Genomic DNA, 46,472 nt, shown 5'->3' on the forward strand with positions numbered 1-46,472 from the left:
AGAACTCGACGTTGTTCTTCTCGGTATAGAAGCCGTGGCCTTCGCCGGGCTTGCTCAGCCATTCGTACGGCTTGTGGGCGGCATCGAGCGCGGCGCGCATGGCCTTGGCCTGGGCAAAGGGCGCCCGCTGGTCGGCCTCGCCGTGAACGAGCAACACCGGTGCGCTGATCTTGTCGGCCAACTGAGCGGGCGAGTTCGCGTCGAGGTCGGCATCGTCCTTGCCGATGACGGTCGTCAGGTAGCTGATGCCGGACTTGCGTTCGCGGATGTCTCCCTTCTTGTACATCATCTTCAGGTCGTAGATGCCGGCGTAACCGACAGCGCACTTGAACAGGCCCGGTGCCCGGATGGTGGTCATCATGGCGGAATAGCCTCCGAAGCTGCCGCCATAGACGCAGACGCGTTTGGCGTCGGCGTAACCTTTCTCGATGGCCCACTTCACGCCGTCAATCAGGTCCTGCTGGACGCGGGTTCCCCATTTCAGGTACGCGGCTTCCTCGAAGTCGGCGCCACGGCCACTGGACCCGCGATAGTTCACCTGGAGCACGAGGTACCCGCGGTTGGCCAGGAACTGGGCGTCGTTGTCGTAGAACCAGTCGTCCTGTACGCCGATGGGCCCGCCATGGGGCAGCAAGACCATCGGCAGGTTCGTTTCAGGCCGGCCCTTGGGCAGGGTCAGGATAGCTTCCAGCTCCGTGCCGTCGCTGGCCTTGAATCGCAGCGGCCGGCGTTCCGCCATGTCTTTCGGATTGATCCACGGTGCCGTGGCAAACAGCTTGATGACTTGATAGTTGTGCGTGTCGATCAGGAAATACGTGCCCGGATCGCGGTCGCTGTCGACGGAGAACAGCAGCTTGCTGCCATCCTCGCTGAAATTGATGAAGTGTACATAGCTGCCGGGAAACTTCATGCTCAACGCGCGATGCAGTTTGGCAGTCGGCGCGTTCATGTCGATGTAGCTGAACTCCGGCTTGCCGGTGGCCGGCACGGTGGCGAACGGCGCGTATGGCCAGGCCGTCCACTCGATGATGCCGACGCTGGAGAAATCGTCGCTGGACAGCACCTTGCGTGACGCGCCATTTTCGTCCTGTTCGACCAGCGAGGTCGGGCCGCCGCCAATGGCATAGCGGGCATAAATGCGCTGCTGGTCGGGTGAAAAGTGGATGGGAACAAAACTTCCGCCAACCTGGGCCGAGGTCATCTTTGTCCAGCCGCCGGGCTGCTGGTGATACACCACGTAGTCCCAGTTGTCGTTGCGACCATACGCGTAATGCGCCTTGCCATCGACGCCGACCATGAAGCTCATGTCGGCGACGCGAATGTCCCCGATCAGGTGCTTGCTGCCCTTGTCGGCATTGACGTCGTAAAGCGAACTGGTGTTCTTGCTGTCCCAACTCTGCGCGGCCATGTAGAAGTGCCCGTTGGCAGGCATCGGCAGACCGTCGACCGAGCCCCAGCCCGTGGTGCGCGAACCCATCTGGCTCTGGTAACCGTACAGATAGTCCTGGCGCTTGCCGTCGATGTCCGTGGCAATCACCTCGCCCGTCGCCATGGGTTTGTCGATCGAGCCGAACTGCTTGGCTTTTTCCACCACCAGTCGGGTGTCGCTTACCCAAGTGATGCCGGCCGGGCGCTCATACTTCGGCAGGCGCAGCATGCTGATCGGCTGCTTGGTATCGTTCACGCTATAGATGACCAGCGCATACGAGTCGCCGCTGGCGTCGGCCATGCTGACGGCAAGATGTTGCCCGTTCGGCGACAGTGTCGGCATGGACAGTTGCGCATGACGCGCGAAGGCCTCGACCGGGATCAGGTCGGTAGCCGCAACCGCGGCGGGCAACAGCAGACAGACAGCAGACAGCACGGTCCGCGCAAGGCAACGAGACATCGGTTTTCTCCCCTGTGGCTCCGTGGAACAAATTCGACCGTCCGGAGCGAGACGGTAAAGTCGTTGTGCCCCTTTTCGGCGGCGTTTGACGGCATGCCTCGTCCAGACTCCCCAGTACGGACGATGACACGGCGATTCTAGTTCTTGAGGAAGCCCGGGCGAAAGCCTTGGATGGGGCGGGACTCGCCAGCTCGAGAGTCCCTGCCGCAGGGTCATGTCCGACCTCTCCGGCACTGCCTCCCGCCATCTGGCCAAAGGCGGGCAGGGACAGGAGTGGCGGAAGCCGTCTGCCACGTTGTACCGCTACACTTGGTCTTTGCTCGCCGCCCGGTTGCCATGTCCCAGCCCTACATCGTCGATATCAATCCCGTCGCGTTCCATCTCGGCCCGGTGCAGGTGCACTGGTACGGCCTGATGTATCTGCTGGGCTTCTTTTTCGTGGCCGTGCTGGGCGAATACCGGCGCCGGCGCGGGCGCCTGCCGGTCACCCGCGATGCGCTGGGGGACCTGCTGTTCTACGGCATGCTCGGCGTGATCGCGGGCGGGCGCATCTGGTATATGCTGTTCTATGCCGACATCGACTGGATCTGGACCGCACCGCTGACCCTGTTCAAGGTGTGGGACGGCGGGATGAGCTTCCACGGCGGCCTGCTCGGCGTGCTGGCGGCTGGCTGGTGGTGGTCGCGGCGGCAGAAGCTGCACTTCTTCGACACCATCGATTTCGTGGCGCCGCTGGTGCCGATCGGGCTGGGGCTGGGTCGGCTGGGCAACTTCATCAATGGCGAGCTGTGGGGCAAGCCGAGCGACGTGTCGTGGGCGATGATCTTCCCCCAGGCGCCGGACCGGCTGCCGCGGCATCCCTCGCAGTTGTACGAGATGCTGCTGGAAGGCCTGGTGATGTTCGTGGTGTTGTGGCTGGTCTCGCTGAAGCCGCGGCCGCGCTACCTGGTGTCGGGCCTGTTCGCGCTGCTGTACGGCTGCTTCCGTTTCGCGGTGGAATTCGTGCGCGTGCCCGACGCGCAACTGGGCTACTTGTTCGGCACGTCGTGGGTGACGATGGGGCAGATGCAGTCGTTGCCGTTGATCGCCGTCGGGCTGGTGCTGATCGCGATGTCGCGCCGGGCGCCGACGCTGCCGCTGGCTTCCGCTCCGTAGGGCGGGCACGGCCCGCCCTGCGGAACGCAGTCACTCAGAAATTCCGGTCGCCGCCCAGGATGTCGCCCAACCCGCCGAGGATCGATCCCTCGCCACGACGCTGGCCACCGCCTTGCGGTGCCGCGGCCAGCATGCGGCCGGCCATGCGCGAGAACGGCAGCGATTGCAGCCACACCGTGCCCTGTCCGGTGAGCGTGGCGAGGAACACGCCTTCGCCGCCGAACAGCATGCTCTTGATGCCGCCGACCGGCTTGACGTCCATGTTCACCGTGTCGTGGAAGGCGACCACGCAGCCGGTATCCACGTCGAGCCGTTCGCCGGCCTTCAGCTCGCGCTGCACCACGGTGCCGCCGGCGTGCACGAACACCCAGCCGTCGCCTTCGAGCTTCTGCATGATGAAACCCTCGCCGCCGAACAGGCCGGTCAGGATCTTGCGCTGGAAGAAGATGCCCAACTGCACGCCGCGGGCGCCGGCCAGGAACGCATCCTTCTGGCAGATCAGCCGGCCGCCATGGTCGGACAGCTTCATCGCCATCACCGTGCCGGGGTAGGGCGCGGCGAACGCGACCTTCGCCTTGCCCTGGCCGGTGTGCGTGAACACGGTGGTGAACAGGCTTTCGCCGGTGATCACCCGCTTGCCGGCGGACATCAGCTTGTCCATCAGCCCGCCGCCGCTCTGGCCGCCGCTGGAGCCGTCGCCGAACACGGTGTCCATCTGCACGGCGGCTTCCTTGTACATCAGCGCACCTGCCTCGGCGATCGCGCTTTCGCCCGGGTCCAGCTCGATCTCGACGAACTGCATGTCGCTGCCGACGATGCGGTAGTCGATCTCGTCGGCGCGGCCGCCGCCCATCGACGCCGGCATCGGCGGTGGCGCCAGCGGCGTGCCGCCCAGCTCGGCCACGCTGCGGATCGGCTTCCATTCGGTGAAGCCTTCGCTCCAGCAATAGCCGTCGGGCTGTCGCCGGGCCTGTTCCCGCGCCGCGGCGTCATCGAGCGGGCCGATCCGGTCGGTGTTCTTGCCGTAGCTGAAAAACCACTGGGCCATGTTCGGTCTCCTTGCTGGAAAAGCCCGAGTCTATGTCGTGCCAGCGCGCGGCGGCAGTGACCGTTGTCATGCCCCTCGGGCTAGAATCGGCGGATGCGCGCTTACCTCGACCTGCTTCGCCACGTCCTCGACCACGGCACCGAAAAGACCGACCGTACCGGCACCGGCACGCGCAGCGTGTTCGGCTGGCAGATGCGCTTCGATCTCAACCGGGGCTTCCCGCTGGTCACCACCAAGAAGCTGCATCTGAAGTCGATCGTGCACGAGCTGATCTGGTTCCTGCGCGGCGACACCAACATCGGCTACCTGAAAGAACATGGCGTGCGGATCTGGGACGAGTGGGCCGACGAAAACGGCGACCTCGGTCCGGTTTACGGCGAGCAGTGGCGCGCCTGGCGCACCGCCGACGGTGGCGTGGTCGACCAGATCGCCTGGGTGATCGACGAGATCGGGCGCAACCCCGATTCGCGGCGACTCATCGTCAATGCCTGGAACGTGGGCGAACTGCCGAAGATGGCGCTGCTGCCGTGTCACACGATGTTCCAGTTCTACGTGGCGGACGGAAAGCTCAGCTGCCAGCTGTACCAGCGCTCGGGCGACATCTTCCTGGGCGTGCCGTTCAACATCGCCAGCTACGCGCTGCTGACCCACATGGTGGCGCAGGTCTGCGGGCTGGGCGTGGGTGATTTCGTGCACACGCTGGGTGACGCCCATCTGTACAACAACCATCTGGAACAGGCGCGGCTGCAGCTGAGCCGCGACGAGCTGCCGTTGCCGCAGCTGAAGCTCGATCCGACGGTGCGCTCGATCTTCGATTTCCGCTACGAGGACGTCACCATCGAAGGCTACCGGTCGCACCCGGCGATCAAGGCCGCGGTCGCGGTCTAGGCCTGCGGCTGGAGCCTGCCGAGGCCGGTCGGGAAGGGTGGAATGTCGTCGCAGCCTTGGCGCGGCCTGTTAATATCCAGAGCGATTCGGCGGCATCTTCCCCGGGTGCCGGTCGCCCCCATGAACCAGCCTTACAAGGATTCGCCATGGCCATCTCGCTGATTGCTGCACTCGACGAAAACTTCGCGATCGGCCGCAAGGGACAGCTGCCCTGGCACCTGCCCGATGACCTGCGCTGGTTCAAGCAGCTGACCACCGGCAAGAACGTGTTGATGGGTTACAACACGGCGTTGTCGATCGGCCGCGCGTTGCCGGACCGGGTCAACCTGGTGCTCAGCCGCCGCCACGAGGCGCCGTATCCGGGACAGATCACCGTGCGCTCCATCGAAGAGGCGCAGGCGCGCTGCGACAACACCGGGCTGATGGTGATCGGCGGCGGCATGGTGTTCCGCGAGGCATTGCAGCGCGCGCGCCGCATGTATCTCACCTGGGTCAGCGCCGCCGTCGATGGCGCCGACACATTCTTTCCGGGCGTGCATTTCAGCGAATGGACCGAGGTGTCGCGCGTACACCACAAGGCCGATGCGGACCATGCCTACGATTTCGACATGGTCGAGTACCTGCGCAACAGCTGACGACCATGCCGGTCGAGCCCAAACCGGTCATGCACGTGATGGCCGCGGTCATGCTCGACGCGCTGGGCCGCGTGTTGCTGGCGCAGCGACCGCCGGGCAAGCACCTGGCGGGCCTGTGGGAGTTTCCCGGCGGCAAGCTGGAGGCGGGCGAAACGCCCTTCGAGGCGCTGGCGCGCGAGTTGCGCGAGGAGATCGGCGTCATCCTGCTGCGGGCCGAGCCGCTGATCCGCGTGCCTTGCCACTATCCCGACCGCGAGCTGTTGCTCGATACCTGGCAGACCGCGCAATGGGAAGGCGAACCGCAATCGCTGGAGGGCCAGGCCCTGCAATGGCTGCCGCCGGAGCAGGTCGACCCCTCCATGCTGACCCGGGCCGACCGCGCGATCCTGCAGGCCTTGCGCCTGCCCTCCCGCTACGCCATCACCCCGGCCGACGTGCCGCCGGAGCAGGCCGGCGCGTGGTTCGAGCGCATCGGCCAGGCGATCGAACGCAGCCCACAACTGGTGCAGTTGCAGTTGCCGTTGTGGCCGCGCGAGATGGTGCGCGAACTGGCTACCGGCCTGCTGCCACTGGCCCGGCGCCATGGTTCGCAACTGCTGCTGCACGGTGACATCGAGGGTGCGCGGTTGCTGGGTATCGGCGTGCAGTTGCGCAGTCGCGAGCTGGAGGCGCTTGGCGAACGCCCCCTGCCGCCGTCGCAGCTGATCGGCGCCAGTTGCCATGACGCGACCGACCTTGCCCGGGCCGAGCAGCTGGGCGTGGATTTCGCCACCCTGGCGCCGGTCGCCGCCACGCCCACCTGTCTGCAGACTCCGCCCTTGGGCTGGACCTGCTTCCAGTCGCTGGCAGAAGCTGCTGCATTGCCCGTCTATGCGCTGGGCGGCCTGGCGCCAGCGCACATCGCCCAGGCCCGGATCCATAGCGGTCAGGGCATCGCGGGAACCCGCGAGTTCTGGCCGTGACGTAGCGATCGCGGGCACTGCCCGCCGGTTTTGCGCCGCATCATCAAGCGCGGCGTGCCAGTTCCAGATAGCGCTGGTGCAGATGGGCAACTGCCTGGTCGAGGGCGGCTTCGTCACCGCTGTTGTCGATGACGTCGTGGGCGATGGCCAGGCGTGCTTCGCGCCGGGCCTGATGGGCCAGCATGCGGCGAGCCAGCGTCTCGTCGATGCCGTCTCGCGCCGTCAGGCGGACAAGTTGCGTTGCTTCGGGCGCATCGACCAGCAGCACGCGATCGATCCAGCGGTAGTGTTCGATGTTCTCGACCAGCAGCGGAATGGCCAGCAGGCAATAAGGGCCCGCTTCGGCCATCACGCGGTCGTGCAGCCACTGCCGCACGCGCGGATGGATGATGGCCTCCAGCGTGCGGCGCGCGCCCGGGTCGGCGAAGACGCGTTGGCGCATGGCGGCGCGATCCAGGCGACCGGCATCGTCCAGCACGTCGGCCCCGAATGCCGCGACCACTTCGGCCAGGCCCGACGTGCCGGGTTCGATCACGTCGCGGGCTGCCACGTCGGCGTCATGCACGTGCACGCCCAGCGCCTCGAAGCGCCGCGTCACCGCGGTCTTGCCGGCGGCGACGCCACCGGTGAGCCCGATCACCAGCGCCGCTCGATGCCCGGTCATCGCATGCCGGTCAGATGCAGGTAGCCGTCCAGCAGATCCGGGCCGGCCACGAACCAGACCCAGCCGGCGGCGGCGATGAACGGACCGAACGGCATCGGGATCTCGCGCTCATGCTTGCGCAGGGCGATCAGGCTGCCGCCCACCAGCGCGCCGATCAGCGAGGACAGCAGCACGATCGGCAGCAGCGCGACCGGGCCCATCCACGCGCCCAGGGCCGCCAGCAGCTTGAAGTCGCCGTAGCCCATGCCTTCCTTGCCGGTCAGCAGCTTGAACCCCCAGTACACGCTCCACAGGCTGAGGTAGCCGATCGCCGCGGCAAGAATCGCGCTGGGGGCGCTGACGAACATCGGCAGCAGCGACAGCAACAGACCAAGCCACAACAGCGGCAACGTCAGCTGATCGGGCAGCAATTGAGTGCGAAAGTCGATGCCGGCTGCCGCGATCAAGACCCAGGTGAACACCAGTCCCGCCAGCGCGGCCCACGAAGGCCCGAACTTCCACACGATCGCCGCGCTCAGGATGCCGCTGAGCAACTCCACCAGCGGGTACTGGATCGAGATCCTGGTCTGGCAATAGCGGCAGCGCCCGCGCAGCAGCAGCCAGCCGAACAGTGGGATGTTGTCCAGCGCCGACAGCGGATGCTTGCATTGCGGGCAGTGCGAAGGCTCGCGCACGATGCCCGGCGGCATGGGCTCGGCGTCGCCCTCGATCTCCAGCACATCACGGGCCTCGTGGCGCCAGGCCGCGGCCATGCGCTCGGGCAGGCGCAGGATCACCACGTTGAGAAAGCTGCCCACCAGCAAGCCGAGCACGGCGGCCAGGGCAATCCAGAGGGCGAAGGGAAGATCGGGCATGCGTCAGCCTTGCTTTTAAGGCCCCTCTCCCTGCGGGAGAGGGGGTGGGGAGAGGGTACGGCGCCGAGCGAAGTTCAAAATCGCCTCAAGCACCGCCTCGGTTTCCTGCAAAACCTGATTGTCCCAGAATCTCAGCACCACGAGGCCTCGTCGCTCCAGCGCACGCGTACGGATGCTGTCCGTTTCCTCGTCGTGTTGCGAACCATCGATCTCGACGACCAGCCCGAGTTCTTCGCAGAAGAAGTCGGCGATATACGGCGGGATGGGGTGCTGACGGCGGAACTTGAGCCCGGCGAGGCGTTTGGCGCGCAGGTGATACCAGAGTTTGAGTTCGGCGTCGGTGCTGGCGGTGCGCAGCAACTTGGCGGTAGTCAACGTTCTGGTGGGCAGAGGCGGTTTGTGGCGCATCGCTTGAACCGTACCCTCTCCCCAGCCCCTCTCACCCGCAAGGGGACTCCCTCAGGGTCGCCGAAGGGAGAGGGGCTCTTCGGTCAGACCGTACCGGCGAGCTTGAAGATCGGCAAGTACAGCGCCACCACCATGCCGCCCACGATACCGCCCAGCACCACCATGATGATCGGCTCGAGCAGGGTGGACAGGGTGTCGACCGCGTTCTCCACTTCTTCCTCGTAGAACTCGGCCACCTTGAACAGCATGTTGTCCAGTGCGCCGGATTCTTCGCCGATGGCGGTCATCTGCACCACCATGTTCGGGAACAGGCCGGTCTGCTTCATCGCCAGCTGCAGCTGATGACCGACCGAGATGTCGTCGCGCATCTGTTTCACGGCGTCGCCATAGACGATGCTGCCGGTGGCGCCCGAAACGGCCTCCAGCGCCTCGACCAGCGGCACGCCGGCGCGGAAGGTCACGCCCAGCGTGCGCGAGAAGCGGGCGATCGCCGAGTTGCGCACGATATTGCCCATCACCGGCAACTTCAGCGACAGCCGGTCCAGGAAGTGGGCGAATTTCAGCGAGCGCTTCTTGGCGAAGACGATCGCCACGATGCTGCCGATGATGCTGCCGATCACCAGCCACCAGTAGCTCTGCATGAACTCCGACATGTTCACCAGCACCTGGGTCGGTGCGGGCAGGTCGGCACCGGCGTCCTGGAAGGTCTTGGAGAACACCGGCACCACGAACAGCAGCATGATCAGCATGACCAGGAACACCACGGCCAGCACCATCATGGGGTAGAACAGTGCCTTCTTGATCTTCTTCTTGATCGCCTCGGTGCGTTCCTTGTAGGTCGCCACGGTGTCCAGCACGGTGTCCAGCACGCCGGAGGCTTCGCCGGCGTGGACCAGGTTGCAGTAGAGCTCGTCGAACTGTACCGGGTAGCGGCCCAGCGCTTCATGCAGGGACGCACCGCCCTCGATGTTCTGCTTCACGTCCAGCAGGATGTTCTTGAAGCGGACGTTCTTCTGGCCATCGGCGATGATGTCGAAGGCCTGCACCATCGGCACGCCGGACGCCATCATGGTGGCGATCTGGCGGCTGAAGACGGCCACGTCGCCCGGCTTCACCGTGCTGCCGGAGGAACCGAACAGGGGCTTGGAGCGCTCGCGCACGGTCTGCGGGTTCATGCCCTGGCGGCGCAGTTCGGCCTTCACCAGCGAGGCGTTCTTCGCCGGCATGTCCCCCTTCATGCGCTTGCCGCGCTTGTCCAGCGCCACCCATTCGTAGGTGGTCAGCTTGCTGACTTCGGCACGTTGGGCGCCGAGCGCGCGCGCCTTGTCGATATTCGTTGCGGTAGCCGTGGCCATGCGCATCTTCCCCCAGTGGTCCAGTCCCGGCGCCGTCCCCGCGGGCGGCAAACAAGATATTCGTGAAGCTTATGTCATTTCTGCCCCGCCAAACCGTGGCGCCGGACGCAACTTCGGTGCGGCGGCGGTCGCGGTTCGCTGCTTATTCCTTCGTCACGCGGTCGATCTCGATCAGGCTGGTCAGGCCCTGCTTCACCTTCAGCAGGGCCGAAGCGCGCAGGTCGTTCACCCCGGCGGCCTTGGCCGCGGCGGCGATCTCCATGGTGTTGCCGCCCTGCAGGATGATCTTCTGGATCTCCTCCAGCATCGGCATCACCTGATAAATGCCCACGCGGCCCTTGTAGCCGTCATTGCAGCCGTCGCAACCGCCGGCCTCGTAGATCGTCATCCCCTCGTCGATATCGGCCTGGCTGAAGCCGGCCGCCAGCAGCACCTGTGGCGGCAGATCCATCGGCTTCTTGCAATCATGCAGGCGCCGCGCCAGGCGCTGGGCGATGATCAGGGTGACCGACGAGGTGATGTTGTACGGGGCGATGCCCATGTTCATCAGGCGCGAAACCGTCTGCGCCGCGTCGTTGGTGTGCAGGGTGGACAGCACCATGTGGCCGGTCTGCGCGGCCTTGATCGCGATCTCGGCGGTTTCCAGGTCGCGGATTTCGCCGACCATGATCACGTCCGGATCCTGGCGCAGGAACGAGCGCAGGGCGCTGGCGAAGGTCATGCCGCGCTTGACGTTCTGCTGCACCTGGTTGATGCCTTCCACGCGGATTTCGACCGGATCTTCCACGGTGGAAATGTTGCGTTCGGGCGTATTGAGCATGTTCAGGCCGGTGTACAGCGACACCGTCTTGCCCGAGCCGGTGGGGCCGGTGACCAGCACCAAGCCATAGGGTTTGTGGATCGCGTCGATGTAGAGCTTCTGCTGATCCGGCTCGTAGCCCAGCTTCTCGATGCCGATCTTGGCCGAGGAGCCGTCCAGGATACGCATCACGATCTTCTCGCCGAACAGCGTCGGCAGCACGCTGACGCGGAAGTCGACCGCGCGGGTCTTGGACAGGTTGAGCTTGATGCGGCCGTCCTGCGGCACGCGCTTTTCGGCGATATCCAGCTGAGACATCACCTTGATGCGCGACGAGATCCGGTTGGCCATCTTCATCGGCGGGTTGGCCACCGTGCTGAGGATGCCGTCCATGCGCACGCGCACCCGGTACTGCGTCTCGAACGGTTCGAAATGGATGTCCGAGGCGCCGCGACGGATCGCATCGACCAGCACCTTGTTGACGAACTTCACCACCGGCGCGTCGTCGTTGCCGGTGGCATCGACGCCGCTGCTCGATTCGTTCTCGCCGTCACCAGCCTCGATATCGAGCTCGTCGAGGTCGCCGCCGCCCATGTCCGGCATGGTGTTGCGCAGGTTGTTCAGCAGGCTTTCGATCACCTTCTGCAGCGAGTTGCGCTCCACCAGGATCGGCTCGACCATGCAGTTGGAGTGGAACTTGATCTCGTCCAGCGCATGCGACTGCATCGGGTCGGCGATGCCCACGTAAAGCCGCTTGCCGCGACGGAACAGCGGCAGCGCCTGGTGCTTGGTGATCAAGGCCTCGCTGATCAGGTCCAGCGGCATCGTGGTCGGATTCAACGAGGCCACGTCCATCATCGGCATGCCGAACTCGACCGACGCCACCCGCGGCAGCTCCGCACTATCGACCAAGCCGTGATCCAGCAACCAGGTACCCAGCGCAGCCTTCTGCTGCCCGCTGTCCGCCATGGCCTTGCGGACCACGTCCTCCGCCATCACGCCTTCGGACACCAGCCGGCGCGCCATGCCGGACAGACCCGTAAGCGACGGTTGCAATTGAGATGACATAAACGGCTCGACCTTGCCCCTGTATGTTGTTGAATCTACCGCAGTCCGCCCCGCAGGTCACCCACTGAATGCAATTCCCCGCGGGTCACCGCCGGATAGCTCGACGCAGCGCACAAACGCCTGGCGCGGTCGCCTCTCCAGGGTTACCCGGAAGCCGCAGGGTAGATTCCTCCCCCTGCTCGCAGGGGGAGGGCAGGAGGGGGGCAAGCTCTTGATCCAATCCCCGAGATCCCCGCACTGCCAACTCCCCGCCTGACCCCATCTCCCCTTCACGCTATGATCCCCCGGCCACCCCGGGGGAACCACCTGTTGAATCGCCTCAGCATCATCCTGCCCGCCAAGAATGAAGCGCCCGCGCTGGCGGCCCTGCTGCCGCGCCTGCGTGCCGCCCACCCCGACGCCGAAATCATCGTGGTCGACGACGGCTCCACCGACGACACCCGCAGCATCTGCAAGGGCAACGAGATCACCTGCCTCAGCGCGCCGTACTCCATGGGCAACGGCGCGGCGATCAAGCGCGGCGCCCGGGCTGCCAGCGGCGACATCCTGGTGTTCATGGACGGTGACGGCCAGCACGACCCCGCGGACATCAAGCGCCTGCTCGACCAGCTGAACCGCGGCTACGACATGGTCGTCGGCGCCCGTGACTGGGACAGCCAGGCCGGCGTCGGCCGAGGCCTGGCCAACACCTTGTACAACTGGCTCGCCACCCGCATGACCGGCCATCCGGTGCTCGACCTCACCTCCGGCTTCCGTGCCGTACGCGCGGACAAGTTCCGCGAATTCCTGCACCTGCTGCCCAACGGCTTCAGCTACCCCACCACCAGCACCATGGCGTTCTTCCGCAGCGCCTACGCCGTGGCCTACATCCCCATCAAGGCCGCCCAGCGCATCGGGCGTAGCCACATCAAACCCATGCGCGACGGCCTGCGCTTCCTGCTGATCATCTTCAAGATTGCCACGCTGTACTCGCCGCTGAAGCTGTTCGTGCCGGCGAGCGTGGTGTTCTTCCTGCTGGGCTGCGCCAACTACGCGTGGACCTTCATGCACGAAGGTCGCCTCACCAACATGAGCACGCTGCTGTGGAGCGCGGCGGTGATCGTGTTTCTGATCGGGTTGGTTTCCGAGCAGATCACCGGACTGATGTATCGGCGCGATGCATGATTGGTCTTGGCAATAGCGTGGCTGACCCGATCCATTCTTGGGAGGATTGACGCGCTGGCCCTCTTAGTCAACCAACTCTATTTCCCTTTCTCGCTGAGCAGAAAAATGATGGCGAGGCACACGCACAGGATCGTCGACATGCTGTCAGCTGGAACGCAATGAGCGCCAGTCGTACGTTTGTTCTGGTTACCAGCTCCTTCCCCATTCGGAACGACGGTAGTGAAGCAGCCGGCTCATTTGTGGTCGATCTGGCGGAGGAGCTTGCCGAGCACGTCTTGGTGCGTGTGGTCGCGCCAGGCTTGGCAACCTCACGTGAGCAGTGGTCACCTCAAGTGGAGGTCTTTCGCTATGCCGCGCCGGTGAAGCCACTATCCACGCTCAAACCGTGGTTGCCGGGCGATTTTCGTTGGATCGTTCGCGTAATGCGCGGTGGATTGTCCGCAACGCGTGCGGCAATCGGTGATGGGACGTCTCACGTGCTTGCATTGTGGGCTCTGCCGTGTGGCGAATGGGTACGCAGAGCCGTGCATAGACACAGCATCGGATACTCCGTATGGATGCTTGGTAGTGACGTGTGGTCGTTGGGACGCATACCCGTGCTGCGTGGCAGCCTTGCACGCGTCATCCGTGAAGCGAGACATGCCTACGCCGACGGTTATCAATTGGCCAAGGCAGCCCAGCAGATTGGTAAGGTGCCAGTTAAGTTTCTTCCCAGCACACGCCGGATTAGCGTCGTTGATCCGTTGCCATCACGTGTTGAGCCACCTTACCGCTTGGTTTTTCTGGGGCGCTGGCACCGTAATAAGGGAGTGGACTTGCTGCTGGATGCGCTGGCCTCGCTGGACGACAGCGATTGGCTTCGCATCCAATGTGTCGAGATCTATGGTGGTGGTCCGTTGCAGGCCCTTGTACACGAGCGCGTTGCAGCATTGCAGTCCGAGGGGCGTCAAGTTCGGGTCGGCGGATTCCTCGTCAAGGCCGATGCCGAGGCCGCCATCATGCATGCGGACTGGCTCGTGATTCCTTCGCGCATTGAGAGTATTCCGCTGATTTTCTCTGATGCAATGAAACTTGGCTGTCCCGTGATCGCGACACCGGTGGGCGATCTCCCGCAACTGCTTGAGACGTACATGTGTGGGGTCCTTGCTGATTCGGCAGATGCAGCGGGTATCGCAAAGGCCTTGAAGTCATCGTTGCGAAGCAACGCGGCTGACTTTCGTACGGCGACTCGACACGCGGCCGAAGAGTTTTCGATGCGGACGATAGTCGGGCAGTTGCTGCAGGCATCGGGCCGGACGGTTTGAGATGAACGATGCAAGGCGGCAATGGGAAAATCGCGCGGCCAAGGGCATTTCGTCGTTATCCGGTGTCCTGTTTCAGGGGCTTTCCGAACAGGCAAATTCGGCTCTGCACGATTGGCACGCCTGGATCGTTCGCGAGATATTTCTACCCAAGTTGCCCATGGGAGCCAGAATTCTTGATCTGGGCTGTGGTTATGGGCGACTGAGCAGGGTCATCGCGAGGGAGCGCCCGGATATCCAGTTGATTGGCCAGGATCTGGCTATGCCCTATTGTCAGGAATTTTCCGCTTCATGTGGCCCGTGCGCAGTTGCGAGTGCGACGAAACCTCCTTTTGACGCCAACACGTTCGACGGCATCATTTCGATCACGTGCCTGATGTACGTGGGCCGTGCTGAGGTGACGCGAACCTTGGAGGCATTACGCGGGACACTCAAGCCGGAAGGGGTTTTCCTGGCTGTGGACCCAGGCTACGAATTGCAACGGCTGATCGCCCGCTTACGTGGTCGCCGATCACATTCCACGACTGGCGGCCAAGGTTTTACCCGGGACCAGTATCTGGAATCGTTTGAGCGATCATCCTTTGTCGTCACGGAAACAGGGGGCAATCCCTTCCTTTCACTGGCATTGGTCGTTCCGGGAGTTGCTGCGTCGAACGCCTCGTGGGTAGGCTCAGCTCTTTCGAAGCAGGGAGAAAAGGATCAGCGAGCAGGGGGTTATAGCCGATTCGCCTTGCACCGATGGATCATGGCCAGGGTTTCAAGGACGTAGCATGGAAATTCAGCACTGGTCACTCTTGGGAATAATCGGTCACGCCCTTCTTCTTGGCTGTTGCTTTCTGGTCACGGTAGCGCATTTCATCATGGAGCCGCTTCGCTGGAATCGCTGCTATCAGCCGGTTGATTGCAGCCCTGCAGGGCACAAAGGCGTACGTGATGCATTGTTCTGTACAACTCTTGCCACCTATATCCTGCCATTCAAGCTCGGCATCCCACTGCGGATTTTCTTGCTACGCCGTCATGGCGAGCTGTCCTTGCACTTTCTTGGTGTCGTGATAGCGCTGGATGGCCTGGTTTCGTTGAGTGCATGGGCTGTCGTGGCCGCTTCCTGCGCATGGCTGGCAGCATTGCACTGGAGTCCGCCTTGGTATCTTTGGCTTGTGATTTTTGCAAGTGCCTTGGCCTGCGTTGCAGCAGTCACGGTACGGCGCGCGATAGGCTTGCGCCTGCTGCAGCGGCTGCGCGAAGCATTGGCGTTGCTGGATAATCCATGGCGGCGCATCGGCCTGTCAGCAGTGATCCTGCTTGTTGATGTCCTCTCTTATGGGTTACGTCATGCGATGCTGCTGTTGCTGGTTACGGGTGATTTCAGGCACATATGGATCGGTGGTTCGATCGGTATCATCGCCACGTTCGCCGGTATCGTCTCCGGTCTACCCATGGGATTGGTGGGTTATGACGCCACACTCGTTGCATTATTGACGCTAGTAGGTGTGCCTCCGGAGCAGGCGCTGCTGATTGCGTTGATCAATCGTGCGCTCAATCTTGCGTCAGCTGCCATGCTTGGGATTCCTGCCGCGATGCGACTGGGACTTGGATCAAGTGTGGGATCGATCATCAGAAAATTTCGGGAAATTGCGCATGACAGGACCTGACTACAGGGACTTCTACACTGAGGAAGCGGCTGGTTATGAGGCCAAGCGTTACGGCTCGCGCTACGGGCGGCTGTTTCGCATGTGGCAGCGCGAGGCGGTCAACCGGGCGCTTTCCGCCCGTCCGCGGTACGAGCGCATCCTTGATGTGGCGTCCGGTACCGGCCAGATGCTGCCCTCACTTGCGGCCGCTAGTGACTTGGTGGTTGCCAGTGACCTGACAGCTGCCATGCTGGCGGTGGCACGTGGGAACTGCGCGCAATTTCCGGTCGTTACCTATTGCGTGGCTGATGCGACCCGACTCCCCTATGTCGAGGGTGGTTTTGACGCCGTGGCGAGTTCGCGCTTTCTGCACCTTTTCCAGCCGGCGCAACAACAGGCGCTGATCATGGAAATGACGAAAGCGCTGGCTGCGGAGGGCATGCTGATCGTCGATTTTTACAGCGCAGATGGGCGTCGCGTCTTCGCGCCGGCAATTGGGATATACCGCTGGCTGCTGCGCAAGCGTCCGGAGAGTGACTATCGCGTATCCCTGCGTGAGGCGCGGAAGATGGTCGAGGCAGCCGGGTTGCGTGTTAGCAGCATCGAGGGCCTTGGCAATTTCCTGCTCGTTCCATGGCTGTGGCTACCGCAACCGTGGCTCTCGCGAATTGCGCGTTGGCTGGGTCGTCATTGTGCATTTATGTCGGAACAGTTCATCGTGGTGGCGCAGAAGTCGTGAGCAGGATAATCCTGCTTGCCCCTGGCGTAATACCTCCTTGGACGGAAGGACGGAAAATCTTCGTGACCGATTTGGTTGCTGATTTGCGGTCCCGTGGACTGGACGTGGATTTGTTGGATGGCACACCCGCGACATCGTCCGGCGGGATGATTCTGGATTCGTTGCTCCGACTACGCGCCATTTGCAGAGGCAAGGAGGCCGATACCGTGGTGGTATTTCCTTATGGAACCTTCCATGGCTTCCGCGGCTCGATCAATACATGGCTGCTGCGACGTTCACGTGCGATCTGCGCCAAGGCTGGTGTAACGCACATTCCGGTGTTCTACAGTTGTGTTGGGCTTGAGATGGATCAACTCGGACACCGCTTCGGACCCGCCTTGACGGTGGGTCGTTCGGGCCCGAATGTCGCGGCGATGCACCTCGGCATTCGTCATCCATCGCGAACCTGGCAGCCCACAGGGAACGGGCTGCAACGGGTGCTGTTTTTGTGCGGCTATCAGAAGCCGACATCCCGAGCACTGCATGACGTGCTGTACGAGCGTGGTCTCGTCGACCTGCTGGATGCTGGAAATCACATGGCCGCTGCCAACATCAGGCTCACGGTGGCGGTTCCGTTCCTGCGTGACGCTCGCATGTGCGAAAGGATGCGCAAGGAGATAGCGCGTCGATGCCCTGCGTTGGATGTTGAGCTGCAAGGCGAAGTCGATCCGTACGCATTGTTCCAGGGTCATGATGCATTTGCGTTTCCCTACCGCAGCGAACATTCGGTTTTCGTCCCGACGTCTCTCCTGGAGGCTATGTCGTTCGGTATCCCCGTCCTAGCTGCGGATCACGCGATGTACCGCGATCTAACCACGGTAGACAGCAGGGCCCGCTGCGGACTGTATCGGGTGGGCGACTCTGAGGACCTCGCACGAACCTTGTACACCATGCGGGGTGCATACGATGAGGAGGTCAGGAAGGCGTGTGTCGTATCCGGTGAGGTACGCAAGGAATGGACTGTGGAGCGCGCCGTTGTCGAGTTGCTTGCCGCTATCAGTTCGATGGCGAAATGATTTGCCGGACTGCTGCGATTACACGCTCAACATCGGCGCTGCTCAGTTTCGGTGAAAGTGGCAGGCTGACCGTCTGGCGACCGATGCGCATGGCGTTTGGCCACTGCTCTGGTCTCCAACCGTAACGCTGCTGGTAGTACGGATGCTCGGGTACTGACAGATAGTGCACGCCGGTTCCGATCTTGCGACTGTTCATGGCATCCAGGAAGGCGTCGCGTGAAATGCCACAGCGTCCTTCGTCGATCATGATCGTGAACAGGTGGTAGGCGTGTTTCGTATCGGGTGCCGGCGCAGCAGGCAGGCCGATGGGCAGATCAGCGAATACCTCCATATAGCGATTCCAGATGGCTTCGCGCCTTGTCCAGGTTCGTTCCACACGCGCGAGCTGGTGGATGCCGATCGCAGCCTGCAGATCCATCATGTTGTATTTGAAACCGGCCTCGACCACCTGGTAATGCTTGTAGCCCTGGTCACCGAAGCGATGCCAGGCATCCTTGCTCATGCCGTGCAATGCGAGAACCTTGGCGCGAGCCATGTTAGCTTCGCTCCGGCCGACAATCATGCCACCTTCCCCGGTGACGACATTCTTGGTCGCATAGAAACTAAAGCAGCCAAAGTCGCCAAAGGTTCCCGCCTTGCGACCGTGATACGTGGTCTCGATCGCGTGCGCGCAGTCTTCAATGACAACCAGCTTGTGCTTGTGGGCGATCGCCATGATCGCATCCATGTCACATGGGCGACCCGCGAAATGCACTGGCAAGATGGCGCGAGTGCGATCTGTAATTGTAGCCTCAATGGCTACCGGATCGATGTTCTGGGTTGATGGGTCGATGTCCGCCATTACCGGTGTGAGTCCAGCATGGATGATGGCGTTGACGCTCGCGCAGAAGGTCATTGGCGTGGTGATCACCTCCGCCCCAGGCTCCAGTCCAGCGGCAACCATACTGACGTGCAGTGCTGCGGTGCATGAGTTCACCGCCGCGACTTGCGTGGACGATATTCCCTGGTATGCCGCGAAGTCCCCTTCGAACTTGGCAACGCGGGGGCCGGTGCCGAGCCAAGCGGAGTTCATGCAGGCCACGACTTCGTCGATCTCAGATTGCTCAATCAACGGGGAACCAAAAATCAAGAAAGGTTCTTCATGGGTATTGTCTTGCGAACTCATTTCGAGGTTCCGCCGTGGTGGTGATCGTGAAGTGGAAACATGTGGTCTGCAATGATGTCACGCCGACGAATAGTCGGAAACAGGCTGCGGTTATCGCACCATCTTCTCGACCAGTGAAGATTCCAGTTCTACAATGTTGGGGTCGAGTCGCCCCCCAATATTCATGGTTTCAAGTTGTTGCAGCGCTCGGCGTGCGTCGGCTTCGCGCCCCAGCGCTATCAACATTCGGATGAGCGTGATTCTGTAGGCGGACTCATCGGGCGCAACCCGTACGGCCTGAGCCGTCAAGTTTTCACCTAGAGTGCGGTTTTCAAGCACGTTCCACGCGTAGTCGCCATAGGTGGCCAGCAGGCGCGCCCCGGGGTTCGGATGTGCCAGGGCCGCGTCGAACGCCGCCACCATGCGCTGCGCTGGCAGCGCGCAGCGGCGGTCGCGCGCGCATTGGGTCAAAGCCCCGAGCGAGCTTTCATCTTGCACTCCGGGCTTTCGGGCTCTCAGCTTGGCAATCATGCTGGACCACCACGCGTCCTTTAGCGGAAGCCCCATGCGCGAGTTCATGAAAATCAGCGCCTGCTCCGGCAGGATCGAAGAGTTGGGCAATGCGGCGGAAGCTTCCAGCGGTGCGTAGGCCAGGTGCGTGAATGGAGAGGCTGGGTCGTAGTGTGAATAGATAATGTAGGTGCGGCCCAGTTCATATTGCGCGCGGGGTGACTGTGGTGCGCGTGAGGCAAGGTCCTCGGCCAGTCGCAATGGATCCCCCCAAGCATGGGCGGTGTACGCGGTCAACGCGGTCCAGCAAAGCATGAGTCCGGCCAACAGCGCATGACGAAGCAGCGCTATGGGGAGCCCATTTTCTTTGGAATCGCTTGCTGATGGATCGGCGCCTACAGGAAGTCGCGGGGGCGCCGCCAATAACGGGATGATGACCAGTAGTAGTCCGAAACTGGCGAAGTAGTTGCGATGTTCGTAGATCAGTTCCAGCGGCAGGATGGTGCCGGTAAGCAATTGACAACCGAGGAACAGCGCGATGCCCAGTGCAGCCAAGGGGCGCCGCTTCTTTAGCCATACCGTCAGCACGACCAATACACCCAGAAACAAGATGCTTGCAAGCGTCGACGGTGGCGTCAGCAGGCCGCTCGATACCTGGAAGTCGTCATGATAGAACGACAACGCCTCCGGTGTCGGCAGCAATGTCCACACGAGGTAGTCGACGATGATGCGGGCTTCGCTGAGCAGGCGTGTGCCCAGGTCGAAGTCGCGTATGGCCCAGGCTTCCGGCTTCAGGATCTTCGGCAGCAGCCATACCATGCCGAGCGTCATCGGCAGTGCCAGTACCAGCACAAACAGCAGGGCAATTCGCCAGTCACGGCGCCTGGGCATCGATGCAAAGTCCGGTGCCGAAAAACCAAACAGCGCCCATTCGATCAGCGCGGCGTACAGCGGTAGCATCACAGCCGTTTCCTTGGCCAGCAGGCCGAGTGCCGTGGGGATGATGATGCTGGTCATGCATAGCGCGAAGCCACGCCACCTCCGTTGTCTTCGATCCGGATCACCATTGCATTGCTTCGGAACGGCGAGCATGGAGCGCCTGCCGGCGACATAACCCATCAGGCCTAGCAGCACGAAAAGGTTGGCCATGCTCTCCATGCGCTGCACCACGTACAGTACGGCGGTGAGGTTGATGGGAAGCAGCAGCCATGCGCCCGCAAGGATTGAGGCAATGATTCCCGGCCACCTAGATACCGAGGTTGCCAGCAGCAGTGCTCGCGCCAGCAGAAAAACCAGCACTCCGTTCATCAGGTGGATGACCAGGTTGGTCAGCTTCCAGTTGTACGGGTCGAGGCCGCTGGCCAGATAGTTCGCGGCGAAAGTCAGCGAAGCGAGCGGACGTTTGAACTCGCTGGCGGGAGAAGAAAGCGCGGCGCGCACCAAGCTTGCAGTATCGGCATCGACGGGATGTACACCTTGGTTATCGACGATGTTCGGATAATCGTCGAACAGCCAACCACCGCTTAAACCGGTGCTGTAGACAAGCGCTACGATAAGCAGGGTAAAGGCCAGTATCCGGAAACCGGGATTGTGGACTTTCGGTGTCGAACTCATTGGTGGTCTCGGCATAATCGCCGTAGGATGCCTGCGTCGGTCGGCGGGGCAGCTTCACGGGAATTCGCGGGAGCGGCAGGCGGCCCACTTTTACACAAATTTTGGGTTGATGAGTGATTGGGCCTGTGAGCCACGCTACGGGTGGTGCTAGTTTTCGCTTTCGTCAGGGACGGACCAGTCCGAGGATTGGTCCGTACGGGACCTCTCGTTGTGATCCCACACCAGACCATCCACACCAGACCACTGGCGACGCGTTCTGCGCCAACTTCAGGTTGTGTTGTCGCCCCTTGATTTCATTTGCGCTTTTCCGTTGGGGCGACCGCATTTTTCTTTTGCTCGGCCCGCAACTTCACCCGCAACGCACGCCAACTTTCTTCCCGAGACATCAAGGGTTCCAGTTTCTCCGTGAAATCCATGACGCCCTCGGCTTCAGCGAGACGGTTGGCATCAATGAGGTAGGTCGCTATTTGCTTCTCGTAAGCCAAGTCTCCTCGTATGAGGATAAGTGCCTGTTGCCATTGCTGGATGGCGAGTTCGGGATCGTGCAGGCTTTGGCTAGCCAGGTCGGCGTAGTTGATATAAAGGTCTGGCGACCATGGCAGTTGCTTCAATGCCAGTTCACAGGCTTCCTGCAATTGGTGTGCATCCACGTCGGCATCGTTGTTGATACGGGCGCTCAGGAGCGCTCGTAGCGCATTGGCTTCCTGCGGACCGAAGGGGCGGGTTTTTAGTTTGTGCAGCAGACTGTCCCACCAGACCTGTTGTAGCGGCACCTTCCCCACGGCGGCAAGCAGGAGCAGCGCTTGTTCTGGCAGTGGCGAAGAGTTTGGTAAGGCCATCCCCCGCTCCAGTTCGCCGATGGCCTTGTTTAGCAGTGCTGGCCGCGTGCCGTTTATGGACAGCTGCATATAGAGATTAGCCAGATCATAACTGGCGCGTGGCGACCCGGGGTTTTCTTCCGCCAACGTCACCGCCAGTTGCACGGGCTTGCCCCACGTGGCTGCGCGAAGCACGGTGAAGAATCCGAACGAAACGAGACAGATGGCTGCAAGCAGTCCGGGGAGTTTCGGATTTGCCCGCCGCGTGGCCATCCAGATCACGTCCGTCAACGCCAAGAGAATGCCGAACAGGGCGGGATAGTTGCGATGCTCGAACGCCAGCTCCAGCGGAATCGGGCTGCTGGTCAGCAAGTGCGCCATGAAGAACCAGCCAATGCCTAGTGCAAGCAGCGGGCGGCGTTTGCGTAGAGCAAACGCCAGAGTCACTAGTGATAGCAGGAACAGGCCGCCTGCCAACGTGGTGGCAGGATGCAGCCAGCCGGTGGATACAGCGTAATTGTCGTAATAGAACTTCATGGTGCCGCCGAGCGGAACGACGCACCAGCCTATGTACAGCGAAAGAACCCGCAACTGCGTCAGGGTGCGTTCCCATGCGGTATAGCCGCGCAGGGCATACGCTTGCTCCGACGTGTAATGCGGGATGAGGTAGAACATGAACAACAGGGCGGCTAGTACACATCCCAGTACATAGAAAAGCTGCCAGTTGCGTCGTGTGCTCTGTTTATCTGCCTGGAAGTGCAGCAGTGTCACTTCCAACAGAAGGGTGTAGCCAGGGATCAGTATGCAGGTCTCTTTCGCCCCATAGCCCACGGCCATCGCGACTGCGCTGAGGACAAGGTAGAGCCATGCTCGCTCGCCAGCGATTTGGCGTTGCCTTGCGCTCCAGTACGCCAGCAGTGCCAGCAGGGTGAATGTGAAACCCAGCAGTTCCATGCGCTGGACCACGTACATCACAGCAGAAACTTGCAGGGGATGCAGTGCCCAAGCGGTTGCGAGAATCAGCGACCACGTCGCGGCATGTCGTGAGTCCAGTGACTCCTTGTCAGGAGATGCCTTCCATCCGATTGTCAGCAGTCGCTTGGCGAACATTGCCAGCAGGACGGTATTGATCAAGTGGATGGCGAGGTTTGCCGACTTGAACCCGAATGTGCTTCCACCTAGCGCGTAATTGAGTGCATAGCTGAACATCGCCAATGGGCGATTGATGTTTTCGTGTGACCACGACCATACCCCAAGCCAGGCCTGCAAAGTCCATGTATGTACGTGCATGGCTGGGACATCGACAAAGTTTACGAAGTCATCAAAAATGAAGCCCCCTGACAGACCCGGCCACATGACGGCGGCGACGACCAAAAGGCAGGCTGCCATTCGCACAATGTGCAAGGCTTGGCCGTGGCGACTATTGGATGATCCGAGCGGCAGAGCCATGTACTGATCCTACGCATATGTGTATGGAAAAAAAAAGGAGGGGCCCAAAGCCCCTCCTTTTATATTCACCAGTGGGATATTTTTACATCCCTTGGCGCGCTCTGAAGGATTAGGTCCCAGAGCATCCCTTCGGAGCGAACTGGCTCAGGCCAGTGGTGACGCAGGACCACACGCCGCTCACGTTACGGCCCCAAGTAATGGTCTTGCCTGCAACTTTCGGATTACCCTTCAGCGTGCAAGCTACAGCGCTTGAGCCAGAACCGTCAGACGCAATGGCGCCAATGGTAATATCGCAGCGCTCGGTGGTCTTCTGAATACCCACCAACGTATAGTTAGCCGCTACTGACGCGCTCTTACCGTTGTTGATCATTTCCTCGATGGCTGTCTTTGCCGGAGTGATATCCGCCAGACCGGCAGTCGCCTGCGAACGAGCAACATAGTTCTGGTACTGCGGCAGCGCGATGGCGGCCAAGATCGCGATGATCGCAACCACGATCATCAGTTCGATCAGGGTAAAACCTTTCTGCATGGTCTTCATGGTGTTTCCTCTGTTTTGGTTAGCTAACCGTTGATGCCCCCTGAGCCCCGGTCCCGTATTCCCCCTAGGCGGGAACGGTACCCCTTACTCGCGGTCAGGAACGACCAGGAAGCTCACGGCAGTTCAAGCAGTTTGTATGCCATCACTGCCGCCGTGGTATTTCCGCATGGTTGTGGGCACGTCGATTGTGCACACAGTCACGAATCTCCACAAGCGATGCCGAAATGCCGAATTAAAGAGCTGTGCGCTCGGGTTGGTCGAGGGATTTGGCTTGTCGTGGCGTGTCATCAATTGACGCTGAGCGTCAGTTTCTGGCGCGAACAAGAGTTAGATGTGGCCAAGGAAGGGCAATGTGAGCAGTAGAAGGCTTGGTGATGTCGGGCATTGTGCGAGCCTCACGTCTGCCTAGACAGCGGTTTTACGGATAACAGCCCTTCGGAGTTTGGCGTGTCGCGAGATCGGTCTGGCACTTCCAGCTACCCGAACTGTCGCGAGCCAGCGTGATCTTCCTGTCCTTGACCTCGGGATTTCCCTTGATCTGACAGATGATCTCGCCCACGCCGTCGACCGGCGCGGTTGCCGTGACGTGGCAGCGCTCGGTGTCCTGCTGCATACCAAGATTGCCAACGGTGGTATAGAGCGTGGCGTCACTGTCACCGTTGTTGGTGCGTTCCTCGTATGCCGTGCGGCCCGAGGTGATTTCGTCAAGTGCGGCAGCCGCCTGCGACCGAGCAACGTAGTCGCTATAAAGCGGCAGTGCGATGGCCGCCAGAATGGCGATAATCGCCACCACGATCATCAACTCGATCAACGTGAAACCGGCGGAACGGCGCTGGTGCGACATGGTGGACTCCCCTGAGAGTCTCGTCAGACAGGCACGTTTTGTACCAATCGCCTCGGCGCCGCTCCGAATGGCTGGTAGATGCCCGGCAATGCGGCAGTCGTCACAGATTTGAGGGGGCTGCTGCCGTGCCAGGTGGAGCAGTGCGCGGCAGTTCGATGGGCGCCGACGCGTTTGGCGGCTCCGTGTGCAGAGCGGTGAAAAGGAAGGGGGTGAGCGATTCCACAAAGGTGGCGGTCAGATGTTGCGAATCCCGGAATACGACCATACCCTGGCGCTCTGCACGGCATGTGCTGTTGGAGCAGACCTTGTTGTTCAAATCCACCACGCCGACGTTGTCGAAGCGTGCACTGGCTTGCTGCAACCAGTGCAGGACATTGTCGTCACGTTCGCTGAAGATTGGCGCTTCGCACGTGTTCTGCCAGGGGTGCAGCCACGGCCACCAACTGCGCGATGAGAGGCAGCCGGGACCGTCAAACGGCAGATCGGGCGTTCCGCGTAGCAGATAGATGTGGCCGCTGCTGGAACTGATGGCCTTCAGCACGCGGGCGGTGCCTTCGACCCATTGGGTCTGAGTGAAGTCGCTGGTTTGTACAGATCCAAGGATCACGATGTCCGGTCGCATTTCGGCGATCTGTTGCAAGGCGTGTTGGCGCCAGGTCGCGCATTCCGTGTAGTACCGGCCGATGCGTGGATAGAATATCGGCTCATCCACCATGGGGCAGGACGATTTGGTCAGCACCACGAGACGCCAGTCTGGTCGATTGAAAACGATAGACACCGCTGGAAACCACTGGGCGCCAATGCTGTCCCCCATCAGCACGGCGGTGTGTTTGGCTCTTTCTGATCCGAAGGTGCAGGGCTTTACCGTGTCGCTGTGATACCACTCATCGCAGCCCATCTTGTAGATGGTGGGGATGTCGAAGCGGGCTTTTGTGTAACGCTGCTGACTGGGACTGTCCTGCCAGGCCAACGTGGCATTGAACCAGGTGATGCAGGCAACGTTGACGACGGCCATGAGCGCCAGCGCCGAAAGTACCGTGACCCCCGGGCGAACGATCCAGCGCGCCTGTTGGCGGATGGGTGACTCGACCCAACGATAAGACAGTGCGGCAAGCAGCAATGACAAGGCCACCAACGCTGCGCGATAGAGGGCGCTGTCGGTGACGAAGATTGCGCCGCCCAGAAGCAGAACCGGCCAATGCCACAGATACCAAGAGTACGACAGCCTGCCGATGCCTTGCAGCGGGCGCCAGCTGAGAGCACGTGAGACGCCGCTAAGCCCCGCGCCGCGGACACCCGCCACGATGATGGCTGCGGCGCCGATGGTGGGAAGCAGGGCGTGCCAGCCGGGATAGATGGTGTTGGCATCGAACCACAAGGCCGCAAGCAGGATCAGTCCAAGTCCCGCCCAGCCCAGGCCGCGGTAGGCGAGCGCGGACCCGGCGGGTGCGTTGTCACCCGTTCCGTCGGCTCGGATCGAGCCGAAATGCAGCCAAACCAGCGCGCCAGCCGCAAACTGCCATGCCCGCAGCGGCATCAGATAGAAGGCCAATCGCGGCGCGGTCTGGGTGAACGACAGGCAGGCAAGCAGGCTGATAATCGCAATCGCTGACATCACGGTGATCAGGCGGTCGGCAGGTGCGCCTTTGCTGCGCCACCAGCCCAGCGTCAGGACCATCAAGGCCGGCCATATCAAATAGAACTGTTCCTCAACGCCGAGCGACCATGTATGCAGGAACAGGTTGCTTGTGGCGCTGGGGTCGAAGTAGTTGATGTGGGCGAAGGCGAAGTAGACGTTGCTGAGCCAAAGGGCGGCCGCGGCCGCCCCGGTTGCCTGGCTACCCTGGTCACCCGGGGGTAACGCCGCTGCGGCGAACAGGCAGCTGCATGCCAGCATCGTCAGGAGTGCGGGAAGCAGCCGTCGAAAACGGCGCGCGTAGAAATTCGCGAACCGTATGCCGCCGGTTTCACTGATCTCTCGCCACAGGATGCCGGTGATCAGATAGCCGGAAAGGACAAAGAAAACATCCACGCCGACGAAGCCGCCGGCAAGCCAGGTCACCTTGGCGTGCGCCGCCACGACCAACAGGATAGCGACCGCCCGCAGGCCTTCGATATCACCCCGGTAACCCAGCCGATATTCCTGCTTGCCCAAAACTTCTTCCCCTTGGTGCAGCGCCGATCCGCGCTGGCGCGCGAAAGTGGCGATCATACACGCGGGCCGGACAGGAACAGGTGGCATGGTGCCAAGAGATGGTCTGCAGGCGGGCAAGGTGCGATCCGACGCTGACCGCCAACCGCCGACCGCCGATCGGGCTGGGTAATGACGCGGTAGAACTTGCCTGTTGCGTGCTCGCCGCTTACCGTCGTCTTTTGGCCCGTGCAAAGGAACCCCCCATGAAACCTCTGATAGCCGCGCTGCTTCTGGCGCTGGTCGCCGCTCCCGCGATGGCGAGTGACGCCGTGGATACCACCTTCGTCAAGGCGCAGGGGGAACACGCGTTCAATGTGCGCGACCTGGTGATGATGGATCGGGTGGGTGATCCGCAGTTGTCGCCGGATGGTCGCTATGCGGCGTTTGGCCTGCGCAGCACGGATTACGCGGCGAACAAGGGTGTGGGCGCGATTTATGTGCTGGATCTGTCGGCGGCGGGTGCGCAGCCGGTGAAGGTGGTCGACAAGGGCGGCTCGGCGCGCTGGTCGGCGGATGGGCGCAGCCTGTATTTCGTGGCGCCGGCGAAGGATGTGGCGCAGTTGTGGCGGGTGGATCTGGGCGGCAAGTCCGGCCTGAACCCGGGCAGGCATGCGGCGCCTGTCCAGGTCAGCCATGGCGCGCTGGATCTGGGTGGCTACAAGCTGTCGCCGGACGGCAAGCAGGTGTTGCTGTCGTATGAGGTGTTCACCGATTGCGCCACGCTGGCGTGCACGCAGCAACGCGTCGACGCACGCGACAAGGACAAGGCCAGCGGCACGATCTACAAGAAGCTGTTCGTGCGGCACTGGGATACCTGGGCCAATGGTCGGCGCAATCAATTGTTCGTGGGGCAGTTCGATGGCAAGGGCCAGTTGGCGGTCGAGCCGAAGCTGCTCAGCCGTGGCATCGACGGCGACGTGCCGAGCAAGCCGTTCGGTGACGAGGGCGAGTTCAGCTTCTCGCCCGATGGCAAGACCGTGTATTTCGACGTGCGCATCGCCGGAACCAGCGAGCCGTGGTCGACCAATTTCGACGTGTACAGCGTGCCGGCGGATGGCTCGGCGGCACCCAGGAACCTGACCGCAGAAAACAAGGCGTGGGATGCATCCCCGGTGGCGTCGCCGGACGGCAAGACGCTGTATTACCTGGCGATGAAGAAGCCGGGCTTCGAGGCGGACCGCTTCGCGGTCATGGCGCTGGACCTGGCCACGGGAGCGCGTCACGAGGTCGATCCGCAATGGGATCGCTCGCCCGGCGGGCTGACGATTTCGGCCGACGGCAAGACGTTGTACGCCACCGCCGACGACAACGGCCAGCACCCGCTGTTCGCGATCGATGCGGCCAGCGGCAAGGTCAGCCAGCTGGTGGGCGAGGGCACGGTGGGCGGCTTCTCGCTGGCCGCCGGCAAGCTGCTGCTGACCCGCGACGACCTGAAGCGGCCGGCGGATGTATACATGGCCCACGCCGATGGCAGTGACCTGAAGCAGGTCACCCATTTCAACGCAGCGGACCTGAAGAACGCGAAGATGGGTGATGCGGAGTTCTTCACCTTCAAGGGCTGGAACAACGAAACCGTGCAGGGCTACGTGGTCAAGCCGGTCGACTACCAGGCCGGGCAGACCTATCCGGTGGCCTTCATCATCCACGGCGGCCCGCAAGGCGCGATGAGCAACGGCTGGAGCTATCGCTGGAACCCGCAGACCTATGCCGGTCAGGGCTTCGCGGTGGTGACGGTGAACTTCCACGGCTCCACCGGCTATGGCCAGGCGTTCACCGATTCGATCTCCGGCGACTGGGGCGGCAAGCCGCTGGAGGACCTGAAGCTGGGCTGGAAGGCCGCGCTGGACAAGTACAGCTTCCTCGACGGCGACCGTGCCTGCGCGCTGGGCGCCAGTTATGGCGGCTACATGGTGTACTGGATGGCCGGCGTGTGGAACCAGCCGTGGAAGTGCCTGGTCGACCACGACGGCGTGTTCGACGCGCGCGCGATGTACTACGACACCGAGGAGCTGTGGTTCGAGGAGTACGAGAACGGCGGCACGCCGTTCGACCACCCCGAGAACTACGAGAAGTTCAATCCGGTCAACCACGTCAAGGACTGGCGCGTGCCGATGATGGTGGTGCACTCGGCGAAGGACTTCCGCATCCCCGACACCCAGGGCCTGGGCGCGTTCACCGCGCTGCAGCGCCGCGGCATTCCCAGCGAGCTGCTGCACTTTCCGGACGAGAACCACTGGGTGCTGAAGCCGCACAACAGCGTGCAATGGCACGACGCGGTGAACGCGTGGCTGAAACAGTGGACGGCGAAGGATGCAGCGAAAGCCGGTTCGCACTGAGCTGGTTGGTGGTGATCAAAACGGCGGCCTTCGGGTCGCCGTTTTTCTTTCCGTTCGGCTAGAACCTCCCCCTGCGGGCAGGGGGGAGGTCAGGAGGGGGGGCCGCGGGTCGCGGGGAAGATCAAGAGCGAACCCCACCCCGGCCCTCCCCTGCGAGCAGGGGAGGGAGCGAGGCGCGCAGTTGCGATCTGGCTCCTCCCCCTGCGCGCAGGGGGAGGCAGGGAGGGGGTGACGCTCTTGATCTGCTCAGCGCAGCAACGCGCGCAGGCGGCTGCGGGTGAAGGCGCCCATGCGGAGCTGTTCGCACAGGGCTTCGAGTTGTTCGGCCGGGCGGCTTTGGCGCTGCAGGGCCTCGATGCTGCTGGCGCCGGGGGCGTCCAGGGCGATGCGGGTGAGGCGGCGGTAGATGCGCGCCTGTTCGGCGTGTTCGCGCAGTTTGGCGGCGCAGGCGGCGGCACCGCGCAGGCGCAGGAAGGCGACTTCGTCGATGCGCTCGAGCAGGATGTCTAGGCTGCCGAAGTGGCTGAGCAGGGCGGCGGCGGTCTTGGCGCCGACACCGGGGACGCCCGGGATGTTGTCCACGCTGTCGCCGCACAGGGCCAGGTAGTCGGCGACCTGGTGCGGGTGCACGCCGAGCTTTTCGTGCACGCCGGCCGGTCCCCAGCGCAGGCCGCGGCCATAGTCCCACTGCTCGTCGTGCTCGCCCAGCAACTGGCCGAAGTCCTTGTCGGCGGAGACGATCACGCTGCGCCAGCCCTGGGCGCGCAGGTTCCACACGGTGCTGCCGATGAGGTCGTCGGCTTCGTAGCTATGGTCGATCATCAGGCACAGGCCGAGCGCCTCGGTGATCGCGCGGCACTGCACGAACTGCCGCTCGAGATCCGGCGGCGGCAGCTCGCGGTTGGCCTTGTATGGCGGATAGATCGCGTTGCGGAACGAGCTGGTCAGCGAGGCGTCGAAGGCCACCGCGATGTGTTCGGGCTGCACGCGTTCGAGCAGCTCGCACAGGAAACGGGTGTAGCCATGCACGGCATTGACCGGGTGGCCGTCGACGTCGTGGAACTCGTCCGGCATCGAGTGCCAGGCACGGAACACGTACAGGCTTCCATCAATCAGATGGACGGCTGGACGGCCATTTTCGGTGGCGTTCACGGGGTCCAGCTGCTGAGCAGGTCGCCCAGCGCCGGGCGATCGCGATCGGGGACGTCGGTTTGTGGCGTGCCCAGGTGGATGAAGCCGATCACCTGCTCGTTGTCGGCCAGGCCAAGCAGCGCCGCCACTTCGCGGTCGTAGGCGGCCCAGCCGGTGAGCCACTGGGCGCCGTAGCCCAGCGCGAAGGCGCCCAGCAGGATGTTGTGGGCCACCGTGCCGGCGGACAGTTTCTGCTCGATTTCCGGCACCTTGCTGAGGGTGTCCAGGCGGGCGATCACCGCGATCACCAGGGGCGCGAAGGTGTAGCGCAGGCGATCCTTCTCCAGCTTGGCGTCGGACATGTCGGGGTGGTTCTTCTGCGCGATCTCCGCCACGCGCCGGCCGAAGACCAGCTTGGCCTCGCCCTGCAGGCGGATCAGCCGGAACGGCACCAGCTTGCCGTGGTCGGGCACCCGGATGGCGGCCTCCAGCAGCTCGTGCAGGGTGGCCTCGTCCGGCGCGGGTTCGCCGAGCTGGCGCGAGGGAACGGAATGGCGTTGCTGCAACAGGGAAAGATCGAAGGGCATGAAGGGGTTTCGATGAGGAGGAATCAGGCCGGCATCGGCAACTGGAACGAGCCCGGCAGCAGCGCGGCCACGCTGGTCTGTTCGGTGTCGCCGTGCAGGTTGCCCAGCAGCACCGGCATGGCGTCGTGGCACAGCTCGGACATCACCTGGCGGCAGGCGCCGCAGGGACTGACCGGGTTCGGCGTGTCGGCGATCACCGCCAGCGCTAGGAAGTCGCCACGCTGGCAACCGGCCGCGATCGCGCTGAACAGGGCGGTTCTCTCGGCGCAGTTGCACAGGCCGTAGGCGGCGTTTTCCACGTTGCAACCGCTGAACTGTCGGCCATCGCGGGTGAGCACGGCAGCGCCGACCTGGAAATTTGAATAGGGCGCGTAGGCCTGAGCGCGCGCGGCGCGCGCCAGGGTCAGCAGGTGATCGAAAGCATCGGGTGATACGGACATCGGGATCTCCATCAGCGACCCCGGGTGGCGCGAACTGCGGTAACCGGCGGGCCAGCTTACTCTGTCGCACGCGAGCGGATCAAAGGCTGGCTGTCCGGCGCTGCGGGTCGGGGGCTTAGAGCTTGCAGCGTTGCATGATGGGCACGCCGACATGCCGGGTTACGGCACCGAGCGCGCGGACCGCTCGCTGCGTGTGGCCGGGCAGGTGCCGGGTCAGTACGGCGCTGTACTCGATGGCGGGCTGGCCGCCGCGTTGCCGCTTGAAATGCGCCACGCCGGCGCTGAGGTTGACCAGGCAATCGTCGTCGATGGCCTGTTGCAGTACCGTCGCCGCCAACATCCGGTACAGGCCGATCCTGACCGGCAGCCCGGTGTTGTAGCCCACGATGGGTGAGGTCAACAGATTGCCGAAGGGGAAGATGCCGACCGCGCCTTGCAGCATGCCCTGTTCATCGCGGATGCCCTTGAGTTGCAGCAGGCCAGCCATCGACCACGCCTTGATCAGCGTCCAGTGGTAGCGCGGATTCAGGCCGGAATATTTGTCGAGATACAGCTGGGCATACAGCTCGGCGATCCGCCGGAAATCCTCATCGACGAACCGGGAGCACAGGGTGCCTTCGCGTGAGGCGCGACGCAGCAGCGCCAGATCCCGCTTGAAGTCGGCGTGCCGGTGGGCCAGCGCCGCCACGTCGGAAAACAGGTAGACCTGCCGGCTGGGTACCAGGGTGAAGCCGCGTCGCGCCAGCGCGTCCAGCCAGTCCCCGTGGTGCGCCGTGTTGAGCGATCGAAACCACAGCGCGTGGGTCGGCCAGCGCGCCAGTGCCGCGTCCACGACCTGATCCAGCGCCAGTTCGCGCAGCGACGGATAGGCATTGGTGGAAACCAGCCAGTTGTTGATCGCCACGGCGCGGTCGATCCGCGCACGGGCAAGCCAGCCGCCCATGCCGGCGGCGATCCATTGCAGGGGGGCCGTGAGCCGCGGGTGTCCCAGTCGGGCGATTTCCTCGGCGGCGTATGTCGCATACGTGGTCAGTGGCGAGCAGACCCACGCATTGTCCGGTTCGGCATCATTGACGGTGACGGGAAACAACACGCCGCCCACATCGAGCGCGTCGACTTCGGTGCGCACGTTGGCGATGAACGGCTGCGTCGGTCGCTGCCGATGGATGTCCAGAAAGGCCGCAGCCCTGCGGTTGAAGTCGGCTATCGCAACCTCGGGCGCGATGCTCAAGGCGCTTCCAGCCGTTCGCCGTCCCACTCGGTATCGCAGGTGGCGGCCTGGCGCAGGCTGCAGCGGTCGCGCCAGGCGATCCTCGCGTACGATGCCAGGTCCAGCACGCCGCCAAACAGGGGCATTGCGTCGCCGGGTGCCACGATGACATCGCAGGCGCGTCGCATGTCCCGCCACCAGCGACCCAACTGTCGCGTGCGTAGGGCCTGGGCGCCGCCGGCACACAGCATCACGGCGGCGATCATGCGCGGCTGGTCGCATGACGGGGTGGCGCAGCTGTCCGCCGTGCCGGCCAGCGCGGCGGGCACGGCGTCGTCAGGGCCGAACAGGTGAACACCGCTGATCGCGCGCGGATTGCACTCGAGCACCTGGAGTTCGCCGTTATCCGATTCGATCCAGTCGAAAGACAACTGTCCGGTGTAGTTCATCTTGCTCGCGAAGCGCTCGACGAACTCGCGGATGCGGGGCGATTCGTGCGCTTCGAACAGGAAACTGGAACTGGCCTTGAGCCGATAGCTGGGCCGATAGCTGACGTGGGCGCGCAGCCGACCGCGATCCACCACGCTGTACGAACATATTTCCTGGCCGTGGCAATAGCGTTGCACCACCCAGCGTCCGGCCAGCCTGAGCGGTTCGGCCTGTGTCGGAATGCCGTCGGGATGGAGCCGGACATGGACGCCGAAGCGCGAGTATTCGGGCTTCAGCACCACGGCGTCGGCGCCCGCCCAGTGTCGCGCCTGCTCGAGTGTGTCGACGCACGCGCTTTCGGGAACCGTGGCGCCGCAGCCCTGGGCGGCTTCCAGGAAATGCCATTTGCTGTGCAGCAGTCGCATGGTTTCGAAGGCGTCGACCACGACGCGCACCGTCGCCGGCAACGCGGAGCGATAGCGGGAGAGAAAGAACGCCTCCTCGCAGGTGGGCACCACCAAGTCGATGCGGTGGTCGCGGATGATCCGGCAGAGCGCCTCGACATAGGCGCGCGGCGCAAAGCGCGCCGATGGCAGCGCCACCGTGCGGGTCGCCGCACGCGACCATCCGGAAATTCGGCACGCAACGCTGTCGCCGATCGTCACCGTCCAGCCTTGGTGGGCAAAGCGCCGGGCGTGATCAAGCGCCACCGGGGCGCGGCCGCCGAGAATGAGTACGTTAGGCATGCGAGGCCTCGCCGAGCTTGAACAGGCGGCGAACCCGGCGGCATTTGCGCGTTGCCGAGTGCTCGATGCCGATGTCGAAGGATACGTGCGGAACGCATGCGCCGAGCCGCCGGGAACAATCGGCGATGGCCTGACGCACCTGCTGGCGCTGGTCGTCGGACAAGTCCGGTTGCACGGCAATGCGCAACACGTCGACCTCGTGTTGTTCGATGAGGTAATCGGCTGCGTGCGGCGCGGCATTGAGCAGGGTGCGCGATAGCAGGTCGGGAAACAGCGGCACCAGGCCCGCGCCGCGCGCGTTGCCCAGCCACACGATGTCGTCTTCGCGGCCTTCGATGCGCTCGATCGCGATGAACGGCGAGCCGCACGGGCAGGGATGTTCGCGCTCGACCAGCACGTCGTTCAGTCGATAACGGATGACCGGCTGCGTACGCCGGTACAGGTCGGTGATGATCGGCGCGAATCGACGCGTGGCGCGATCGATCCAGTCCCGTTCGACGATCAGACAATCCTCGTTGAGATGCACGCTGCCGTGTCGGCAGGTATGGCCGAGGAAGCCCTCGGTGGCCTGGTAGATCTGCTCGATGCCCACGCCGAACGCCGTGGTGATCCGTTCGGCATCCACCGGATCGAGCACTTCGGCGGCAGCGATCACGCGGCTCGGTGCCAGGCGGAGCGTGCCGGCCAGCACCGCATCGGCCGCCAGCGCCAACACGCTCGGTGGCCCGACCAGGATCGTCGGCTTGAACGCATCCAGCCGGGCGAGCACGTCGTCGAACGGCATAGCCAGATCGACGTACCGGAACTGCAGCCGCAGGCCGCCGGAGAGCGTGTCGTACAGGTTGCTGCCGGCACGCAGCAGCAGGGCCACGCGCGCTGGCGCAAAAATGCCGTCGGGCAGCATCTTGGCCAGCAGGGTGCCGGCCCAGCGCAGGCGCTCGGAGCGGCTGGCCATGAATACTCCGCGTGCGCCGGATGTTCCGGTCGACATGCCGATGGCGACGTCGTTCAGCATCGGACTGAAGTCGCGCGTCCGCTCCGCTTCCGCCGCCACCGCAAGCGCCTGCGCCAGTGTGATGCCCGCGGTGTTGATGTGATCGAAGCGGCTCATCCAGACGCGCTTGTCGATCACCGGCAGATCGCCGAAATCCTGGTGGCAGCAGGCGGCGTAAAAAGGCGATCGCGCAAACACCTGCTTGCGCAGGCGGCGCCATTGTCGCTGCTGGTGTGCCACGACATCGGCACGACGGCGAAGCCGCTGCAGGCGCCTGGCCGCCGCATGGTTCCAGAGCAGCACGATCGCATCGAACAGGCGGCTCATCGTGCGCGCCACTCGCTGCAGTGGGACGGCAGCAGACGGATCGCCGGTGCCGCCTTGTTCAGCTGATGCAGTCGCTGCAAGGTATCGCGATAGGCCTGCGTGTCGCCGAGCCACGCGGTGACCAGCGCCGGCGGTGGCACGCCTTCCCGGATGGCCTGCGACGACCATGCGGCATCAGCCACCAGGAAGGTCGACGTGCCGTGCGGATCGTCGAACAGCAGGCCGTAATGACCGGCTGCATGACCGGGCAGCGCGATGGCCAGCAGACTGCCATCGCCGAGCAGGTCATGACCGGTGCCGAAGTCGGCAAGCGCGGGCGGAAGCTGTCGCCGCGGCGCATCCTCGATCCAGTGGACGCGATCGAGGAAGTCGTCGGGCAGCAGCCGTGGCAGCAGTCCGTGCTTGAGCGATCCCAGTCGGCTGCGCGCGCGCATGTCTTCCCAGGCCGCGCGCGAGCAACTGAGCGCCGCGCCCGGGAAATCATGCAGCCCGCCGACATGGTCGCCGTGCAGATGCGAGATCACCACGCGGCCGATGTCGCCCGCGGCCACGCCATCGCGCCCGAGCTGCGCGCACAGCGATTCGCCGGCGGCCAGATGCACCGGGGTCACCGCGCGGTACAGCCGTTCCGGCAGGTGCCGGGTGGCGTCCATGAAATGCTCCGAGTAGCCCGTGTCGAACACGATCCAGCCCTGCTGCGGGTGGCGCAGCGCGAATGCATGCGCCGGATAACGGATCGATGCAAACGGCGCGCCTTGCCGCGTCGCGCATTCGGGATGCGTGCAGTGGCCTGCCTCGTACGCGCGCCATTCAATGCCGGGCACGGGATTTCCACCAGCGCGCAAACTGATCGATGCCATCGGCCACGCTGACCGATGGCGCGTAGCCGAGCTGTCGGCGTGCCGCGGAGATGTCCAGGACCTGCGAGAAACCCAGCACGCCGACGCCGTAACGACTGAGGCGAGGTTCAGGCTGGCCGGGCCGCAGGTTGGCGACCTTCTCCGCCAGTGCGCCGAGGGCCAGCGCCAGCGGACGCGGCAACGGGATCATCCTGACCTTCAGGTCGAGCGCCGCGAAAAGCTGCTCCAGCAAGGCGTTCACCGACATCGGTTCTCCGTTGGTGATGTTGAAGGCGCGGCCATCGGTCGGCGCACCGGGCCGCAAGCATGCTTCCACCGCGGCGACCACGTTGGCCACGCAGGTCACGTCGATGCGAGCGTGGCCATCGCCGATACGCGGAAACCATCCTCGCTCGGCCAGCGCCAGCAGTCGGGGAAAGATCGCCCGGTCGCCTTCGCCGAACACCGCCCGGGGCCGCAGGATGACCGCTGGCAATCCGGCAGCCGCCGCCTTGCGCACGCACAGCTCGCCCAACCATTTGCTTTCCGCGTAGGCGTTGATCCACCGGCGCGGCGGCTCAAACGCTTCGGGCGTGTTCAGCTGATCGCCGAGGCGGAAGTAGATGCTGGGTGACGAGAAATGCACGAAGCGCCGCACGCCGGATTGAAGCGAGGCGTCGAGCAGCCGCTCGGTGGCGAACACGTTTGCCGCCAGGAACCGTTCGCGCTTTCCCCACGGCGAGGACAGCGCCGCGCAATGGACGACCGTGTCGGCACCGTCGATCAGCGTCGGCAGGGCATCGGTGGAAAGATCGCCGATGTGCGTGCGCAGACCGGCGGCAGACAGCGGCGCCAGCCGCGAGGCATCGCGGCCGCTGGCAATCACCTCGTGCCCGATGGCATGCAGCTGCCGCGCCACATGCGAACCGATGAATCCCGAAGCTCCGGTGACCAGCACACGCGCCATGGTTCAATACCTCAGGATCGCGCCGCCGAATGAGAGCCCCGCGCCCGAGCCCACCAGTGCCGTCAGGTCGCCTCGCCGCAGCCTTCCGGATGTGATCGCGTGATGCAGCGCCACCGGAATCGATGCCGCCATCTGGTTGCCACGCGTGGCCAGCACCTTCACCAGCATTTCCGAGGGAAGCTTCAACGCGGCTTCCAGATGAGCGAGCCCCTTGGCGCTGGCCTGATGTGGAATGATGCAGCCGAGTTGGGCGAGCCCCACCTGCGCGCGATCGAACAGCCGGTCGAGGAACCGCGGCAGCCGCTGTGCGGCCATCCGGTAGGTCGCGCGCCCCTGCATCTCGAAACAGGCACCGCGAAGGAATTCGGCCATGTCGTGGCGCGGCCGCACCCGCGTTCCGCCGGATCGCACCTGGCACAGGTCGGCTCCGGCGGAATAGGTCTCAAAGTGCGTGCCGAGCAGCTCGGCGCCGTCCGCGCCATCCGCACTGCCGAGCACCACCGCAGCCGCGCCATCGCCGAAAAGCATGACTGTCTCCGCGTCATCCAGGCGCAAGCCTGCCGACGCAATTTCGCTGGATACCACGAGCACGCGTCGATATCGGCCCACCGCAATCGCGGTGCTCAACAGGTCGAGCGCCGCGATGAAGCTCAGGCAGGTGGCGTTGATGTCGAAGGCGGGAATGCCGCTTTCCTCCAGGCCGAGCTGGCGCTGGATCAGGGTGCCGGTACACGGGATGGCCTGTTCCATCACGCTGCATGCCGAGACGATGCAGTCGAGCTGTTGCGCTTCCATGCCGGCGGCTGCGAGCGCGGAACGTGCGGCCATGGCTCCCATCGATGAAGTCGTTTCGGCATCCCCGGCGTAGTAGCGCCGTTCGATGCCGGCGTGTTTCAGGGTCCAGCCCGGCGCCTTCTTCAAGCGTTCATCCAGCTCAAGCGATTCGACGCATGTGGCGGGAAGATGCTCGCCGGTACCAAGAATGCGGAGCGATAGCGGGTGGATGCGCACGATGCCTGACCTCGGAGTGAAACCGTTGCATGGAGCGTGCATGGCCTGGCAAGCGATGTGCAAACCGGCATGCCAGACACGCACCCCACAATCCCGCCAGCATCATATCTTGATACTCTTGATGACGATGGTATCGACAGGAGAATGACGTGGCCGGTTCCACCGCCGTGGTGCACGCGATTCGAGCCATTCTCCGAGAGCGTGGCATGACTTACCGCGACCTCGCCGATCTGCTCGGCCTGAGCGAGCCGACCGTCAAGCGCGATCTGGGCCAGGGCAACTTCTCGTTGCGGCGGCTGGATCGCATTTGCGAGGTTCTCGGCGTCACCGTCGAGGACCTGATCCGCAACGACCGCCCGCTCACCAGCGCGCTGACGGAGCTCAGCAAGAAGCAGGAGAACGCGCTTGTCGCCGATGCCAAACTGCTGCTGGTCACCTATTTGATCGTGAACGACTGGCGCTTCGGCGAGATGATGTCCACTTTTCGCATCGACGAGAACGAATTGATCTCGCTGCTGCTGAAGCTGGACAAGCTGCACATCATCGAATACCGGCCACCGCGACGGATCAGGAAACTGACCGCCCGGAATTTCGCCTGGCGCAAGGATGGCCCGGTGCAGGGTTTTTTCCTGTCCCGCGTCTTGCCCGAGTTCTTCGGGGGCGCGTTCGACGGACCGGGCGATGCCTTCCATTTTGTCGGTGGCACTTTGTCCGAGGCCTCGCGTGCGCGCATGAAGGTGGCCGTTGCGCATCTCGTCGAGGAGTTCGAGCAACTCGCACGCCACGATGCCCGGTTGCCGCTGGATACCCGCGACGGTTGCAGTGCGGTGATTGCGCTGCGCAAGTGGGAGTTTTCCGAGTTCACCCTGCTGCGGCGATCAAGCGCGGATATGCCACCCCGATCGGGGTGACGGCTTGTGTGCCGCCATTCGGGCCCACTTCCGGGACGCCTCGCGCGAAGATCGCGAACAGGCTCTAAGATGCTTGGACTGTCCAAAGGGGATTGACCATGCCGATCACCATTGCTGCCTTGCGTGAAACCGCTGCCGGAGAGCGGCGCGTGGCGATCACGCCCGAGATAGCGAAAAAGCTGCGGGGCAAGGGCTTGCGCGTGCTGCTGGAGCATGACGCCGGGCGCGCCGCGGGCTTTCCCGACACCAGCTACGTCGATGTCGATTTTGCCGACGCTGCCGCGGTGCTGGCGCAGGCTGACCTGCTGGCCTGCGTGCTGCCGCCGGACGACGTGGTGTTTGCCGGGATGCGCGAGGGCAGCGTGGTGGTCGGCCAGTTGCGTCCCTACGGTGCGGCCGGGCGGATCGCGGCGTTGAATGCGCGCAAGCTCACCGCGTTCTCGCTGGAGTTGCTGCCGCGCACGACCCGGGCCCAGGCGATGGACGTGCTGAGTTCGCAGGCGGCGGTGGCCGGCTACCGCGCGATGCTGATCGCCGCCGAGGCTTCGCCGAAATTCTTCCCGATGCTGACCACGGCGGCCGGCACCATCCGGCCGTCCAGGGTGCTGGTGATCGGTGCCGGCGTGGCCGGCCTGCAGGCGATCGCCACCGCGCGGCGGCTGGGCGCGCAGATCGAGGGCTATGACGTGCGCCCGGAAACGCGCGAGCAGGTCGAATCGCTGGGTGCGAAGTTCCTCGACCTGGGCGTCAGTGCGGCCGGCAGCGGTGGTTACGCGCGGGAACTGTCCGCCGAGGAACGCGCGGCGCAGCAGCAGGCGCTGGCCGATCACCTGAAGGTGTTCGATGTGGTGGTCAGCACGGCGGCGGTGCCGGGACGGCCGGCGCCGAAGATCCTCACCACGGCGATGGTCGAGGGCATGAAGCCGGGGGCGCTGATCGTGGATCTTGCCGCCGAGGGTGGCGGCAATTGCGAGCTGACCCGGCCGGGCGAGCGGGTCGAACATGGCGGCGTGGTGATCCTGGGGCCGCTGAACCTGCCGGCGGGTGCGCCGCTGCATGCCTCGGAAATGTACGCCCGCAACGTGTTCAACTTCGTCGAGCTGCTGGTGCACGAAGCTGCGCTGAAACCGGACTTCGACGACGAACTGGTGGCGAAAAGCTGCCTGAGCCACGCCGGCGAGACGCGCTTCGCCGGCTGAGCGCGACTCAGCTCTGGCCGTTCTGGCCGGGTGGCGACGGGGGCGGCTGGTTGCCGGATGACGGCGGAGGTGGACGGTCGTGTCCGCCATGCGGGCCGTGCCAGCGGCGCTGGTCCGGTGGCAGCTGCCGCCAGCGTCGAAGCAATTCCTCGCGCTGCGCCGGCGGCAGTTTCTGGAAGCGTTCGAAGGTGGTGTGCAGCTGCTCGCGCTGCTGCTCGGGCATCTGGTGGAACTTGCGCATGTTCTCGCGCGCCTGCTTGCGCTCGGCGGGGGTCATCTGTTGCCAGCGGGCGATGTGCTGGCGGACTTCTTCGCGCTTTTCCGGCGGCAGGGTGACCCAGCGTTCGGCCCGATGAAGCATCCGCGCCTGCTTGCGCGGCGACATGCCGTCCCAGTCATTTTTCAGCGGCGCCAGCACTTCGCGCTGGGCCGGGTCGAGGCTGCTCCACGGACGCACCGGCGGCGCGGCTTCGTCCCGCGACGGCGGTGGCGCGTCCTGTGCGTGCAGTGGCGCCACCGCCACGCCGCCGAGCAGGGTGGCGAGCAGCAGGGGCAGGATCGGGCGAAGGATTCGATTCATGGCTCAGCGTTTCGTGGACGGGCTGTCGGTGCTGGCCAACCAGTCGTAGAACTCCAGGTTCTGGTAGAGGTTGGGGTCGGTCTTGTCGGCATCCGGCGGCAGATCCGCGTCGGCATCGTCGAGGGTGTTCGCCGGATGGATGGCCGCCTGGGTGTGTTGCCGCGGCAGTGGCTGCCACACCATCAGCGCTGCCAGCGCGATCACGGCGAACGCGCCCGAGGGGATCAGCCAGCGGACCGTGCGCTGCGCCGATGCGGCCGGTGCCTGCAGCGCCTCGCGCCGGACCGCACGCAGCCGCCCGGCGGTCACCGGGTCGATGCGCTGCGCGGCCTCGTGCCAGAGCCCGCGTGCACGCTGCTCCAGGTTTTCGCCGGGCCGGTTTTCGCCGGGCCGGTTGTCGTCCAGCCTGTCTTTGTCCAGCGACGTCATCGCCAGTCCTCCAGTTGGTCGCGCAAATGATGCATGGCGCGCGACAGATGGGTTTTCACGCTGCCTTCGGAGCAGCCCATGGCACGGGCGGTTTCGGCCACGTCGAGTCCCTCCAGCATGCGCAATATGAAAGCTTCGCGCTGGCGTTGCGGCAGTTGCCGCACCGCGGCGGCCAGGTCGGCGTACGACTGCACGTCGTGCAGCCGGCCCAGCGGGTCCTGGCCGGGATCGGCCGGCTCCCACACGGGCAGTTCGTCGCCGTCGCCATCGTGGCCGCCGCCCAGCCAGCCGACCACGATCGAGCGCACCTTGCGGCGCCGCTGCAGGTCCACCACGCGCCGGCGCAGGATGCCCCAGAACAGCGGCGCCCATTCCGTCGCGGGCTTGTCGCGGTAGTGCCTGACCAGCCGCAGCATGGCGTCCTGCACCGCGTCCATCGCGTCCTCGCGATGGCGCAGCTGCAGTTCGGCCATGCGGAACGCACGCCGTTCGACCTGGGCCAGGAACGCATCCAGGGTGGCGGGTGTTTCGCGGACCTCGTTCAGCAGATCCGCGTCGAGGGTGCCGATCGCGCTGTTCACGGCGACCGCGTCCCCGTCTTCGATTGGATCATCTGCGGGCTCCGGCGGTGTGCTCCCGGAGTTCAACGCGGCAGGCTCGCACGGGTTGACCGGCACCCGTATGATGCAGGCTCAACGGTGTTCCGACGGGGTGGGGTCATGATCGACGGGTTCCTGGCGCTGTACATCTTCATGCTGGCCGCGTTTACCGGTTATGAAATCATCGCGCGGGTGCCGGTGATCCTGCATACGCCGCTGATGTCCGGTTCGAACTTCGTGCACGGCATTGTGCTGGTTGGCGCCATGATCGCGCTAGGCCGGGCCGACACGCCGTTCGAGATCGCCATCGGCTTCATCGGCGTGCTGCTGGGCGCCGGCAACGCCGCCGGCGGCTACGTGGTGACCGAGCGGATGCTGGAGATGTTCAAGTCCAGCAAGCCGGGCACCGGCAAGGAGGCCAAGTGATGAACTGGCTGCCCACCGTCATCAAGGCCTGCTATTTCATCGCCGCGCTGCTGTTCATCCTGGGCCTGAAACGCATGAGCTCGCCGCGCACCGCGCGCGGCGGCATCGTCTGGGCCGGCTACGGCATGTTGCTGGCGGTGCTGGCCACGTTCTTCCTGCCCGACATGCACAACCGGGGGCTGATCGTCGCCGCGGTGCTGATCGGCGTGAGCGCCGCCTGGTGGACCGGTCGCCGCGTGGCGATGACCGCGATGCCGCAGATGGTGGCGCTGTACAACGGCATGGGCGGCGGCGCGGCAGCGGCGATCGGCGCGGTCGAGCTGATCGGCTACGCGCGCGGTCTGGGCATGCTGCATGCGGTGCCGGACACCTCGCCGCTGCGTCCGGAGGCGTGGGCGGTGAATGCGTTGCCGCCGGCACTCTCGCCGGTCGAACTGACCTTGGGCGTGCTCGGCGCGCTGATCGGCGCGGTGAGTTTTTCCGGCTCGCTGGTGGCGTTCGCCAAGTTGCAGGGCTGGATGGACAGGCGCTTCGTGTTCGCCGGCCAGCGCGCGGTGAACATGCTGCTGCTGGCCGCCGCCGTCGTTACCGGTTTCATGCTGGTGCTGGGTCAGGCCAGCCTGCCGCTGATCCTGGTGTTCTTCGCCCTGGCGCTGCTGTTCGGCCTGATGATGACGCTGCCGATCGGCGGCGCCGACATGCCGGTGGTGATCTCGCTGTACAACGCGTTCACCGGCCTGGCGGTGTCGTTCGAGGGTTTCGTGCTGGGCAACGAGGCGATGATCATCGCCGGCATGGTGGTCGGCGCCGCCGGCACCTTGCTGACCCAGCTGATGGCCAAAGCGATGAACCGCTCGATCGGCAACGTGCTGTTCGGCAGCTTCGGCGCCGCCGGCGGCGAGGCGCAGGCGATCACCGGTGCGCAGAAACCCATCGACGGCGCCGACGCGGCGGTGATGATGGCCTACGCCGAACGCGTCGTGATCGTGCCCGGCTACGGCCTGGCCGTGGCGCAGGCGCAGCATAAGGTGTGGGAGTTCGCCCAGTTGCTGATCAAGCGCGGGGTGAAGGTGAAGTTCGCGATCCATCCGGTGGCCGGCCGCATGCCCGGCCACATGAACGTGCTGCTGGCCGAGGCCGGCGTGCCGTACGACCTGATCGCCGACATGGACGACATCAATCCCGAGTTCGCCACCACCGACGTGGCGCTGGTGATCGGCGCCAACGACGTGGTCAACCCGCTGGCCAAGACCGACCCGGCCTCGCCGATCTACGGCATGCCGATTCTCGACGTGAGCAACGCGAAGCAGGTGATCGTGATCAAGCGGGGCAGGGGCACCGGTTTTGCCGGCATCGAGAACGCCCTGTTCTACGCCGACAACACCCGCATGCTGTATGGCGACGGCCAGGCGGCAGTGGGCGAACTGGTGACGGCGCTGAAGGACGTGGACGGCTGAGGAGCAGTCCGGGCGCTGCTGCGCTCAGCCCCGGCAACGTCGCCACCAGGCCAGCCATGCTGCCATCAGCATGCCCAGGCCGGTCCAGGCGAAGTCGGCGGGTGACAAGGCCATGCGAGCCAGTTGCCACAGCATGCCGACACCGGCGGTGCGCATCGCCTCGATCAGCCCCAGCCCCATGTTGCCCGCGATCAGCACGCCGGCGATCAGCACGTTCACGTAGAACGTGGCCAGCAGGGTGGCGGCGACGGCCATCAGCGCCGCGCCGGTGCCGGCCGGGCGCACGCAGGTGCGGATGGTCAACGCCAGCAGGGCGCCGATGGGCAGGGCCAGCCATGGCGCGGAGTGGCGCAGATACATCGAGACGACCATCCATACCGCGCCGCCGGCCAGGCCCAGCATGGCGGCGCTGAACAGCGAAAAGGCATACAGCAAGACGGCGCGCGTGCTCATCGGTGGTGCCGGTTCAGTAGGGCGGGAAGCATGCGTCGTCCATCGGGCAAAGCGGCCATCATAGCGTGCCGCCGGGCCGCGGGCCCTTGAGTTCGGCCGCCGAGGCCTGATCTGGGACAAGCGGCCGCACGCGGCGGCCGGCATAATAGGCAACCCGGGTTCGACGCACGTGCGCGCCCATCGAGACAGGATTGGCGTTGGCATGAGTGGTTTCAGTCTGAGCAGCGAACCGTTCACCCTGGTGCGCGACTGCAATGCCGTGATGGTGCCGCAGGGCGAGCAGGTGACGCTTCCCGCGGGCCAGATCGGCTACATCACCCAGGCGCTGGGTGGCAGCTTCACCGTCTACGTGGAAGGCAATCTGTTCCGCATTGCCGGCGACGACGCCGACGCGCTGGGCAAGCCGCGGCCCGAACCCATCCAGGTGCCGGCGAACGCCACCAACGAGGATGTGGAGAAGCTCGCCTGGGAGCAGTTGCGTACCGTGTTCGATCCGGAAATCCCGGTGAACGTGGTCGAGCTGGGGCTGGTCTACGACCTGAGCCTGGAACAGATCGCATCCGGCGAGCGCAAGGTCTACGTGAAACTCACGCTGACGGCTCCCGGTTGCGGCATGGGCGACATCCTGGTCGACGATGCGCGCACCAAGCTGGAGATGATTCCCACGATCAGCGAGGCCGAGGTGGACCTGGTGTTCGATCCGCCGTGGTCGCACTCGATGATGTCCGACGCGGCGAAACTCGAAACCGGCATGCTCTGAGTTTCATCAGCGCGGTTCGGCGAAGAACCGCGCACGGGTTGTTCATCGCGCGATCGTCTCTGCCATCGCTCCGATCATCGACGTTCACCGCACCGTGAAATGCAGGCGAGCCTGCTGATGCGTGGTCTCGTGCACGCGTTATTCACGATGAATTCGCGCTTTTTGCCTGCGTCCGCGATGACTGCCGACTCTGTGATATCGGTCACTCCAAGTAGGAAAAAGTCGGGTTGTTCCGGCTTGATTCGAAGCCTATGGTAAAGCGATCCGTCTTCGGGGAGGTTGACGGATGGTCCTTTGGCGGCGTGATCGCCGTCTTGCAGTTACGCATCCCCGCACTGCCTGCACAATGGAATGTCAGGGGGAGGGCAGGCGATACGGATGTAGTTTGGGATCGCTAGACAGAAATTGAAGAAGGGGTCGTGCCTCGCACGGCAAATCTTGCATGGGGCCGCGTGGCCGCATCGGGCTCGCCTGTCCCCGTCATTGTCTAGGAGTTCATTCAATGCCCAATCACTACCGCCTGAAATTGCTGGTCGCCGCGATCGGCATGGCTACCGCCTCGGTCGCCACCGCTGCCACCACCAAGACCCTGCATGCGCAGAATCTGGGAGCGGTGCCCACCAGCACGCTGGCAACCAAGCTCAACCTCGGTCAGGACATGTCGCTGGCACCGCGCAGCGCCGTCAGCATCGCCAACGGTCACAAGGTCGTGCGCCAGCAGCAGATGTATCGCGGCGTGCCGGTCTACGGCCGCAGCATCGCCGTGGTGCAGGATGCGCAGGGCAACGCGCTTCGTGCGAGCGGCGAACTGATGCAGGGTGCCTCGCTGGGGCTGACCTCGGTGCTGCCCAAGCTCAGCGCTGCCCGCGCGATCTCCGCGCTCAAGGCACATGCACACACCCGCCTGGTCGGTGGCACCACGATCAGCAATCAGAAGACCGACCTGTTCGTGTATCCGCAGGACAACGGTTCCGCTCGTCTGGTCTACCGCGTGTCGTACTTTGTCGGCGGCGCGCACCCGTCGCGTCCGACCGCGATCATCGACGCCAACACCGGTGAAGTGGTCAAGAGCTGGAACGGCCTGACCGATGCCTCGGCCACCGGCCCGGGCGGCAACCAGAAGACCGGCAAATACATCTACGGCACCGATTACGCCGCGCTCGACGTGACCCAGTCCGGCAGCACCTGCACGCTGCAGAACACCAACGTGAAGACCTACAACCTCAACCACGGCAGCAGTGGCGGTTCGGTGGTCAGCTTCACCTGTCCCAACAGCGACACCGATGCGATCAACGGCGCCTATTCGCCGGTCAACGACGCGCATCACTTCGGTGGCGTGGTGCATGACATGTACAACTCGTATACCGGTGCGCCGCCGCTGAACATGCAACTGGTGATGAAGGTGCACTACCTCAGCAACTACGAGAACGCGTTCTGGGACGGTAGCGCGATGTACTTCGGCGATGGCGCCAGCACGTTCTACCCGCTGGTGTCGCTGGACGTGACCAGCCACGAAATCAGCCATGGCTACACCGAGCAGAACTCCGGCCTGGAATACAGCGGCCAGTCCGGCGGCATGAACGAGGCGTACTCGGACATCGCCGGCGAAGCGGCCGAGTTCTACGACCGCGGCGCGGCCGACTTCCTGGTCGGCGCGGACATCGTCAAGACCAGTGCCGGCATCGGTGACGCGCTGCGCTACATGTGCAACCCGCCGCAGGATGGCGGCTCGATCGACAACGCGGCCGACTACACCTCCGGCCTCGACGTGCATTACTCCAGCGGCGTGTACAACAAGGCGTTCTGCCTGCTGGCCAAGACCTCGGGCTGGGACGTGAAGAAAGCGTTCCAGGCGTTCGCGCTGGCCAACAAGTCGTACTGGACGGCCACCTCCACCTTCAACTCCGGCGCCTGCG

Annotated in this window: 43 protein-coding genes (1 of these 43 only partly in view); 17 read left to right on the plus strand and 26 right to left on the minus strand. The window is 64.0% G+C overall.

Going from position 1 to position 46,472, the window contains the following annotated elements:
- On the minus strand, positions 1–2,104 hold the 5' portion of the coding sequence (locus ASD82_RS10840; RefSeq protein ID WP_235577721.1) for a S9 family peptidase. The gene continues 62 nt to the left of window position 1, outside the view; 2,104 of the gene's 2,166 nt are visible here — the first part of the coding sequence; the start codon lies at positions 2,102–2,104; the stop codon falls past the left edge of the window.
- A 120-nt stretch (positions 2,105–2,224) separates the two neighbouring features.
- Between ASD82_RS10840 and lgt the strand changes: the two genes are divergently transcribed.
- The gene (lgt, locus tag ASD82_RS10845) at positions 2,225–3,043 is read left to right on the plus strand and encodes a prolipoprotein diacylglyceryl transferase (protein ID WP_056717854.1); all 819 of its coding nucleotides are present in this window, start codon (positions 2,225–2,227) and stop codon (positions 3,041–3,043) included.
- Between the two features lie 34 nt (positions 3,044–3,077).
- On the opposite strand, the gene ASD82_RS10850 is transcribed toward lgt, so the two are convergent.
- A complete protein-coding gene (locus ASD82_RS10850) occupies positions 3,078–4,091 on the minus strand; it encodes a TIGR00266 family protein (RefSeq protein ID WP_056717855.1) in 1,014 nt (337 codons plus the stop codon).
- A gap of 93 nt (positions 4,092–4,184) precedes the next feature.
- Here ASD82_RS10850 and ASD82_RS10855 point away from each other — a divergent pair, with 93 nt between their 5' ends.
- From ASD82_RS10855 to ASD82_RS10865, 3 genes are all read left to right on the plus strand, one after another.
- A complete protein-coding gene (locus ASD82_RS10855) occupies positions 4,185–4,979 on the plus strand; it encodes a thymidylate synthase (protein WP_056717856.1) in 795 nt (264 codons plus the stop codon).
- A 146-nt stretch (positions 4,980–5,125) separates the two neighbouring features.
- Complete coding sequence (locus ASD82_RS10860; RefSeq protein WP_056717857.1) at positions 5,126–5,614, plus strand: dihydrofolate reductase; 489 nt, start codon at positions 5,126–5,128, stop codon at positions 5,612–5,614.
- Positions 5,615–5,619: 5 nt separating this feature from the next.
- Positions 5,620–6,576 carry a Nudix family hydrolase gene (locus ASD82_RS10865; RefSeq protein ID WP_235580690.1) on the plus strand — a complete coding sequence of 319 codons (957 nt, stop codon included), beginning with the start codon at positions 5,620–5,622 and terminating at the stop codon, positions 6,574–6,576.
- 43 nt (positions 6,577–6,619) lie between these two features.
- Here the strand turns inward: ASD82_RS10865 and coaE are convergent, their stop codons facing one another.
- The 5 genes from coaE to pilB form a co-directional block, all read right to left on the minus strand.
- Positions 6,620–7,240 carry a dephospho-CoA kinase gene (gene coaE / locus ASD82_RS10870; RefSeq protein WP_056717858.1) on the minus strand — a complete coding sequence of 207 codons (621 nt, stop codon included), beginning with the start codon at positions 7,238–7,240 and terminating at the stop codon, positions 6,620–6,622.
- Positions 7,237–8,094: an A24 family peptidase gene (locus ASD82_RS10875; RefSeq protein WP_056717859.1), complete on the minus strand. Its 858-nt coding sequence runs from the start codon at positions 8,092–8,094 to the stop codon at positions 7,237–7,239. Before ASD82_RS10875 ends, coaE begins: the two co-directional genes overlap by 4 nt.
- A gap of 15 nt (positions 8,095–8,109) precedes the next feature.
- Entirely contained in the window at positions 8,110–8,502 is a 393-nt protein-coding gene (locus tag ASD82_RS10880) for an endonuclease domain-containing protein (protein WP_056717860.1), read from the minus strand.
- Positions 8,503–8,585: 83 nt separating this feature from the next.
- Positions 8,586–9,857, minus strand: a complete 1,272-nt coding sequence (locus tag ASD82_RS10885) for a type II secretion system F family protein (protein WP_056717861.1) — start codon at positions 9,855–9,857, stop codon at positions 8,586–8,588.
- A gap of 142 nt (positions 9,858–9,999) precedes the next feature.
- Positions 10,000–11,724 carry a type IV-A pilus assembly ATPase PilB gene (pilB, locus tag ASD82_RS10890; protein ID WP_056717862.1) on the minus strand — a complete coding sequence of 575 codons (1,725 nt, stop codon included), beginning with the start codon at positions 11,722–11,724 and terminating at the stop codon, positions 10,000–10,002.
- A 309-nt stretch (positions 11,725–12,033) separates the two neighbouring features.
- Between pilB and ASD82_RS10895 the strand changes: the two genes are divergently transcribed.
- The 6 genes from ASD82_RS10895 to ASD82_RS17390 all read left to right on the plus strand — a co-directional run bounded on the left by ASD82_RS10895 (position 12,034) and on the right by ASD82_RS17390 (position 17,614).
- Positions 12,034–12,888, plus strand: coding sequence for a glycosyltransferase family 2 protein (locus ASD82_RS10895; RefSeq protein ID WP_056717863.1), 855 nt, complete (start codon positions 12,034–12,036; stop codon positions 12,886–12,888).
- 158 nt (positions 12,889–13,046) lie between these two features.
- Complete coding sequence (locus ASD82_RS17375) at positions 13,047–14,192, plus strand: glycosyltransferase (protein ID WP_082585313.1); 1,146 nt, start codon at positions 13,047–13,049, stop codon at positions 14,190–14,192.
- 1 nt (position 14,193) lies between these two features.
- Positions 14,194–14,958: a class I SAM-dependent methyltransferase gene (locus tag ASD82_RS17380; protein WP_082585314.1), complete on the plus strand. Its 765-nt coding sequence runs from the start codon at positions 14,194–14,196 to the stop codon at positions 14,956–14,958.
- A gap of 1 nt (position 14,959) precedes the next feature.
- The gene (locus ASD82_RS17385; RefSeq protein ID WP_082585315.1) at positions 14,960–15,841 is read left to right on the plus strand and encodes a lysylphosphatidylglycerol synthase domain-containing protein; all 882 of its coding nucleotides are present in this window, start codon (positions 14,960–14,962) and stop codon (positions 15,839–15,841) included.
- Entirely contained in the window at positions 15,828–16,559 is a 732-nt protein-coding gene (locus ASD82_RS10910) for a class I SAM-dependent methyltransferase (protein WP_056717866.1), read from the plus strand. The genes ASD82_RS17385 and ASD82_RS10910 overlap by 14 nt, the downstream gene beginning before the upstream one ends.
- Before the next feature lie 62 nt (positions 16,560–16,621).
- Complete coding sequence (locus ASD82_RS17390) at positions 16,622–17,614, plus strand: glycosyltransferase (RefSeq protein ID WP_162253825.1); 993 nt, start codon at positions 16,622–16,624, stop codon at positions 17,612–17,614.
- On the opposite strand, the gene ASD82_RS10920 is transcribed toward ASD82_RS17390, so the two are convergent.
- The 6 genes from ASD82_RS10920 to ASD82_RS10945 all read right to left on the minus strand — a co-directional run bounded on the left by ASD82_RS10920 (position 17,595) and on the right by ASD82_RS10945 (position 26,743).
- Entirely contained in the window at positions 17,595–18,779 is a 1,185-nt protein-coding gene (locus tag ASD82_RS10920; protein WP_056717868.1) for a DegT/DnrJ/EryC1/StrS family aminotransferase, read from the minus strand. The two genes, ASD82_RS17390 and ASD82_RS10920, sit on opposite strands and share 20 nt — an antisense overlap.
- A gap of 90 nt (positions 18,780–18,869) precedes the next feature.
- Positions 18,870–20,882, minus strand: a complete 2,013-nt coding sequence (locus tag ASD82_RS10925) for a hypothetical protein (RefSeq protein WP_056717869.1) — start codon at positions 20,880–20,882, stop codon at positions 18,870–18,872.
- A gap of 293 nt (positions 20,883–21,175) precedes the next feature.
- Positions 21,176–23,149 carry a hypothetical protein gene (locus ASD82_RS10930; RefSeq protein ID WP_157599245.1) on the minus strand — a complete coding sequence of 658 codons (1,974 nt, stop codon included), beginning with the start codon at positions 23,147–23,149 and terminating at the stop codon, positions 21,176–21,178.
- A 109-nt stretch (positions 23,150–23,258) separates the two neighbouring features.
- A complete protein-coding gene (locus ASD82_RS10935) occupies positions 23,259–23,687 on the minus strand; it encodes a pilin (protein WP_056717871.1) in 429 nt (142 codons plus the stop codon).
- Positions 23,688–24,105: 418 nt separating this feature from the next.
- Positions 24,106–24,531 (minus strand): pilin, encoded by a 426-nt coding sequence (locus ASD82_RS10940; protein ID WP_056717872.1) that lies wholly within the window; start codon positions 24,529–24,531, stop codon positions 24,106–24,108.
- A gap of 100 nt (positions 24,532–24,631) precedes the next feature.
- A complete protein-coding gene (locus ASD82_RS10945) occupies positions 24,632–26,743 on the minus strand; it encodes an acyltransferase family protein (RefSeq protein WP_056717873.1) in 2,112 nt (703 codons plus the stop codon).
- Positions 26,744–26,928: 185 nt separating this feature from the next.
- Between ASD82_RS10945 and ASD82_RS10950 the strand changes: the two genes are divergently transcribed.
- Positions 26,929–29,061 (plus strand): S9 family peptidase, encoded by a 2,133-nt coding sequence (locus tag ASD82_RS10950; RefSeq protein WP_056717874.1) that lies wholly within the window; start codon positions 26,929–26,931, stop codon positions 29,059–29,061.
- Between the two features lie 246 nt (positions 29,062–29,307).
- On the opposite strand, the gene ASD82_RS10955 is transcribed toward ASD82_RS10950, so the two are convergent.
- From ASD82_RS10955 to ASD82_RS10995, 9 genes are all read right to left on the minus strand, one after another.
- Positions 29,308–30,213 (minus strand): 5'-3' exonuclease H3TH domain-containing protein, encoded by a 906-nt coding sequence (locus ASD82_RS10955; protein WP_082542644.1) that lies wholly within the window; start codon positions 30,211–30,213, stop codon positions 29,308–29,310.
- Positions 30,210–30,779 carry a nitroreductase gene (locus tag ASD82_RS10960; RefSeq protein ID WP_056717875.1) on the minus strand — a complete coding sequence of 190 codons (570 nt, stop codon included), beginning with the start codon at positions 30,777–30,779 and terminating at the stop codon, positions 30,210–30,212. The genes ASD82_RS10955 and ASD82_RS10960 overlap by 4 nt, the downstream gene beginning before the upstream one ends.
- 23 nt (positions 30,780–30,802) lie before the next feature.
- A complete protein-coding gene (gene cdd, locus ASD82_RS10965; protein WP_056717895.1) occupies positions 30,803–31,219 on the minus strand; it encodes a cytidine deaminase in 417 nt (138 codons plus the stop codon).
- A gap of 115 nt (positions 31,220–31,334) precedes the next feature.
- Positions 31,335–32,450 carry a hypothetical protein gene (locus tag ASD82_RS10970; protein ID WP_056717876.1) on the minus strand — a complete coding sequence of 372 codons (1,116 nt, stop codon included), beginning with the start codon at positions 32,448–32,450 and terminating at the stop codon, positions 31,335–31,337.
- Positions 32,447–33,604, minus strand: coding sequence for a hypothetical protein (locus tag ASD82_RS10975; RefSeq protein WP_056717877.1), 1,158 nt, complete (start codon positions 33,602–33,604; stop codon positions 32,447–32,449). The genes ASD82_RS10970 and ASD82_RS10975 overlap by 4 nt, the downstream gene beginning before the upstream one ends.
- On the minus strand, positions 33,597–34,925 hold the full coding sequence (locus ASD82_RS10980) for a F390 synthetase-related protein (protein ID WP_157599246.1): 1,329 nt from the start codon (positions 34,923–34,925) through the stop codon (positions 33,597–33,599). Before ASD82_RS10980 ends, ASD82_RS10975 begins: the two co-directional genes overlap by 8 nt.
- Complete coding sequence (locus ASD82_RS10985; RefSeq protein ID WP_235580691.1) at positions 34,922–35,749, minus strand: MBL fold metallo-hydrolase; 828 nt, start codon at positions 35,747–35,749, stop codon at positions 34,922–34,924. The genes ASD82_RS10980 and ASD82_RS10985 overlap by 4 nt, the downstream gene beginning before the upstream one ends.
- Entirely contained in the window at positions 35,736–36,731 is a 996-nt protein-coding gene (locus ASD82_RS10990) for an NAD-dependent epimerase/dehydratase family protein (RefSeq protein WP_056717880.1), read from the minus strand. Before ASD82_RS10990 ends, ASD82_RS10985 begins: the two co-directional genes overlap by 14 nt.
- A 3-nt stretch (positions 36,732–36,734) precedes the next feature.
- Positions 36,735–37,736, minus strand: a complete 1,002-nt coding sequence (locus ASD82_RS10995; protein ID WP_235580692.1) for a 3-oxoacyl-[acyl-carrier-protein] synthase III C-terminal domain-containing protein — start codon at positions 37,734–37,736, stop codon at positions 36,735–36,737.
- A gap of 155 nt (positions 37,737–37,891) precedes the next feature.
- On the opposite strand from ASD82_RS10995, the gene ASD82_RS11000 reads away from it, so the two are divergent.
- Both ASD82_RS11000 and ASD82_RS11005 read left to right on the plus strand, forming a co-directional pair.
- Positions 37,892–38,653: a helix-turn-helix transcriptional regulator gene (locus ASD82_RS11000; protein WP_056717882.1), complete on the plus strand. Its 762-nt coding sequence runs from the start codon at positions 37,892–37,894 to the stop codon at positions 38,651–38,653.
- Positions 38,654–38,751: 98 nt separating this feature from the next.
- On the plus strand, positions 38,752–39,852 hold the full coding sequence (locus ASD82_RS11005) for an NAD(P) transhydrogenase subunit alpha (protein WP_056717883.1): 1,101 nt from the start codon (positions 38,752–38,754) through the stop codon (positions 39,850–39,852).
- Positions 39,853–39,859: 7 nt separating this feature from the next.
- Here the strand turns inward: ASD82_RS11005 and ASD82_RS11010 are convergent, their stop codons facing one another.
- Genes ASD82_RS11010 through ASD82_RS11020 form a run of 3 tightly spaced genes read right to left on the minus strand, consistent with a single transcriptional unit; the run spans position 39,860 to position 41,442 of the window.
- Entirely contained in the window at positions 39,860–40,432 is a 573-nt protein-coding gene (locus tag ASD82_RS11010) for a DUF3106 domain-containing protein (RefSeq protein ID WP_056717884.1), read from the minus strand.
- Positions 40,433–40,435: 3 nt separating this feature from the next.
- Positions 40,436–40,861 (minus strand): hypothetical protein, encoded by a 426-nt coding sequence (locus tag ASD82_RS11015; protein ID WP_056717885.1) that lies wholly within the window; start codon positions 40,859–40,861, stop codon positions 40,436–40,438.
- Positions 40,858–41,442: an RNA polymerase sigma factor gene (locus ASD82_RS11020; protein WP_056717886.1), complete on the minus strand. Its 585-nt coding sequence runs from the start codon at positions 41,440–41,442 to the stop codon at positions 40,858–40,860. Before ASD82_RS11020 ends, ASD82_RS11015 begins: the two co-directional genes overlap by 4 nt.
- Positions 41,443–41,580: 138 nt before the next feature.
- Here ASD82_RS11020 and ASD82_RS11025 point away from each other — a divergent pair, with 138 nt between their 5' ends.
- Complete coding sequence (locus ASD82_RS11025) at positions 41,581–41,886, plus strand: NAD(P) transhydrogenase subunit alpha (RefSeq protein ID WP_056717887.1); 306 nt, start codon at positions 41,581–41,583, stop codon at positions 41,884–41,886.
- Positions 41,886–43,343: an NAD(P)(+) transhydrogenase (Re/Si-specific) subunit beta gene (locus ASD82_RS11030; protein WP_056717888.1), complete on the plus strand. Its 1,458-nt coding sequence runs from the start codon at positions 41,886–41,888 to the stop codon at positions 43,341–43,343. Before ASD82_RS11025 ends, ASD82_RS11030 begins: the two co-directional genes overlap by 1 nt.
- A 24-nt stretch (positions 43,344–43,367) precedes the next feature.
- On the opposite strand, the gene ASD82_RS11035 is transcribed toward ASD82_RS11030, so the two are convergent.
- Complete coding sequence (locus ASD82_RS11035; protein WP_056717889.1) at positions 43,368–43,796, minus strand: hypothetical protein; 429 nt, start codon at positions 43,794–43,796, stop codon at positions 43,368–43,370.
- Positions 43,797–43,998: 202 nt separating this feature from the next.
- Between ASD82_RS11035 and sufT the strand changes: the two genes are divergently transcribed.
- Positions 43,999–44,556 carry a putative Fe-S cluster assembly protein SufT gene (sufT, locus tag ASD82_RS11040; protein WP_056717890.1) on the plus strand — a complete coding sequence of 186 codons (558 nt, stop codon included), beginning with the start codon at positions 43,999–44,001 and terminating at the stop codon, positions 44,554–44,556.
- A gap of 502 nt (positions 44,557–45,058) precedes the next feature.
- Positions 45,059–46,472 (plus strand): M4 family metallopeptidase (locus ASD82_RS11045; protein WP_056717891.1); only part of this gene is annotated, 1,414 nt, incomplete at its 3' end.

Source organism: Rhodanobacter sp. Root179, assembly GCF_001428465.1.
In the GTDB taxonomy this organism is placed as follows: domain Bacteria; phylum Pseudomonadota; class Gammaproteobacteria; order Xanthomonadales; family Rhodanobacteraceae; genus Rhodanobacter.

What these genes read in the sequence shown, in the direction of transcription:
- ASD82_RS17375 (WP_082585313.1), top strand. Translation starts at nt 13,047, where the DNA reads ATGAGCGCCAGTCGTACGTTTGTTCTGGTTACCAGCTCCTTCCCCATT.
- ASD82_RS10920 (WP_056717868.1), bottom strand. Translation starts at nt 18,779, where the DNA reads ATGAGTTCGCAAGACAATACCCATGAAGAACCTTTCTTGATTTTTGGT.
- ASD82_RS10960 (WP_056717875.1), bottom strand. Translation starts at nt 30,779, where the DNA reads ATGCCCTTCGATCTTTCCCTGTTGCAGCAACGCCATTCCGTTCCCTCG.
- ASD82_RS11035 (WP_056717889.1), bottom strand. Translation starts at nt 43,796, where the DNA reads ATGAGCACGCGCGCCGTCTTGCTGTATGCCTTTTCGCTGTTCAGCGCC.
- ASD82_RS10950 (WP_056717874.1), top strand. Translation starts at nt 26,929, where the DNA reads ATGAAACCTCTGATAGCCGCGCTGCTTCTGGCGCTGGTCGCCGCTCCC.
- ASD82_RS10935 (WP_056717871.1), bottom strand. Translation starts at nt 23,687, where the DNA reads ATGAAGACCATGCAGAAAGGTTTTACCCTGATCGAACTGATGATCGTG.
- ASD82_RS11030 (WP_056717888.1), top strand. Translation starts at nt 41,886, where the DNA reads ATGAACTGGCTGCCCACCGTCATCAAGGCCTGCTATTTCATCGCCGCG.
- ASD82_RS17385 (WP_082585315.1), top strand. Translation starts at nt 14,960, where the DNA reads ATGGAAATTCAGCACTGGTCACTCTTGGGAATAATCGGTCACGCCCTT.
- ASD82_RS10980 (WP_157599246.1), bottom strand. Translation starts at nt 34,925, where the DNA reads ATGAGCCGCCTGTTCGATGCGATCGTGCTGCTCTGGAACCATGCGGCG.
- ASD82_RS10940 (WP_056717872.1), bottom strand. Translation starts at nt 24,531, where the DNA reads ATGTCGCACCAGCGCCGTTCCGCCGGTTTCACGTTGATCGAGTTGATG.
- ASD82_RS11025 (WP_056717887.1), top strand. Translation starts at nt 41,581, where the DNA reads ATGATCGACGGGTTCCTGGCGCTGTACATCTTCATGCTGGCCGCGTTT.
- ASD82_RS17380 (WP_082585314.1), top strand. Translation starts at nt 14,194, where the DNA reads ATGAACGATGCAAGGCGGCAATGGGAAAATCGCGCGGCCAAGGGCATT.
- ASD82_RS10850 (WP_056717855.1), bottom strand. Translation starts at nt 4,091, where the DNA reads ATGGCCCAGTGGTTTTTCAGCTACGGCAAGAACACCGACCGGATCGGC.
- coaE (WP_056717858.1), bottom strand. Translation starts at nt 7,240, where the DNA reads ATGACCGGGCATCGAGCGGCGCTGGTGATCGGGCTCACCGGTGGCGTC.
- ASD82_RS10925 (WP_056717869.1), bottom strand. Translation starts at nt 20,882, where the DNA reads ATGAGTTCGACACCGAAAGTCCACAATCCCGGTTTCCGGATACTGGCC.
- ASD82_RS10885 (WP_056717861.1), bottom strand. Translation starts at nt 9,857, where the DNA reads ATGGCCACGGCTACCGCAACGAATATCGACAAGGCGCGCGCGCTCGGC.
- lgt (WP_056717854.1), top strand. Translation starts at nt 2,225, where the DNA reads ATGTCCCAGCCCTACATCGTCGATATCAATCCCGTCGCGTTCCATCTC.
- ASD82_RS10975 (WP_056717877.1), bottom strand. Translation starts at nt 33,604, where the DNA reads ATGCCTAACGTACTCATTCTCGGCGGCCGCGCCCCGGTGGCGCTTGAT.
- pilB (WP_056717862.1), bottom strand. Translation starts at nt 11,724, where the DNA reads ATGTCATCTCAATTGCAACCGTCGCTTACGGGTCTGTCCGGCATGGCG.
- ASD82_RS11015 (WP_056717885.1), bottom strand. Translation starts at nt 40,861, where the DNA reads ATGACGTCGCTGGACAAAGACAGGCTGGACGACAACCGGCCCGGCGAA.
- ASD82_RS10855 (WP_056717856.1), top strand. Translation starts at nt 4,185, where the DNA reads ATGCGCGCTTACCTCGACCTGCTTCGCCACGTCCTCGACCACGGCACC.
- ASD82_RS10875 (WP_056717859.1), bottom strand. Translation starts at nt 8,094, where the DNA reads ATGCCCGATCTTCCCTTCGCCCTCTGGATTGCCCTGGCCGCCGTGCTC.
- ASD82_RS10945 (WP_056717873.1), bottom strand. Translation starts at nt 26,743, where the DNA reads ATGATCGCCACTTTCGCGCGCCAGCGCGGATCGGCGCTGCACCAAGGG.
- ASD82_RS10865 (WP_235580690.1), top strand. Translation starts at nt 5,620, where the DNA reads ATGCCGGTCGAGCCCAAACCGGTCATGCACGTGATGGCCGCGGTCATG.
- ASD82_RS10860 (WP_056717857.1), top strand. Translation starts at nt 5,126, where the DNA reads ATGGCCATCTCGCTGATTGCTGCACTCGACGAAAACTTCGCGATCGGC.
- ASD82_RS10880 (WP_056717860.1), bottom strand. Translation starts at nt 8,502, where the DNA reads ATGCGCCACAAACCGCCTCTGCCCACCAGAACGTTGACTACCGCCAAG.
- ASD82_RS10990 (WP_056717880.1), bottom strand. Translation starts at nt 36,731, where the DNA reads ATGGCGCGTGTGCTGGTCACCGGAGCTTCGGGATTCATCGGTTCGCAT.
- ASD82_RS11010 (WP_056717884.1), bottom strand. Translation starts at nt 40,432, where the DNA reads ATGAATCGAATCCTTCGCCCGATCCTGCCCCTGCTGCTCGCCACCCTG.
- cdd (WP_056717895.1), bottom strand. Translation starts at nt 31,219, where the DNA reads ATGTCCGTATCACCCGATGCTTTCGATCACCTGCTGACCCTGGCGCGC.
- sufT (WP_056717890.1), top strand. Translation starts at nt 43,999, where the DNA reads ATGAGTGGTTTCAGTCTGAGCAGCGAACCGTTCACCCTGGTGCGCGAC.
- ASD82_RS10910 (WP_056717866.1), top strand. Translation starts at nt 15,828, where the DNA reads ATGACAGGACCTGACTACAGGGACTTCTACACTGAGGAAGCGGCTGGT.
- ASD82_RS11005 (WP_056717883.1), top strand. Translation starts at nt 38,752, where the DNA reads ATGCCGATCACCATTGCTGCCTTGCGTGAAACCGCTGCCGGAGAGCGG.
- ASD82_RS10930 (WP_157599245.1), bottom strand. Translation starts at nt 23,149, where the DNA reads ATGGCTCTGCCGCTCGGATCATCCAATAGTCGCCACGGCCAAGCCTTG.